Below are 48,751 nucleotides of genomic sequence, written 5' to 3' on the forward strand. Positions count from 1 at the left end.
CCTCTTAAAGCTTCTTTATAGGCAGTTGCTGATTGAGGATCACCAGATGGTGGAGATACAAAGTGACTGATTGGTTCAGCTGCTCCCCAGAATACTAAACCAATTCCCATACCAGCACTAAATAGCATCGCAAACCATGAAATTGTGTTAAATTCTGGTTTATCTTCAGGTTTACCCAATTTCAATTTTCCAATTGGACTAAATATCAAGAAGACACAGAAGAATATCATTAGAGCTACAATAACCATATAATACCAACCAAAGTATTCAGTAATCCAACCAGTAATATTTGTCCCTATTGAATTAAACTGATTTGGAAATATTGCACCTAACAATACAACTATTGCGGTAATAATAATACTATAAGTAAAAACAGAGGACAGTTTCTTCCCACTAGCATTATGTTGTTTATTTTCCAAAATTAGTAACCTCCCTTATAATTGAACATTAGGCAGAATAACAGACTTTATATATTAAAACAACAGCACTAATGTTTCTTTTAATATATATTGTGATGCTAAAGCCGTCATAAAAGGATTACAAAACTAAACATAAAAATTCAATATTTCTATAAATATATTTATTAAAGTTGAATTCATTAACTTTAAAATAAACTTGCTCATGTTTTAATTTAAAAAATAAAAAACTAGAAAGTAATTTTAACCATTACTTTCTAGTCTAAAATATGATGTTTTTTATGAGGAAACATAACGCTCATCGCTACAATAAAAGCATTTCAATACTTTATACTTCAATATTATTTCACTATAAGTACTGGTATAGGACTTCTTTTAGCAACTTTATGTGTTACATCTCCAAGTACATGTTTGATATCTATACTTACGCGATGGTTACTCATTACAACTAAATCAAAATCGCCTACATCCGTATCTCCAAAACTGATTCTCTCAAGTATGGTATCTTTTACAGGCCCAAATTCGATGGCTACTTTATAATTAATACCTTGCTCTTTTAATTTTTCAAGAAATGGAGAAAGTTCTTCTTCTTTTTCTTTAATAATATCTTCTTTATGTTTATTTTCATAACGTACACTCGCCAATAAATCATTTTCAGTCATGACATTATGAACAACTACAGTAGAATCTTCTCCAACTAATTTCGCTAAGTTTTCGGGAATGTTATCGAAATCATTTTCAAAAGAGTATGGTAGTAAAATATTTTTATACATAATAAATCACCTTTCTTAATTAAACTATTGCAAAACAGTCTCATGTAGTTTTGCTCGTTTAAATATATTTTTGGTGCCTTAATGCGTATTTTACTAGTGAAACAACTGAAGTATTGAGCAACTTTTTGCATTAAATCAATGATGTACCCATACCATAAAAAATTTTTAGTGTACTTACTTATTATTTAATTACCACAATTTTATATAAATTATTCATTTATTAATGAAATATTTCATTTTTTCATATTCAGCACTTCAAAGTACTTATGGCTTGTTAATTACATACACAAATAGCAACTACATTAATGATTTCAAAAATAGATTTCTTTTTAAAAAATAGACATGACTATGAAATCAAAATCATCCCTTTGCTCTCATAGTCACGCCTTATAATGCTTATTTATTAATGTAATTGTTCTTGGCCTCGTTTATTCCAAGTTAAAATAAAGCTTAACATCGCTAAAATACTAATAATTGTTAATAAGACAAAACCAAAATCCCATCCAAAATGTTGTACGACAAAACCTAAAACAATGTTTGCCATCACAGCACCAAATAAGTAACCAAATAGACCTGTTAGACCTGCAGCTGTTCCGGCTGCTTTTTTAGGTACATAATCTAATGCTTGTAAACCAATCAACATTACTGGGCCATAGATTAAAAACCCAATTGCAATTAGTGATAAATTGTCTAACCATGCATGACCTGGAGGATTCAACCAATAAATCAACACAAAGATTGTCACGCCAAGCATAAAGAAGAAACCTGCAGGACCACGACGTCCTTTAAATACTTTATCGGAAATATAACCGCAAAGTAGTGTACCTGGAATGCCTGCCCATTCGTAAAGGAAATAAGCCCAACCTGATTCACTTAAATTAAATTGCTTTTCTTCACTTAAATAAGTAGGTGCCCAATCTAACACACCATAACGTACAAAATAGACAAAAATATTAGCAAAAGCAATGGCCCATACCCATTTGTTATTCAATACATATTTAAACAATATCTCTTTTGTTGTTAACTCTGTTTCAAGTGTCTCATGTGACGTCGTAGAATAATCTTTGTTATAGCGTTCAATAGGAGGTAAACCTTGTGATTGAGGTGTATCTCTAATTAAGCCATATGCAATAATTGCGATGACAATTGCCAGTAATCCTGGATATATAAATACGCCTTCAAATCCTCTTAAATAACCAAAATTATAAAGGGCAGTCATAGATATTCCCCAAGTTGCGATCGGTGCCATTAAACCTCCACCAACATTATGAGCCACGTTCCAAATAGACGTTTTACTACCACGTTCACTAACACTAAACCAGTGCACAAGTACACGTCCTGATGGCGGCCATCCCATACCTTGAAACCATCCATTTAGAAATAACATAATAAACATGATTGTTATACTAGAAGTAAAAAATGGTACAAATCCTAATAATAAATTAACAATTGCCGTAAGCATCAAACCTAAAGTTAAAAATACACGCGCATTACTGCGATCACTTACGGTTCCCATTACAAATTTACTAAATCCATAAGCGATTGAAATCGCTGATAGCGCAATACCAAGCTCTCCTTTACTGAAACCATCTTCAATTAATGAAGGCATTGCTAATGAAAAGTTTTTCCTCAGCAAATAGTAACCCGCATAACCGATAAAAATACCTAAAAAAACCTGTAACCGTAACTTTTTATATGTATCATCTACCTTTTCAGACGGTAAAGGATCCACATGTTTTGCTGGCTTTAAAAAACGAAACATACAATCACCCCTAAATTAGCAATTATTTTTCTTAACATTTTATTTACAAATTATTTACTTAATATTAATATTTCCCAGTTGGTAAAGCAATACTATTATTAAGATTTGAATATTATTATTGTAAGAAATAATATTTACTAGGCCGTGGGGGATACGATTGCAATAAACAAAGATTTCATAAATAAAACACCTCATAGTTATGATAAATCTTTAACTACAAGGTGTTATGAAAAGTAACTATTACAATACATCAAAAAAGTGCATGCTTAATAGCATAATGATAATAAATAATCCGACGCACAGTATAAAACTGTACATAGAAGTTACAGTATTACGCAATTTACTACTATAAACATCGTTAGGGTCTTTCCCATGCATAAAAGCAACTATCCTATCATACGTTTGTATTCTATACGATTTTTTTAAAGCTTCTACTTTAAATGATGCAATAATCATAGTTATTAAGAGTATAATTTCAGCTGAAATCCATAATGCCGTCCAATAGTAGAGGGTTGGACCTGCTAAAATTGCGGATAATAACATAGGCCAAAACATTAAATGACTCCATAAATTAAATTTGCTCTGTTTTAACTTTTGTTCCATAATCTCTATGTCTCCTTTAACTAAATTATCTAAAGAAACTTGAAACAAAGAACTAAGCATTAACAAATTATGTATATCTGGATAACTTTTATCATTTTCCCAATTTGAAATTGTTTGTCGTGAAACATACAATTTTGCAGCTAATGCTTCTTGTGATAAATGGTCACGCTGTCTAAAAAATTTAATTTGATTACCTATGTTCATTTGCCAAGCTCCTTTAACTTGAGACTATAGTGTGATTCTATTTTAGACTACCAAATTGTATTGACATGCGCACATTTAATTATGCAAAAAGTTTTTGTCATATATATAGCGCTTTTTTTAGACTTCCCTCAGACTTACATGAAATAAGAATAAGAGTAAGACCGCAACTAAATCATACTTTTAATCACGTATCTTACTCCTATCATTATTATTATTTAATTAACCTGTGTCATAGCATTAAGAAACCAGCATCCCATCATAAATTTATATTTACGTCACAGTTTGCTGTTGTTGATATGGTATAGGATGATCTAATTCAAATGAAGCACCTGCAGTAATTTTTTTATATTGATAAGTAAAGTAGCCAATCCATAAAATTGTGAATATAAACGCGAGTCCATAACTTAAATTAAGATCCAGACCTAAACCTATCTTCTGACTTAAAATATAAGTAAAAATATTCCAAGTCATAAAGACTGCCGGAATTGCAGCCACCCAAAAATTCTTTTTCGCGATAAGTAAGTACATTGCACCTACCCATAAAGCGACAACAGCTGTAGTTTGGTTTGCCCATGAAAAATAGCGCCATAAAATGGTAAAGTCTACCTGAGTCAAACCAAAACTTACGACAAATAATGGTGCAGCTACGATCACTCTTTTTAACATACTATGCTGACCATAATTTAAATAATCAGCTATAATCATACGTGCACTACGGAAAGATGTATCACCACTTGTAATTGGTAAGACAATCACACCCAGTACTGCAATCGTACCAAACACAGAACCCAATAATAGATGTGATGCTTCACTTACAACAAGCGCCGCTTCCCCACGTGCTAAAACATCACTTAATCCACTATATCCATTAAATAAACTCATGCCTGCAGCTGCCCAAATCATTGCTATAATACCTTCTGCAATCATCATTCCATAGAATATAAAACGACCATTTTTCTCTTTGTTTGTCGTTCTCGAAATAATAGGTGTTTGTGTAGCATGAAAACCAGATAAAGCACCACAAGTAATTGTAAAAAATAGTAGTGGAAATATAGGAGCGCCATCTGGATGCATATTTTTCAAATTAATTTCAGGTATCGGTGCACCTGTTTGAATAAGACGGAAACCTATACCTACTGCACTAATTAATAACAATGCACCGAAAATTGGATAAATGCGACCAATGATTTTGTCTATAGGTAAAATTGTAGACAAAATATAATAAACAAAAATGACAAAGATAATGATACCTAATGCGATTCGTCCATCTAATAAATTATGTAGTAACAATGCTGGACTTGTTACAAAAACTGTTCCAGTTAGCAATAATAATAAGATTGAGAAGATATTTACAAAGTGTTTCATGACCTGACCTAAAAATTTACCAGCAAGTTCCGGTAAATGTGCCCCTTTATTTCGAATTGAAATCATGCCAGTCAAATAATCATGTACTGCACCTGCAAAAATACATCCCACAACAATCCATATAAATGCTACAGGTCCATATAATGCCCCCATAATCGGTCCGAAAATCGGTCCTACACCTGCAATGTTCAATAGTTGAATGAGTGAATTTGATGACGTCTTCATAGGTAAATAATCGACATTATCGCGTTGATTATATGCTGGTGTTGGTCTATCTTGTTTCGTTCCAAACATTTTGTCGATATACTTCCCATAAGTGAAATAACCTATAACTAATAAAATAATAGATACAATAAACGTTACCATTTTAACATCCCCTTTTAATAATATGTAAGCGTTTTCTTAATTTAATCACATATTTTATTATTCTACAATCCTGTAAATGTTTTTTTATTTAATTATTTTTAATTTTTGAGGAATATAAAATAAAATAAATTTTTAAAATAATCTTTACATTTATATGATATCTGACTGATTAACACTTATAATAAATAAAAAAAGTACAACTTCGTTTAAATTTAAACGAAGTTGTACTTTTTGGATAAGCTATATATTCAATTAAACTCAACTTTTATTTTTTATAAAGCTTAATTTTTATTTCATAATAATCATCATGGTCTTTAGCTTGATGTTCAAACTTGATGCCACTTTTTTCAATTTCTTCTAAACTTTTGCCTACCGCTTCACGTGCATCTGTTAAGTCTTTTTCAAATGCAAAACTTTGCGCTTTCACTTTTTCAGGGCCGACTTTTTGTTTTACTCTAGCTTCAGTTTGTTTCACGTTTAACTTTTGGCTTATAATCGTTTCCACTAATGTTTCTTGATCTTCATCTGATAAACTTAGCATCGCACGTGCATGACGTTCTGTAACTTTGCCTTCACGTAAACGTTCTATCACTTTTGGCGCTAATTTTAGTAATCTCAATTTATTTGCTATAAAACTTTGACTTTTACCTACACTTTTAGCTAATTCACTTTGTGTAGTATCACCTAGTTCTAAAAGTTTTTTATAAGCTTCTGCCTCTTCTACAACAGATAAATTTTCACGTTGGATATTTTCTATTAAAGCAACCACTGCAGTTTCTTCATCACCTAAATCTCTGATAATGACATCTGCGTATGTCTTATTCAACGATTGTAAGGCTCTAAATCTACGCTCTCCAGCAATGATTTCAAACATATCCTCTTCTATCGGACGTACTACAATCGGTTGTAACAATCCATGCTCATCTATTGATTCTGCGAGTTCTTTAATCTTATTTGGCTCAAATACTTGTCTTGGTTGATAACGATTTGGCACAATACGTTCAGTATGAATAGATTCAACACTATTATGATCCTCTTCAATATAACCAACAATGTCATCTTTATTTTTCAAACCAAATAATTTAGAAAAAGGTTTCTTCATATTTTATGCGCTCCCTCTAAATTAGTTGTATTAAATCACTTTTCTTTTTCAAGTAATGGAGACTTATTGGGCATTCCTGGTTTTCTTGGATATTTCTTTGGTGTCTCACTTCTCTTATCAATCTTGATCATTTGCCTTTCACCAGCATCTTCTGGTAATTCATATGAAATGACATCCTGAAGTTTACCACCGAGGACTCCTATACCAAAACGCGCTTCTTCCAACTCTTCTTCGCCTTTAGCTGATTTTAAAGCAATGAATTGTCCACCCTTTTTAACTAACGGTAAACACAATTCGCTTAATACGGAAAGTCTAGCAACTGCACGTGCAGTTACAATATCATAAGACGCCCTGTAGTCTCCCTTCCCGTAAATTTCTGCGCGATCATGTACAAAATTCACATTTTCTAAATCTAATGCTTCTGCTAATTGATTTAAAAAATGGATGCGTTTATTTAATGAATCTACAATTGTAATTTTTAAATTAGGATAAATAATTTTTAATGGAATACTTGGAAAACCAGCACCAGCACCAATATCACAAAATGTTAGCTCTTGTGTCAAATCCGTATAAAAACTTAGTGCAATGGAATCATAAAAATGTTTCAAATACACTTCATGTTCTTCAGTAATGCTTGTTAAATTCATTTTTTCATTCCATTCAACGAGCATTTGAAAATACGTTTGAAATTGATGTTGTTGTTTTTCTGTAAGTTCGATATCTTGTGTGCTGAGTTGCTCAGTTAACCATTTTACACTCATCTTAATTTTCCACCCTTTGTATTTTACCTTGTTCTAGGAACACTAATAAGATCGAAATATCTGCAGGATTTACACCTGAAATCCGAGATGCTTGCGCAATATTTAACGGTTTAACTTCCGCTAATTTTTCGCGTGCTTCAGTCGCTAAACTATCAACTTTACTATAATCTAAGTCTTCTGGAATTTTCTTTTCTTCCATACGTTTTACTTTTTCAACTTGCTGTAACGACTTATTGATATAGCCTTCATATTTTGTCTGAATTTCTACTTGCTCTTCTACATCACTAGGTAATTGATTTTCTTCTTCTAAAATTTCTAGAATTAAATTATACGTCATTTCAGGTCTACGCAATAATTCCAAGGCTAATATACCGTCTTTCAAGCGTGAACCGCCTTGCGCTTCAATAATTTCTTGTACACGTTCGTGCGGTTTTATTCTAATTTCATTTAAGCGTGCTTGTTCGTCTTTTATCATTTGACGTTTTTCATTGAAACGCGCATAACGTTCTTCAGAAATCATACCTAATTTATAACCTAAATCTGTTAATCTTAAATCTGCATTGTCATGTCTTAATAATAAACGATATTCTGCACGAGATGTTAATAAACGATATGGTTCATTGGTACCTTTTGTTATAAGATCATCTATTAAAACACCAATATAAGCGTCTGAACGGCTTAGGATGACTTCTTCCTCACCTAGTACTCTTGAGGCTGCGTTAATTCCAGCCATGATACCTTGTCCTGCCGCTTCTTCATAACCAGAAGTTCCGTTGATTTGTCCTGCAGTATATAAGTTTTTAATTTTTTTAGTTTCTAGTGTTGGCCACAGTTGTGTCGGTACAAGTGCATCATATTCAATTGCGTATCCTGCACGCATCATATCCGCTTTTTCTAAGCCTGGAATTGTTTCCAACATCTGACGTTGAACATGTTCAGGTAAGCTTGTTGATAAACCTTGGACATAAACTTCATTGGTATTTCTACCTTCTGGTTCTAAGAAAAGTTGATGTCTAGGCTTATCATTGAATCTTACAAATTTATCTTCAATTGATGGACAATATCTAGGTCCCGTACCTTTAATCATACCTGAATACATCGCAGATAAATGTAAATTATCATCTATAACTTGATGTGTTTCTCCATTGGTATATGTTAACCAACAAGGTAATTGATCTAAAATATATTCCGTTGTTTCAAAACTAAATGCTCTACCAACGTCGTCACCTGGTTGTATTTCTGTTTTAGAATAATCAATCGTTTTGGCATTAACACGCGGTGGTGTACCTGTTTTGAATCTCACTACTTCAAATCCGAGATTTCTAAGATTATCAGCTAGTGAAATAGATGGTAATTGATGGTTTGGACCACTTGAATATTTCATGTTACCTAAAATGATTTCCCCACGTAAAAATGTACCAGTTGTAATAATGACTGCATCTGCCCAGTATTCTGTGCCGATATTCGTACGTACGCCTTTGATGACTTCATCTTCAATAATTAAGTCATCCACCATGCCTTGCATAATATCAAGGTTTGCTTCATCTTCAATTACTTTTTTCATTTCTTGTTGATAAAGTACTTTGTCAGCTTGTGCGCGAAGTGCTCTTACTGCTGGACCTTTGCCAGTGTTTAACATACGCATTTGGATATGCGTTTTATCGATTGTTTTCGCCATTTGGCCACCTAATGCGTCTATTTCACGAACTACTATTCCTTTAGCCGGGCCACCAACTGATGGGTTACATGGCATGAATGCAATATTATCTAAATTTATTGTTAACATTAACGTTTTGGCACCACGTCTTGCTGAAGCAAGTCCAGCTTCAATACCAGCATGTCCGGCTCCAATTACTATTACATCATATTCTTGAGCCATACTTTTTCCTCCCTTTTATTTTCCTAGACAAAATTGACTAAATAATTGATTTATCAATTCTTCACTTGCGGATTCTCCGATAATTTCGCCTAAAATTTCCCAAGTTCTCGTTAAATCTATCTGAACCATATCCATTGGCACACCAGCTTCTGCAGCATCTATAGCATCTTGAATTGAGTTTCTCGCTTGTTTTAGCAATGAAATATGTCTTGAGTTCGATACATATGTCATATCCTGATTTTGGACATCTCCTGCAAAGAATAAATCTCTAATTTGTATCTCTAACTGGTCAATACCTTCTTGTTTTAACATTGATGTTTGAATGATTGGCATATCTCCAACCATTTCTTTAACTTCTGAAATATCTAATTGTTTGTCTAAATCCATCTTGTTAATTATGACAATGGCGTCTTCATTTTTAATAACTTCATATAACTTGCGATCTTCTTCTGTTAATGATTCGTTATAATTTAGCACAAACAAGATTAAATCCGCTTCACCTAAAGCCTTGCGTGAACGTTCTACACCAATACGCTCAACGATATCTTCCGTTTCACGTATCCCAGCAGTATCTACTAGCCTTAAAGGTACACCGCGAACGTTTACGTACTCTTCTAAAGTATCTCGAGTCGTACCAGGAACCTCTGTAACAATCGCCTTGTTGTCTTGGATCAAGTTATTTAACATGGATGACTTACCAACATTCGGCTTACCAACTATGACCGTTGCTAAACCTTCTCTCATTATCTTCCCTTGTGTGCCTGTATCTAATAACTTATTAATTTCTGACTTAATTTGATTTGATTTTTCTAATAAAACTTCTGTTGTGGCATCTTCCACATCATCATATTCTGGATAATCTATATTAACTTCTACTTGTGCAAGGATTTCGAGAATGGATTGTCGCTGTCGCTTAATCATATCACTTAAACGACCTTCAATTTGATTCATTGCAACTTTAGATGCACGATCGGTTTTAGAACGAATAAAATCCATCACCGCTTCGGCTTGAGATAAATCAATACGCCCATTTAAAAACGCACGTTTTGTATACTCACCAGGATCTGCCATTCTAGCACCGTGTGTCATCGTCAACTCTAATACTCTATTGATGGTTAAAATACCACCATGACAATTAATTTCAACGATGTCTTCTCTAGTAAATGTTTTCGGTGCACGTAAGACAGACACCATTACTTCTTCGACCACTTCATTTGTCTCAGGGTCAACAATGTGCCCATAATTTATTGTATGAGAAGGTACATGTTCTAATGGTCCCTTCCCTCTATATAATTTGTCTGCAATATTTACTGCGTCAACACCTGACAAACGTACAATACCGATAGCACCTTCACCCATAGGTGTGGATATACTCGTTATCGTATCTAAATCCATCATCCATCTCGCCTCCTTTATTCTAAAATTTATCATTATAATATTGTAAATAGTTTTGGATCAAAAAGCTAACATCTTGTTTAAAATTTTCATAAAGTTAGTCTTAGGGTTGTATGATGTAAGACTGACGCCAGTCTTAATTATCCCCTGCCCTACTTAATTCGTTTATTAAAAACCTTAGCTATTTTTAAAACATGTTCTAAACTTGCTTGGATTTGTAGTGTATCCATATCTTTAGCTGGATGCCTGGCTATCACAATAATTTCCATTGGTAATATATTTTGTTTATGTACCTTGAAACTCTCACGTATAGCACGCTTAATTTTATTTCTAACAACAGCATTACCTAATTTTTTAGAAACACTAATACCTAGTCTGAAGTGTTCTAATTCTTTATTAGGTTTCGTATAGACTACAAATTGACGATTTGCTACTGATTTTCCTTTTTTATATATAAATTGGAAATCACTGTTCTTTTTAATTCGGTATGCCTTCTCCACGAAACATCACTCGCTTATCTTTTCATTACATTTATTATTATATATCTAACATGCGTTGTATTTTTTAATAATAACAATAATTTTGCTACATATTTTCGTTATTTTAAACCAAAAAAAAGACCACTGATGAGTCAGTGATCTTATGCTGATAATACCTTACGGCCTTTACGACGACGACGCGCTAAAACTTTACGACCGTTTTTTGTGCTCATGCGTTTTCTGAAACCATGAACTTTACTATGTTTACGTTTATTTGGTTGATAAGTACGTTTTACCATGCAAAAACACCTCCATCTGTATTCGGTTATCTAAATATTATAATAGATAAATTAATATAAGCTTTTTGCTTCAAGTCTTGATTTAATATTATTAATTTCTAGTCATAATTCAAGCAACTACTACAATATAACAAAATCTTTTTTATAAAGCAAGTATCAATTTCAAGCATGTTTTTATCTCATTATAATACGAATCAGTCCTAGATATTTTAAAACTGTATTGATAAATACGTCTATTAATATAGAAGATTCACCCTATCATATAAATATTTTTCATTTCAAACCTAGAGGATTTTTTAATTATACAAATTCCATACACTTTTTATAAATTATTTCCCAAGCCCACAAATCGCTTAATTTTTGATATACTATTCATTCTTGTAAGTTATCCACTTATTCACAGATACGCATGCTTATTTTGTGGATAATATTTCATCTATGCACAGGGTTATTTATGATTTAACAACATATTCACAGCCATTTGACAGAGGTGTTTGTTAAAAAGTATAATTGTGTGGATAAGTTATGTAAATATTGATAAATAAGGGGTTATATTATGAAGATATATCCTAAATGGTTGTGTATAACTTATAATCACAGTGAGTTATCCACTGATTGTGTGTAACTTGTGGATAATTATTAACAGCTTGTGATTATGTTTATTCACACATGTTATTTCTGTGTATAACTTTTAAAATATAGAAAGTTGGAGTTTGCTATTATGTCAGAACAAGAAATTTGGGAAAAAGTTTTAACCTTAGCTCAAGAAAAAGTCAGCTATCCTAGCTATCAAACTTTTTTGAAAGATACAAAACTTTATTCGTTACAAAATGATGAAGCTATTGTAGTCATCGACGATCCTTTTGTAGCTAATTGGTTAAAAACACATTATGTTGAAATTGTACAATCTGCATTATATGAAGCTATTGGTCACGAAATCATGCCAGTATTTTACTCTGAAGATGAATTAGAAAGTTTAAAATCTGAAAAAAAACAAGATGTTAAGCAAAGCGCTAATGAAAAAGAAGTAGACCTTGATACTGTTGATGTAGCAAAAGTTGGTGATGAACAATTCAATATCAACAATACATTTGAAACATTTGTCATTGGTCCCGGAAACAGATTCCCACACGCTGCAAGTTTAGCTGTAGCCGAAGCACCGGCCCAAGCATATAATCCACTATTTATATATGGTGGTGTAGGATTAGGTAAAACCCATCTAATGCATGCTATTGGGCATTATGTCTTAGATAATAATCCAGATGCCAAAGTAATCTATACATCTAGTGAAAAATTTACCAATGAATTCATTAAATCTATCCGAGACAATAAAACAGAACGTTTTAGAGAAAAATATCGTAATATCGATGTGCTCTTAATAGATGATATACAATTCATTCAAAACAAAGAACAAACTCAAGAAGAATTCTTCCACACATTTAATGATTTACATCAAGCGAACAAGCAAATTGTTATTTCTAGTGATAGACCTCCTAAAGAAATTGCTAAATTAGAAGATCGACTACGTTCTCGCTTTGAATGGGGATTGATAGTAGATATTACACCACCAGACTACGAAACGAGAATGGCGATTTTGCAGAAAAAAATTGGTGAAGAAAATATAAATATTCCCACTGAAGCCTTAACGTATATCGCTAATCAAATACAATCAAATATACGTGAACTTGAAGGTGCGCTTAATCGTGTATTAGCCTTTTCAAAGTTACAAGGACAACCTATCACAACCGAATTAACGGCAGCTGCACTGAAAGATATCATCCAAGCACCTAAATCTAAAAAAATTACTATACAAGATATCCAAAAAGTTGTTGGAGAATACTATAGTGTAAGAATAGAAGATTTTAGTGCCAAGAAACGTACAAAATCGATTGCTTATCCACGTCAAATTGCTATGTATTTATCACGTGAATTAACTGACTTTTCGCTACCTAAAATCGGAGAAGAGTTCGGTGGACGTGATCATACTACTGTTATTCACGCACAAGAAAAAATAGTAAAAGATATCAATAATGATCCGACATTTAAACAAGAAGTTGAAAATCTTGAAAAAGAAATTAGAAACCCATAAAACGATCTGTACTATAACAGATTATTCAATCAATTTAGAGGTATAACAAAATAACTTATTTTTTAATTTTGTGGACAATGTGCAAAAGTAATACACACTGTGCACAAGTTATCCACAGTCGTCGAACAATGACATGATTGTATTAATTTGAGTTATCCCCTAATCCACAAGCCCTACTACTATTACTACGGGTTTAAAACCTATATAATTATTATATAAACGACTGGAAGGAGTTTAAAAATGGAATTTACAATTAGAAGAGATTATTTTATAAATCAATTAAATGACACATTAAAAGCAATCTCACCAAGAACTACATTACCTATACTAACGGGTATAAAAATTGAAGTTAAAAACAATGAAGTCATACTTACTGGTTCAGATTCAGAAATCTCAATAGAAATTACGATTCCTAAACAAGTAGATGGAGAAGACATTATTGAAATTACAGAAACTGGTTCAGTTGTACTCCCTGGTCGTTTCTTTGTAGATATTATTAAAAAACTACCAGGAAAAGAAGTTAAATTATCAACAAATGAACAATTCCAAACTTTAATAACTTCTGGACATTCAGAATTTAATTTAAGTGGTTTAGATCCAGATCAATATCCTTTATTACCACAAGTTTCTCGTGATGATGCGATTCAACTATCTGTAAAAGTGCTTAAAAACGTGATAGCACAAACGAATTTCGCAGTGTCCACCTCAGAAACACGCCCAGTACTTACTGGTGTTAATTGGCTTATACAAGATAATGAATTAATATGCACAGCAACTGACTCACACCGCTTGGCTGTGCGAAAAGTGACTTTAGAAGATGAATCTGAAAATAAAAATGTCATTATTCCAGGTAAAGCTTTAGCAGAATTAAATAAAATTATGTCTGATAGTGAAGAAGATATCGATATTTTCTTTGCCTCAAATCAAGTATTATTCAAAGTTGGAAATGTAAACTTTATTTCACGTCTCTTAGAAGGTCACTATCCAGATACTTCACGTTTATTCCCAGAAAACTATGAAATTAAAATAGGCATAGATAACGGAGAATTCTATCATGCTATTGATCGTGCATCTCTATTAGCACGTGAAGGTGGAAACAATGTTATTAAATTAAGTACAGGTAATGAATTAGTCGAATTATCTTCTACATCACCAGAAATTGGTACTGTGAAAGAAGAAGTGAAAGCAGATAACGTTGATGGTGGCAATTTAAAAATTTCATTTAACTCTAAATATATGATGGATGCACTTAAAGCAATCGATAACGATGAAGTTGAAGTCGAATTCTTTGGTACGATGAAACCATTTATTTTAAAACCAAAAGATGATGATTCAGTTACACAATTAATTTTACCAATTAGAACATATTAAATTTTTTGTTCAACAGAGAGCCTGAGACAGATTTATGTCTCGGGTTTTTTATTGTGGATATTTAAAACCTAGTAAGCATAACTTAGGGGTGTGGATAGAAATCTAATTTTATTAAATAGATTTCATCGTCTCACCTGGCAAGAATGACTAGAATTGACAGAAGCTTGATTTATAACGCATTTTCAGTTTAGTCATCTACTGCCAATGTGAAATGAGATTGAGGCGAGACTATTATGTCTCAACTTTATGTCACATATAAATGATTGCTTCATTCTTTTTATTTCGAAGTAATTTCATAAGATAAAACGTGTATATTGATAAAGACATATTAATCATAAACATTTACCGTTACTTACATGCTATTTAGAGCTTAAATATAAGCAATTTAATCTTTTTCAGACTTATGATACCTAAAACGAATAAATAAGCTGAGAAAGTCGTTAAAATTCAAAATCATAACATTGCCGTTGAACTCATATAAAAAATCCTTATGAAGTATTGCTTAGTTAAAAACATTAATAATTAATTTTTTAGTTAGAATCTTTTTTAAAGAAATAGAATATTAGGAATAAAAGTTTGTTATAATATATGAGTGTTACATTGTTAAAAGTACCTTCGTAAATAAATTTCAATAATAGTAAAAATTATACATAAGAAAACGCTTTCTATCTGCATTTTGCATGAAATTTTTCTCGAAAAAAGGTATAATATATAGATGAGTTTAAAAGGAATGGAGTGATTGATTTGGTTGAAGAAGTAATTGTTGATGGAGACATTACTTTAGGGCAATTTCTAAAGACAGAAGGTATTATTGAATCTGGTGGTCAAGCGAAATGGTTCTTGCAAGATTTTGAAGTAATGATCAATGGTGAGCGCGAAATGCGTCGTGGTAAAAAATTAAACCATCAAGATAACATCGTTATACCAGAAGTCGGTTCATTTTTGATTATACATCAAGGTGAAGAATGAAACTAAAGACACTCCAGCTAGACAATTATCGTAACTATGAGTCAATTACCCTAAATTGTCACTCTGAAGTCAATATATTGATTGGCGAGAATGCGCAAGGGAAGACTAATTTATTGGAATCTATTTATACACTAGCATTAGCCAAAAGCCACAGAACATCAAATGATAAAGAACTCATACGTTTTGATCGAGACTATGCTAAAATAGAGGGTGAACTCAGTTATAGATATGGAGAAATGCCTTTAACGATGTTTATAACTAAAAAGGGTAAGCAGGTTAAAGTCAATCACTTAGAACAAAGTAGACTGACACAATATATCGGTCACTTAAACGTTGTCTTGTTTGCACCTGAAGATTTGAATATTGTCAAAGGCGCACCTCAAATAAGACGTAGATTTATAGATATGGAACTTGGACAAATTTCAGCTGTATATTTAAATGACTTGTCTCAATATCAAAGAATTTTAAAACAAAAGAATAATTATTTGAAGCAATTGCAATATGGTCAAAAGACTGACAGCACTATGCTTGATGTCTTAAATCAACAATTTGCAACATATGCACTCAAAGTTACATTAAGACGTGAACATTTTATTAAAGAACTTGAATCATTAGCCAAACCTATTCATTCTGGTATTACAGACGAGAATGAAACACTGTCATTAAAGTACCTTCCTAGTATCAAATTAGATGCTGAAGAAAAAAGTGAGACGGAACGCTTAGAGGAAGTCTTAACTTTACTAGACGATAATAAAGATCGTGAAAAAGATAGAGGCGTCTGTTTATTTGGCCCTCACAGAGATGATTTAGGTTTCAACGTAAATGGTATGGATGCTCAAACTTACGGTTCGCAAGGACAGCAAAGAACGACGGCTTTATCAATCAAACTTGCAGAAATCGAACTGATGAATATTGAGGTAGGTGAATATCCCATCCTATTACTAGATGATGTGTTAAGTGAATTGGATGATTCACGTCAGTCTCATTTATTGAGTACAATTCAACATAAAGTGCAGACATTTGTGACGACAACATCAGTTGATGGCATTGATCATGAAATTATGAAAAACGCTAAACTTTATCGCATTAATAATGGCGAAATTATAAAGTAACGGAAAGTGAAGGTGGAAGCATTGTCAGATGTGAACAACACGGAAGATTATGGTGCTGGTCAGATTCAGGTATTAGAAGGTCTAGAAGCGGTTCGTAAGAGACCAGGTATGTATATAGGCTCAACTTCAGAAAGAGGACTACATCACTTAGTTTGGGAAATTGTTGATAACAGTATTGACGAAGCACTCGCAGGTTATGCTGACCAAATCGACGTTATTATTGAAGAAGATAATTGGATAAAAGTAACAGACAATGGTCGTGGTATTCCTGTTGGTATACAAGAGAAAATGGGACGACCTGCCGTTGAGGTTATTTTAACTGTGCTACACGCTGGTGGTAAATTCGGCGGTGGCGGTTATAAAGTTTCCGGTGGTCTACATGGTGTAGGTTCTTCTGTTGTAAATGCTTTATCAGAAGATTTGGAAGTGTATGTATACAAGGATGAAAATATATATCATCAAGCATATAAAAAAGGCATACCTCAGTTTGATTTGAAAATCATTGGGAAAACCGATGAAAGCACTGGTTCTACAGGTACTGCGATTCGTTTTAAAGCTGATCCAGAGATATTCACTGAAACAACAACATATAATTATGAAGTATTGCAACAACGTATCAGAGAACTGGCGTTTTTAAATAAAGGTATCTCAATTACATTAAAAGATGAAAGAGAAGAAGAGGTTCGTGAAGATACTTATCACTACGAAGGTGGTATAAAATCTTACGTTGAAATGTTAAATGAAAATAAAGAACCTATTCATGAAGAACCGATTTATGTACATCAATCAAAAGATGATATTGAAGTTGAAATAGCGCTTCAATACAATAAAGGCTATGCTACAAATCTTTTAACATATGCGAATAATATTCACACTTATGAAGGTGGTACTCATGAAGAAGGCTTTAAACGAGCGCTTTCTCGTGTGTTAAATAGCTACGGTCTTAACAGTAAAATCATGAAAGAAGATAAAGAAAGACTTTCAGGTGAAGATACACGTGAAGGTTTAACGGCTGTTGTTTCAATCAAACATGGTGATCCACAATTCGAAGGGCAAACTAAAACTAAATTAGGTAACTCCGAAGTACGTCAAGTTGTTGATCGTATATTCTCCGAGTTGTTTGAACGCTTTTTATACGAAAATCCACAAGTAGGTCGAACAATCGTAGAAAAAGGGATTATGGCATCACAAGCACGTCTTGCAGCTAAAAAAGCGCGTGAAGTGACACGTCGTAAATCTGCGTTAGAAATTTCAAGTTTACCAGGGAAACTTGCAGATTGTTCTAGTAAAGACCCTTCTCGAAGTGAAATTTTCATCGTCGAAGGGGACTCTGCCGGAGGGTCTACAAAATCTGGTCGTGACTCAGAAACGCAAGCCATTTTACCGTTACGTGGTAAGATATTGAACGTTGAAAAAGCACGTTTAGATAGAATTTTAAATAATAATGAAATACGTTCTATGATTACTGCTTTTGGTACTGGTATTGGTGGAGAGTTTGATTTAAGTAAGGCACGCTATCACAAGATTATCCTTATGACAGATGCCGATGTTGATGGTGCACATATTAGAACTTTATTATTAACATTCTTTTATCGCTTTATGAGACCGTTAATTGAAGCTGGATATGTTTATATTGCACAGCCACCATTATTCAAATTGACACAAGGTAAACAGAAATACTATGTGTTTAACGAACGTGAATTAGAAAAACTTAAAGCTCAATTGGATCCAAGTCCAAAATGGTCTATTGCACGTTACAAAGGTCTTGGTGAAATGAATGCTGATCAATTATGGGAAACAACTATGAATCCAGAAAACAGAGCTATGTTACAAGTATCATTAGATGATGCGATTGAAGCAGACCAAGTTTTTGAAATGTTAATGGGCGATGTTGTTGAGAACCGTAGACAGTTTATTGAAGATAATGCAGTTTATGCAAACTTAGATTTCTAAGACAATGAACTGAATTTTTGAAGGAGGATATCTTGATGGCTGAATTACCTGAATCAAGAATAAATGAACGAAATATAACGAATGAGATGCGTGAATCGTTCCTAGATTATGCGATGAGCGTTATCGTTTCACGTGCGCTACCAGATGTTAGAGATGGTTTAAAACCAGTACATCGACGCATACTTTACGGCTTACACGAACAAGGTATGACACCTGATAAATCATATAAGAAATCTGCGCGTATTGTTGGGGATGTTATGGGTAAATATCACCCTCACGGTGACTCCTCAATTTACGAAGCTATGGTTAGAATGGCACAGGACTTCAGCTATCGATATCCTTTAATTGATGGTCAAGGTAACTTTGGTTCTATGGATGGTGATGGTGCAGCGGCGATGCGTTATACAGAAGCGCGTATGTCTAAAATCACACTCGAAATGTTGAGGGATATTAACAAAGATACGATTGATTTTGTTGATAACTATGACGGTAACGAAAGAGAGCCGGCAGTCTTACCTTCAAGATTTCCAAATTTACTTGTAAATGGTGCATCAGGTATCGCAGTAGGTATGGCTACTAATATACCGCCACATAACTTGACTGAAGTAATTAATGGCGTTTTAAGTTTAAGCTATAATCCAGATATTACGATTGCAGAATTAATGGAAGATGTCCAAGGGCCAGACTTCCCTACAGCAGGTATTATTCTTGGTAAAAGTGGTATACGCCGTGCATTTGAAACTGGACGTGGTTCTGTTCAAATGAGAGCAAGAGCTGAAATTGAAGAACGTGGTGGCGGTCGTCAACGTATCGTTGTAACAGAGGTTCCATATCAAGTAAATAAAGCCCGCATGATTGAAAAAATTGCTGAATTGGCACGTGATAAAAAAATCGATGGCATTACAGATTTACGTGACGAAACAAGTTTACGTACTGGCGTGCGTGTTGTGATTGACATACGTAAAGATGCCAATGCCAGTGTTGTATTAAATAACTTGTATAAACAGACACCATTACAAACGTCATTTGGTGTTAACATGATTGCTTTAGTTGATGGCAGACCGAGATTGATTAACCTTAAAGAAGCATTGGTTGAATATCTTGAACATCAAAAGATAGTTGTAAGAAGAAGAACAGAATACAACTTGAAGAAGGCACAAGACCGTGCACATATTTTAGAAGGCTTAAGAATTGCTTTAGACCACATTGATGAAATTATACGTGTGATCCGTGAATCTGATACAGATAAAGTTGCAATGGTAAGCTTGCAAGAACAATTTAAACTTACTGAACGACAAGCGCAAGCCATCCTTGATATGCGATTAAGACGTTTAACAGGTTTAGAAAGAGATAAAATTGAATCTGAATATAATGAATTAATTGCATATATAGAAGAACTAAAGGCGATTCTTGCAGACGAAGAAAAACTATTACAACTTGTTCGTGATGAGTTAATTGATGTTCGTGAACGCTATGGTGACGAACGTAAAACAGAAATTCAATTGGGTGGTCTCGACAACATTGAAGACGAAGACCTAATCCCAGAAGAACAAATCGTCATTACATTAAGTCACAATAACTATATTAAACGCCTACCTGTTTCAACATATAGAGCTCAACATCGCGGTGGTCGTGGTGTACAAGGTATGCAAACATTAGAAGAAGATTTTGTAAGTCAACTTGTTACCTTGAGTACGCACGATCATGTCTTGTTCTTCACGAATAAAGGTAGAGTGTATAAACTTAAAGGTTATGAAGTGCCAGAACTCTCCCGTCAGTCTAAAGGTATCCCAGTAGTCAATGCGATTGAACTGGATAATGATGAAACGATTAGCACAATGATTGCCGTTAAAGATTTAGAAAGTGAAGAAGACTACTTAGTATTTGCAACGTTAAAAGGTATCGTTAAACGTTCAGCATTACGTAATTTCTCACACATTAATAAAAACGGTAAGATTGCGATTGGTTTCAAAGAAGATGATGAATTGATTGCAGTGAGATTAACAGATGGTGAAGATGATGTATTAATTGGTACTGCTCATGGTTCTTTAATCCGCTTTAACGAATCAGCATTACGTCCTTTAGGTCGTACAGCTGCTGGTGTTAAAGGTATTACATTAAGAGAAGGCGACAGCGTCGTTGGATTAGATGTTACTAAAGCAGAAACAGATGATGAAATTCTAGTTGTGACTGAAAATGGCTACGGTAAACGTACGCCAGTTAGTGAATATCGTTTATCTAACCGTGGTGGTAAAGGTATTAAGACTGCTACGATTACAGAACGTAATGGTCAAGTTGTATGTATCACATCCGTCGAAGGTAAAGAAGACTTGATGATTGTTACAAATGCTGGTGTAATTATCCGTATCGGCGTTGAAGATATTTCACAAAATGGACGTGCAGCCCAAGGTGTAAGATTGATTAAATTAAACGACGATCAATTTGTTTCTACAGTTGCTAAAGTAGATGAAGAAGAAAAAGAAGCTGAAGAAATTGAACTTCAAGAAACAGAGAATGAGCAAATTGAAGATACTTCAAGTGACAGTCAACAATCAGAATCTGTCGTAACTGATGATCTATCAGAAGGCGTCGTTCATACCGAAGTTGAAGAAGATACAGATGAAGATGGTCGTCAAGAAGTGAGAAAAGACTTTATGGACCGTATCAATGAAGACATCGATAATAGTGATAATGAAGATACTGAAAACGAAGATGACGAATAATCTCAATTTTTAGAAGTAAACCAATAGTTACATTAAAAATTGAAAAATTTAAATATACAAGTGAGTTTGGGACATAAATCCCCATTCTCAAAATTAGAGGGTCAATCCTTAATATGGATTGGTCCTCTTTATATTTAAAAACTTACGATTTTGATCGTGCATGCTTGCCTGGGGATATGGTTCGAGCCTGTAGTCTCTCACTCATATCATTTCCCCGGGCGTCAGCACGATGCAAAATCGCTATAGGAAATGTGGTTTAATACAATAGAAACAGCTTCGTATTATTTAACTTATAAAGCTAATAGCAAGTCATATTTTTAATTAACCAAAATATATAACTTAATATGAAAACACATGATGGAAGCGTCCATTTTATATAAAAACTTACGATTTTTGATCGTGCATGCTTGCCTGGGGATATGGTTCGAGCCTGTAGTCTCTCGCTCATATCATTAACCCGGGCGTCCACACGATGCAAAATCGCTACAATTTATATTTTGTTGTTCAAAAAAATAAGGCCTTTACGTATAATTTAATAAGCACTATGTAAATTAAAGAGTCACATATGTATAAAAATTATTACGTGACTCAACATACACTACCAATGGAAACTTCAGTTTAGTATCCCACAAATGATATGTCACGATATGTGAAGAAAAACGTTGAAACAACCCTTGAAAATACATTCGATGAATTTAAACATCATCGTGGTGCTACATCATTTCATCCCAAAATGATGTTAATAATTATTCTATATCTCTACACACAATTCATATGTTTTGGTTGTAAAATAGAAAAACTGCTAAATGATCGTATCTGAATGCATGTGTCTATCACAAAATCAAACACCTTCTTATAAAACAATAAATCGTTTTAGAGTAAATCCTAAAGTAGATGCCCTATTAGCATCTTTAGTTCTTTGTATTAACGCACTTAATATAAGAAAAGTAGTAGCTCCACGAGACAACTATAATCAAAACAATATTAAAAAGGCAATTTCTATATTATTCAATAGAAATTGCCTTTTTCACTTGTCCAAGAACTTTATGTTCCAGGCTCATTTTATTTTGATTTAACATATTTATATCTTAGGTATTTATTTAGCTTTCCAATGCTTTCATGGCATATGGAATTTCGCTAATTAAATGGGAAGGTGGTACGACATACATTTTCTTTGATAGCTCTTCACCGATATAACTGTGTGTATAAGTAGCACTCGTAACCGCTTCTTTCGTGTCGTCGAATTGACCTACAAAACTTGTAATCATACCGGCAAGTGTATCACCCATACCGCCTGTAGCCATCGCAGGTGTACCAATTGGTAGTTTGTAATCTCCATCTTTGAAATAGATTTCAGTGCCATGCATTTTTAATACAATCGTTGCTCCAATTCTATCAGCAACTTCGCGATTACGTTCATAGGTTTGTTCTTCTATTGCAATGCCACTTAAACGTTCCCACTCTTTTTGGTGTGGTGTGAAAATAACATTGCAAGTTGGAATATCTGGCTTTAATTTACTAAATATAGTAATAGCATCTCCATCCACTATAAGTGTTTGGTGTGGTTGAATGTTTTGTAATAAGAACGTGATAGCATTATTTCCTTTGAAATCACACCCTAACCCAGGACCAATTAAGATACAATCTGTATTTTCAATCATTTTAGTGAGCATTTTAGTATCATTGATATCAATCACCATTGCTTCAGGACAACGTGAATGTAGCGCAGCATGGTTTGTTGGATGTGTAGCTACCGTAATTAAACCACTGCCACTATAGACACAAGCGCGTGCAGCAAGCATGATTGCCCCACCTAGATTCGCATTACCTCCAATTAAAAGAATTTTGCCATAATCACCTTTATGCGTTTCATCTTTACGTTTTGGAATGCTTACTGATGAAATTGTTTCCAACATTGAAACCCCCTTTAATCATATTAGATATTTCAACTTTTAATTTGTATATTTGATCATTATTTTGTTGATTCGTAAGTTTGTACTTTTTGATAAGAATTGTGTATTTATAAGCTTTATGAAAGGTTTTCTCTGTAGCTTTTTTATTAATCTACTTTTTAAATACAATAGAAAATATTATACCTGCTTTGCACTTTAGTCAATAGGTAAAAGCATTAAGAATTTGTTTATTTTTAGAAATAATAAATTTGCCTTCTTTATCTTATTAAAATACTAATTTAATACCATGTTACGGATATGGAAGAACCTATTGTTCTTAAAAATATGGAAGCGTATACTCTAATTAATTGAAAATCATCAGAAGTAAGGAGATGGGGAAATGACATTACAGCTTAATGGTGAAAATTTAACAATTAATGCAATTAAAGATTTTTTATACCAAAGTGATGATGTAAAAGTAACAGAGGATGCATATGAACGTGTAAAACAGAGCCGGGTAACAGTAGAAAAGATTATAGATGATAAAGAAACAATTTATGGTATAACGACTGGATTTGGTTTATTTAGTGATGTGCGTATTGATGAGGGAGAATACAATCAATTACAAGTAAATTTAATTCGTTCGCATGCATGTGGTATTGGAAAACCTTTTTCACAGGATGTCGCCTTAGTGATGATGGTTTTACGTCTAAACACGTTGCTAAAAGGTCATTCTGGTGTGACAATCGATTTAGTAAATCAAATCATTTATTTTATTAACAATAGAATTATTCCAGTTATTCCACAACAAGGGTCTCTTGGTGCTTCAGGTGATTTAGCACCACTTTCACATTTAGCTTTAGCACTGATTGGAGAAGGTAGCGTCTATTATAAAGGTGAAGAAGTAGACAGCCGGCATGTCTTAAATTTATTAAATCGTGAACCTTTGAGCTTACAGGCTAAAGAAGGTCTTGCTTTAATTAATGGCACGCAAGCTATGACTGCACAAGGTGTAATTAATTATATAGAAGCGGAAGATATTGGTTACCAAGCCGAGTGGATTGCTGCACTTACACATCAAGCATTAAATGGTATTACGGATGCATATCATGAAAAAGTGCATCGCGTCCGAAATTTTCCAGAACAGATAGATGTTGCTTCACGCATGTTAGACTGGCTTGAAGGTTCTAAATTAACAACGACACAGGGAGAAATTCGCGTACAAGATGCTTATACATTACGTTGTATTCCACAAATACATGGCGCGAGCTTCCAAGTTTTTAATTATGTAAAAGAAAAGCTTGAATTTGAAATGAATGCGGCGAACGATAATCCATTAATATTTGATGAAGACGATGAGACATTAGTTATTTCTGGAGGTAATTTCCATGGTCAACCGATTGCATTCGCGTTAGACTTCTTAAAGTTAGGCGTAAGTGAATTAGCCAATGTTTCAGAAAGACGTTTAGAGAGATTAGTAAACCCACAATTGAACAATGGTTTACCTGCGTTTTTAAGCCCTCAACCAGGTTTACAGAGTGGTGCAATGATCATGCAATATGTAGCTGCAAGTCTTGTTTCGGAAAATAAGACACTCGCACACCCAGCTAGTGTAGATTCTATTCCATCATCAGCTAATCAAGAAGACCACGTGTCTATGGGGACGATTGCTTCACGCCATGGTTACCAAATGATTGAAAATGCACGACGTGTGTTAGCAATAGAAGCAATCATCGCACTTCAAGCAGTAGAATATAAAGATGTTGAAAAATTATCACCTAAAACCTATGAAAAATATCAATCTTTACGAAAAGTTGTACCATCTATCACTGAAGACCGCCAATTTCATAAAGACATAGAAGCTGTTTCACAGTATTTATTAGATCACGCTTATGCTAATTAAGGTTGAGTGAATTTTTAATGAACATTTAGCGATTGCATATCCTTGGCCTTGAAAAGTGATAGGTTATTTGCTATATTAAAATCAAGTTAATAAAGCTATTGTTCGTAGGCTAAGTAGTATTGTACTTTTGGTTTCAGAGAGCTTGTGGTTAGTGAGAACAAGTAACCAGAGTCAATGTGAATCTACCTATTATATGAGAACAATCGGGTTTAACCGTTATTTTGGTGAAAGTGCAGTCTCTTTTGGCTGTTAAATAGGGTGGCAACGCGTAAAGACCACGTCCCTTGTACAGGGATGTGGTCTTTTTTGTGTTCTATTCTTAAAAAAATAGAAATTGAAAGGATGGAAAGTGACATGTTAGACATTAAACTATTTCGTAAGGACCCAGAATTTTTAAAAGACAAAGTTGCAAAACGTGGTATGGATACAAAAGTAGTAGATGATGTATTATCACTTGATGACAAACGCCGTGAGTTAATTCGTAAAGCTGAAGAAATGAAAGCTGAACGTAATAAAGTGAGCGGTGAAATTGCTGAGAAAAAACGCAATAAAGAAAATGCAGATGATGTTATCGCAGAAATGAGAAAATTAGGTGACGACATCAAACTTCTAGACAATGATTTAAATAATGTGGATAAAGAACTAGAAGACTTATTATCTCGTATTCCAAATATAATTCATGATGATGTGCCTGAGGGTGATTCTGATGAAGAGAATGTAGAATTAAAACGTTGGGGTACACCAAGGAAATTTGATTTTGATGAAAAAGCACACTGGGATTTAGTAGAGTCATTACAAATGGCTAACTTTGAACGCGGTGCAAAAGTTTCTGGTGCAAGATTTGTGTTCTTAACTGGCGAAGGCGCACAGTTAGAAAGAGCATTAATGAACTATATGGTCACGAAACATACGACGCAACATGGTTATACAGAAATGATGGTACCACAATTAGTAAATGCTGATTCAATGTATGGTACTGGACAATTACCAAAATTTGAAGAAGATTTATTCAAAATTGAAAAAGAAGGATTATATACTATACCAACGGCAGAAGTACCATTAACGAATTATTATCGTAATGAAATTATTGGTCCGGATGTCTTACCTGCTAAATTCACAGCGCAATCAGCGTGTTATCGTAGTGAAGCGGGTTCAGCTGGTAGAGATACAAGAGGATTAATCCGTTTACACCAATTCGATAAAGTAGAGATGGTTCGTTTTGAAAAACCGGAAGACTCTTGGCAAGCATTAGAAGAAATGACAGAACATGCAGAAGCAATTTTAGAAGAGTTAGGCTTACCGTATCGTAGAGTTATTTTATGTACAGGTGACATAGGCTTTGGCTCAAGCAAAACGTATGACTTAGAAGTTTGGTTACCAAGCTATAATGAGTACAAAGAAATTAGCTCTTGCTCAAATATTACAGATTTCCAAGCACGCCGTTCTAACATTCGTTTTAAACGTGATAAAACAGCAAAACCAGAATTAGTGCACACATTGAATGGTAGTGGTTTAGCAGTAGGTCGTACATTTGCTGCAATCGTAGAAAACTATCAAAACGAAGATGGTTCAGTTACTATTCCAGATGCATTAGTACCATATATGGGCGGTAAAACAGTGATTCACCCAGTTAAAGAAAAATAGATTCGTTTGAATGAATATCATCAGTGGCATTTGAGCTAGCTTAAGCGTTGAACTTTCAAAATAGATACCATAAAATGATGAAATAAAAATAGAGGTTGGGACAAATAGATGTCTCAACCTCTCATTTTATATGAATAATGATCCTTCTGATCTTCTAAACATCTTAAATATTTTTAAAGTAAAGAGAGGGTAGGGGAGGTGTTAAATATCTTGTTTTGCAGGTTATTTAATTTGAAAAAATACCTTATTTTATTCAAAAAAGTAGAGGGAAGTCTAAAATAAAAAACACAATATTCCGAAATTAAAAACATTGGAATAACAGTATTTTTAGACGAACGTAAGTCTTAGGTTACACATGCGTAAGTCTAAAAACGTTGAATGTCTCTTTCAGTTTGTATTAAACTAATTCTATTATTTTTAAAAAATGTGTGGGAGGTGGCATGATGGCAACACATTTAACTTTTAAGCAAGGTGTAAAAGAATGTGTACCGACTTTGTTAGGTTATGCTGGTGTTGGTCTTTCATTTGGTATTGTTGCAGTTGCTTCAGGTTTCAATTTGATTGAAATCATTTTATTATGCTTACTTGTCTATGCTGGCGCGGCACAATTCATTATTTGTGCGTTAGTCATTGCTGGAACTCCAATTTCTGCAATTGTATTAACGACATTTATTGTAAATTCTAGGATGTTTTTATTAAGTATGACCTTAGCGCCAAGTTATAAAGGATATGGGTTTTGGAATCGTATAGGTATGTCTTCTTTGATTACAGATGAAACATTTGGTGTCGCTATTACACCACATCTAAAAGGTGAAAAAATCAATGATCGATGGCTGCATGGATTAAATATCACAGCTTATTTATTTTGGACATTTGCAAGTGTTGTTGGTGCTGTTTTTGGTAAATACATAACAAACCCAGATGCGTTTGGGTTAGATTTTGCTATTACTGCAATGTTTATATTCTTAGCTGTTTCCCAATTTGATGCTATTAAGCAATCACAATTTAAAACATATTTAGTATTAATTGTTTGTGTGATCATATTAATGCTTATTTTAAGTTTCTTTATGCCTTCATATGTAGCAATTATCTTAGCTTCGACAATTACTGCGGGGTTAGGGGTGGTGATCGATAAATGACAACGACCTTACATATGCTATTAATCATTGTTTTATGTGGTGTGGTCACTTGGTTAACACGAATTATACCGTTTATATTAATTACAAAAATTAAACTATCTGAGACAGTTGTAAAGTGGCTTTCCTTCATTCCTATTACATTATTTACGGCATTGATTGTAGACGGCGTCTTAGAACAACATGAAGGTTCAATGGTGTATAGTATTAATTTACCGTTTTTAGTGACGATGCTTCCAACAATAATCATTGCCATTATTACACGGAGTTTAACGATTACGATTGTCAGTGGTATTTTAATAATGGCAGTTTTAAGATGGATATTTTAAATATATTATTGAAGTGGTTCACATTATCCGTTAGAATAGCAATAATTAGAAAATTTTGATAATTTTGAAGGAATACTTGTTAAAATAGATGTTTGATTTATACACAGCTTTTTACAATTAAAATTAAATCTTATTTCGAGAAGCAGAGGGACTTGGCCCAATGAAGCTTCAGCAACCGACTTTAGAAGCACGGTGCTAATACCAACGATTCGCTCGAATAATAAGTATTGTAACTTCTTACTTATTATAAATAGGTAGGAAGTTTTTTTACTAAGTAGGAGGTAAATGATGACAAATTATACGGTTGATACATTAGAATTGGGGCCATTTACAACTGAATCAGGTGAAACGATCTTAAATTTAAAATTACGTTATGAACATGTTGGATATGAAGGGCAGCCACTTGTACTTGTATGCCATGCGCTGACAGGTAATCATTTGACATACGGGACGGATGACAATCCTGGTTGGTGGCGAGAGATTATAGATGGAGGGTACATGCCAATACATGATTATCAATTTTTAACATTCAACGTGATAGGTAGTCCATATGGCTCGAGTTCGCCACTTACAGATGCTGACTTCCCCACGCATTTAACATTGCGTGATATTGTCAATGCAATAGAATTAGGTATTCAAACATTAGGGTTTGATCGAATTAGTATTTTAATCGGTGGGTCTTTAGGAGGTATGCAAGCGCTGGAATTATTGTATAATCATAAATTTGAAGTAGATAAAGCAGTCATTTTAGCTGCAACAGATAAGACATCCTCATATAGTCGTGCATTTAATGAAATTGCGAGACAGGCGATTCGATTAGATCATGGTGAAGGTATGAGTATCGCAAGACAACTTGGTTTCTTAACGTATCGTTCTTCTAAAAGTTACGATAGACGATTTACACCAGACCAAGTTGTAAACTACCAGAAGCATCAGGGAAATAAGTTCAAAAAGCACTTTGATCCATTGAGTTATTTAACCCTGCTAGACGTCTTAGATAGCCACGATATAGATAGAGATCGTACTGATGTAGATGAAGTGTTTGGACGTCTAGATACTAAAGTTATGACTATGGGCTTTACGGATGATTTATTATATCCAGAAAATTTAGTATATGCTACAGGTACGCGATTTAAATATCATAAGCATTGGTTTGTGCCAGATAATGTAGGACATGATGGTTTCTTACTGAACTTTAACGATTGGGCACCCAATTTGTATCACTTTTTAAAAGTTTCCAAGTTCAAAAGAAAATGACGATATGCTACATTTTAGTTCGTTTTGTATTATAAGACGTCTGGGATAGTTATTTTATACTTAAATGAAAGTGGAAATAACTGTGTTCCTATGACGTCTTATTTTTATGGTGAGTAAAATGTGAAATTTGAAGTTGATATTAACGAGGAGATGTAATTTAAAAAGGCGCTCATTTTCAGATTTTGTCGCTGATATTGAACTTCTGACAAAAAGAATTGTCAATAATTGTATAAAAGTTTTAAAGAGGTTAAAATAATAAACATAGACAAAAATTGTATAGGAGTGGCGAATTTGTTTTCTAAAATACATACTAAAGCCACTATACTTAGTGTAATCACGTTAATTATAGTAGCTTTAGCTTTACATATATTACCGCTACTTGGACTCGTGTTGAGTTTATTTGCAACAATTCCAGGTATTATTTTATGGCATAAATCTGTAGAATCTTTTGGCTTAACGGCAGTCATTACAGTTGTGCTAACTACGTTATTAGGTAATATATTCGTGTTAAGTATCATGATCCTCTTGTTCGTAGTGAGTGTTGTAGTGGGTCAATTATTAAAAGAACGTACATCAAAAGAACGTATACTTTATATAACAACAACGTTTATTAGTATCATTGCATTAATTGCATTTATGGTGTTACAAGCATTTAAAAAAATACCAAGTGCTACATCATTAATCAAACCGATTAAAGAACAGATGTATAACATAATTTCTAGCGCTTCAGTCAACGCGGATTATAAACAAATGTTTGAAGAGACTTTCCGCCAATCAGCAGTGCAACTACCAAGTTATATGATTGTTGGTGTATTTCTACTTATATTAATCAATTTAATTATCACTTTTCCAATCTTGCGTAAATTCAAAATCGCTACACCCATATTTAAACCATTATATGCTTGGCAAATGAAGCGTTCTGTCTTATGGATGTATGTTATTGTATTAATTTGTGTTATGTTTTCAACGCAACCAAGTGCGTTTCAAACCATCGTCTTAAACTTTGAAATTGTGTTATCATTATGTATGTACATTCAGGGGTTAAGTGTGATTCACTTTTTCGGAAAAGCGAAATCAATGCCGCCAGCACTTACTGTGTTATTAATGGTGATAGGGACAATTTTAATGCCATTAACACATATTGTGAGTCTCCTGGGATTTGTAGATTTATGTATCAATTTAAAACGTATCATTAAAAAATGATTTGAGGTGGAAAAATGAACCGTCAATCCACTAAAAAAGCGTTGATTTTACCATTTATTATTATGGTGCTTACAGCGATAGCGCTTGTCGTCGTTTGGTTTATTTTTAACCAATTGATTGCAGGTATAGCTACTGTTGTATTACTCATCATAATCGTAGGGACAGTACTGATGGTAAGACAAGCTTTACAAAAATTGGATAACTATGTAGATAATCTGAGTGGAAAAATCTCAGCAAGCAGTAATACTGCTATTAAAAGGTTACCTATTGGGATGATTATCTTAGATGAAAATGAAAACATAGAGTGGATGAACCAATTTATGTCGGATCGTCTAGATCGAAATGTCATTTCTGATCCAGTCAATGAAGTATATCCTAATATATTAAAACAGTTAGAAAAAACACAAGAAGTGGAAATTCAAGAAAATGAATATCACTATCGTGTAAGATATTCAGAAAAAGAACATGTATTGTATTTCTTCGACATTACTGAAGAAATACATACACAAGAGTTATATGAAGCATCTAAACCAATTATTGCAACACTATTTTTAGATAACTATGATGAAATTACGCAAAATATGAATGATACACAACGTTCAGAAATTAACTCAATGGTTACGCGCGTCATAAGTAGATGGGCAACAGAATATGACATTTATTTCAAACGTTATAGTTCAGATCAATTTGTTGCTTATTTAAACCAACGCATTCTAAATGAAGTTGAAGCATCTAATTTTAGTATACTGAGTCAATTACGCGAAAAAAGTGTGGGTTACCGTGCGCAATTGACATTAAGTATTGGTGTAGGTGAAGGTTCAGAGAACTTAATCGATTTAGGTGAATTATCTCAATCTGGACTTGATTTAGCACTAGGCCGTGGTGGTGACCAAGTTGCAATTAAGCATATGAACGGAAATGTGCGTTTCTATGGCGGTAAGACTGACCCCATGGAAAAACGTACACGTGTAAGAGCACGTGTTATCTCTCATGCATTAAAAGATATTTTAATGGAAGGCGACAAAGTCATCATTATGGGACATACGCGTCCAGACTTAGATGCTATAGGCGCAGCCATTGGTGTCTCAAGGTTTGCTATGATGAACAACTTAGATGCTTATATTGTGTTAAATGATTCAGATATTGATCCGACGCTGCGTCGTGTGATGAATGCAGTCGATGAAAACCCTGAACTAAAAGAGCGTTTTATCACATCTGATGAAGCATGGGATGTCATGACGTCTAAGACAACTTTAGTAGTTGTAGATACGCATAAACCTGAAATGGTTATCGACGAAAACATATTAAACAAGGCAAATCGTAAAGTTGTGATCGATCATCATAGACGTGGTGAAAGCTTTATCTCTAGCCCATTACTTGTTTATATGGAACCATATGCAAGTTCAACTGCAGAGCTAGTGACTGAATTGCTAGAATACCAACCAACAGAACAACGATTAACACGTTTAGAGTCGACAATTATTTTTGCAGGTATTATTGTAGATACACGTAATTTCACATTACGTACAGGTTCAAGAACATTTGATGCGGCAAGTTATTTACGTGCACATGGTGCAGATACAATATTAACGCAACATTTCTTGAAAGATGATTTAGATACGTACATTAATCGTACTGAATTAATCCAAACAGTGAAACTTCAAGAGAACGGTGTCGCAATTGCACATGGTTCGAACGAAAAAATCTATCATCCTGTAACAGTTGCACAAGCAGCTGATGAACTGTTAAGTTTAGATGGTGTAGAAGCTTCGTATGTAGTTGCTAGAAGAGAAGATAATCTAGTCGGTATGTCTGCTCGATCACTCGGTGCAGTTAACGTTCAATTGACAATGGAAGCACTTGGTGGCGGTGGTCATTTAACTAATGCAGCTACACAATTAAAAGATGTCACTGTTGATGAAGCAATAGAACAATTACAACAAGCTATAACAGAACAAATGAGTAGGAGTGAAAATTCATGAAAGTAATATTCACACAAGATGTTAAAGGTAAAGGTAAAAAAGGCGAAGTTAAAGATGTACCTGTAGGCTATGCAAACAATTTCTTATTGAAGAAAAATTATGCAGTAGAAGCTACTCCAGGTAATTTAAAACAGCTTGAAAAGAAAAATGAAGCTGCAGAAGCGGAACGCCAACAAGAAATTGAAGATGCTAAAAAATTAAAAGAAACATTAAGTCATATTGAAGTTGAAGTATCTGCTAAAACAGGTGATGCTGGAAAATTATTCGGTTCAGTTAGTACAAAACAAATCGCGCAAGCATTACAACAACAACATGATATTAAAATAGACAAGCGTAAAATGGATTTACCAAACGGTATACATGCATTGGGTTACACAAATGTACCAGTTAAATTAGATAAAGAAGTAGAAGGTACAATTCGTGTACACACAGTTGAACAATAAAAACGGATTGAGATATGAGGTGTAATCATAATGGATGGAATGTATGAACAAAATCAAATGCCCCACAGTAATGAGGCTGAACAATCTGTCTTAGGTGCCATTATCATAGATCCGGAATTGATAAACAGAACTCAGGAAGTCTTACTTCCTGAGTCCTTTTATAGAGGCGCACATCAACACATCTTTAGAGCCATGATGAACCTCAACGAAGATAATAAAGATATTGACGTGGTTACAATTATGGATCAACTGTCGTATGAAGGACGACTGAATGAAGCGGGTGGCCCACAATATCTAGCAGAATTATCTAGTAATGTACCGACAACTCGAAATATTCAATATTATACAGATATCGTATTTAAGCATGCGACAAAACGTAAGTTGATACAAACTGCCGATAGCATTGCTAACGATGGTTATAATGATGAATTAGAATTAGATACAATATTGAACGATGCAGAACGTCGAATATTAGAATTGTCATCTACACGTGAAAGCGATGGATTTAAAGATATTAGAGATGTACTTGGAGAAGTGTATGAGAATGCAGAATTACTTGATCAAAATAGTGGTCAAACACCTGGTATCCCAACTGGTTATCGAGATCTAGATCAGATGACCGCGGGCTTTAACCGTAATGATCTAATCATTCTGGCTGCCAGACCATCAGTAGGTAAGACTGCCTTCGCACTTAATATTGCACAAAAAGTTGCTACGCATGAAGACCATTTCTCAGTCGGTATATTCTCGCTAGAAATGGGTGCGGATCAACTAGCAACACGTATGATTTGTAGTTCTGGTAACGTAGATTCGAACCGTTTAAGAACGGGTATGATGACAGAAGAAGACTGGAATCGCTTTACAATTGCAGTAGGTAAATTATCTAGAACAAAGATATTTATTGATGATACACCAGGTATTCGAATTACAGATATTCGCTCAAAATGCCGTCGTTTAAAACAAGAACACGGTTTAGACATGGTAGTGATTGATTATCTGCAATTAATCTCAGGTAGTGGTTCAAGATTCTCAGATAACCGACAACAAGAAGTATCAGAGATTTCTCGTACATTAAAAGCGATTGCCAGAGAAATGGAATGTCCAGTCATTGCACTAAGTCAGTTGTCACGTGGCGTAGAGCAACGTCAAGACAAACGACCAATGATGAGTGACATTCGTGAATCAGGATCAATCGAGCAAGATGCTGATATCGTCGCATTCTTATATCGTGATGATTACTATAATCGTGGCGAAGATGAAGACGATGATGATGGAGATACGAACTTTGAACCAAAAACAAATGATGATAATGGTGAGATTGAAATTATAATAGCGAAGCAACGTAATGGTCCAACAGGTACTGTTAAATTACACTTTATGAAGCAGTATAATAAATTTACTGATATCGATTATGCACATGCAGACATGGGTTAAAAAAAGAATAAAATTTATTTTTTCCGTACGATTTGTAAATATGTTTATTTATCGTACGGTTTTTTTGCATTTGGTTCTTTCTTTTTTAATGAAGTATGTGTTGTAATTAAATGGATATCGCTTTGAAAACCTTGATGACACTATGTTTAAGATGTGTAATTGCATTTTTAAACATTTAATGAAATTCGAGAAAATGTAAAAAACCAATGTTCGATTTTTGTTTGCATTATTAGTGTGGTATTGGTAGAATACTTAATGGTTAATTGAGAAAAACTTGGAGGTGCTCATATGTCATCAATCGTAGTTGTTGGGACACAATGGGGAGACGAAGGTAAAGGTAAAATCACAGACTTTTTAGCAGAACAAGCAGATGTTATTGCACGTTTTTCAGGCGGTAACAATGCAGGCCACACAATTAAATTTGGTGGCGAAACATATAAATTGCACTTAGTACCATCTGGTATTTTCTATAAAGAAAAATTAGCAGTCATTGGTAACGGTGTCGTTGTCGATCCAGTAGCACTATTAAAAGAATTAGACGCTTTAAATGAAAGAGGTATTTCAACAGATAATTTACGTATTTCAAACCGTGCGCAAGTTATTTTACCTTATCATATTAAACAAGATGAATATGAAGAAGAACGTCGTGGAGATAATAAAATCGGTACTACGAAAAAAGGTATCGGTCCAGCTTATGTAGATAAAGCACAACGTATTGGTATTCGTGTTGCAGATTTATTAGATAAAGAAACGTTTGAAAAATTATTAAAAGAAAATATTGAATACAAATCAGCATATTTCAAAGGTATGTTTGATAAAGCATGTCCTTCATTTGAAGAAATCTTTGAAACTTATTACGCAGCAGGCCAACGTTTAGCAGAGTTCGTTACGGATACTGCAAAAGTATTGGACGATGCATTTGTAGCAGAAGAAAAAGTATTATTTGAAGGTGCTCAAGGCGTTATGTTAGATATCGACCACGGTACATACCCATTCGTTACGTCAAGTAACCCAGTTGCAGGTAATGTCACTGTCGGTGGTGGTGTTGGTCCAACATACGTATCTAAAGTCATTGGCGTATGTAAAGCTTATACATCACGTGTCGGTGATGGCCCATTCCCAACAGAACTATTTGATGATGATGGACACCACATCCGTGAAGTTGGCCGTGAGTACGGTACAACTACTGGACGTCCACGTCGTGTAGGTTGGTTCGATTCAGTTGTATTACGTCACTCTCGTCGTGCGAGTGGTATTACTGATTTATCAATCAACTCTATCGATGTCTTAACAGGCCTTAAAGAAGTGAAGATTTGTACGGCGTATGAATTGGACGGTAAAGAAATTACTGAATATCCAGCGAATTTAAAAGACTTACAACGTTGTAAGCCAATCTTTGAAACATTACCTGGTTGGACAGAAGATGTTACAGGTTGTCGCTCATTAGATGAGCTGCCAGACAATGCACGTAGATATTTAGAACGTATCTCTGAATTATGTGACGTTCAAATTTCAATCTTCTCTGTAGGACCAGATCGTAATCAAACAAACTTATTAAAATCATTATGGTAAGCCGTTTACCTATAAAAACTGATTTATAAATTTAAAAAGTAAAATGTTGAAATGAAAAAACACCTTGTTGATGTAGCCTAATATGGCCATCTTTACAAGGTGTTTTTTATTTATATATTTGAATGTGTTACATATTGATCACGAAAATTTAGAATGTGATCGACTGCTAACTGATAACCTGTTTTATTACTAGATTGTATAGATTTAACTTTTCTGATATTACGTTGATAGTTCGGTATATCATCTAGCATGTCTAAGACAATTTGTTTTAACTCTCGGGACGTTATATTTTCTAGTTGTAACTGACGACCAACAAGTAGTTTTTCGATTTGGCGAGCCACAACGGGTTGATCTGCACTTTGAGGAAAAGCTAACATAGGTACTTCCATCAACATCGCTTCATTCGTACTATTCATACCCGCGTGTGTTAAAAATAGTGACGTATGTTGCAATAATTCTGTTTGTGGAACAACATGTGCAACCGTAAAATTAGATGGTATCGCATTAAAATCTTCAAGTTGATTATCATGACCAATGGATACAACAAATGAAGCGTCGATATTTGCAAATGCTTCAAAGCAGAGATTGAAAAATTCAATATTTTGATTAAATACCGTTCCAAGAGAAATATAGACGACTGGTCGTGTGGTATCAATGTTGTCCATAAAGCCAGAATCTTTAGGTTCCAGTATGGAAGGACCAACAAACTTGTAATATTCAGGATCAAAGGCGTCATAACCAACTTGGAAACCTTTCATTACATAAGTGATATTAATATTTCCCGGGTTATTCATAACTTCAAAACGAGAAGGAATGGTTACATCATATGTTGATTCAACATGGGCTTTTAAATTATTAAAGGTTTCATCAGCGTGTTGAATTTCTTCTTTGCTCACAGTAGAAGTTAAATGATTAATAAATGTTTCAAAAGATGTCTTTGTATGAGCAAATGAAGATACAGATGAAATCGATGGTAAATTCAATTTTTGCGCTAATATATAGCCACAACTAAACATAGAATCATGAATCATATAATCAAAATGCTCATTTTCAGTTTCTCTTAAAATTTGTGGCACAATGATATCTACAGTTTTTAATAAGCCATTGATAACATTGAACAAATGATGATTTTCATGATCAGTGAATGCTGTCATAATCGCTTCTGTAGGTAGCGTTCTAATTTCAGCACCAGTATCTTTCAATTTATCTTTATATATCGCTAGCGTAATAAACAACTTCTTCGCCGCGATCAACTAATGCTTTAACAACTGCAATTGTTGGGTTTACATGTCCAGCAGAACCTGGATTAACAAATAATATTTTTGCCAATATTGCGCCTCCTTATTTAAACTAATTATAATTTTAGCAAAATGAATTTAAAACACAAAAGATTTTATATTTATTATTTACATGTTGAAATAAAAATTAAAAAGAACATAATTATAGAAGTAAGTGTACATCAATGTCTCTCAAAAGTAAGTTAATAAGCAAATAAAATACTGTTTTGACAGCTTCGAGTATTATTTTGTTACTTTATACATTAATGATAGAAAATTATACTAAATTAATTTAAAAAATAGCTTGTCAACCATAATGAGAGTTGATATAATTTATCTTGTGCTTAAGAGAGGCTCCTTGGTCAAGCGGTTAAGACACCGCCCTTTCACGGCGGTAACACGGGTTCGAGTCCCGTAGGAGTCACCATTTTTAGGTCTCGTAGTGTAGCGGTTAACACGCCTGCCTGTCACGCAGGAGATCGCGGGTTCGATTCCCGTCGAGACCGTATTGCCCATCCAATAGGATGGGCATTTTTTTGTACAATTTTCTACGATATATATTTTAAACTTCATTAAATTGAAGGTAGTAGTTATTTATGTATAAACATAAAAGCGTGTGTCTTCGTTTGTGAAACGAGCGGATGCTCAATTTAAATACGTAGAATTTTAAATGCTTCATGCTAGTGCAGGTTAGCACAGTTCATAAAAGTATCATTGTAAATGCGATGCTGCTTTGCAATAACACTTTTTTATACAATTAAAATAAAAAAGGTTAAACTAAATGTATTGAGTGAGACAAGAGGTGAAACAATGATGACTGTAGATCCAGAATTGAAAAAATTAGATATGCTAGATGCCCTGAGCGAACGACACGGTGCATTGAGGAATATTGTTGAAAACAAAGCAAATGACAAGAACGGGATACACAACTCCAGTTCAGAATGGTATATCATGGCAAAATTATACGTAAGTAAACTTACGTTTGTTGAAGTAACACAATCGGTTAATTTAACAAGGCAAGCCATTCATAAAGCGATTAAACAATTAGAAGAAAAAGAATTAGTCAAAGTTGAAAACTTAGTTCATAATAAAAAAGAGAAATGTGTGTCATTAACAGATAGCGGCATCGAATGCATTGAACAGTATATGACTTATAAACAATCCATTGAAAAACACATTGCAAAAGTCATTGGAACTGAGCAATTACAGCTATTTAAAACGATTTTACATCAAGACTGGCAACTAGAAGACTTACAATAAAATATCCAAGCATGAAGTATTGTGCCATTTTAAAAGCAATGGTTACAATACTTTTAATTTTGTACTAAATATTGTAAACCTAGTTGACAATAAAAGGGAAATTTTGATACAGTAATGAAGTTGATCGTTCGAGGACATTACTTTGAAGTAACAAATAACGTATACATATCAATGAAAAGATGTGTTTATCATTTAAAATTCATATTGTAAATGCTCAATGATATAAAACAAATTTGAATGGTATATCGAGATAAGTTATGGATCGAAGAGATTAATTTTAAGTAAATGGTACGAAGTTTATCACGTACGACAGCATTACATATCAATGTTAGGTCTCTTAATAATACTTATACTTCATGGAACCATTAAAAAGGAGTATTTAAAATGACAACGCAAGTAAAAGTAAAGAACCCAAGCATGTACGCACTTGTACTTATGATTGGTGGATTTATGGGATTATTTAGTGAAACAGCGTTAAACATGGCACTCACAGATATTATGGCTGATTTCCAAGTTTCAGCTGCAGTGGTGCAATGGCTGACGACGGGATATTTACTCGTTATGGCTTGTTTAGTACCTGCTTCTTCTTATTTAATCAAGTGGTTTAATACGAAACCACTTATTATTACAGGAATTGTATTATCATTAATAGGCGTTATTATTGGTGCGCTCGCGCCTAATTTTAGTTTCTTATTATTAGGACGTATTGTACAAGCACTTGGCACAGGTATTTTACTACCAATCATGGTGACAGTGTTGATGCTTATATTCCCAATAGAAAAACGCGGTGCCGTGATGGGCATTATGGGTCTAGTGATTACCGCTGGACCTGCGCTTGGACCAACGCTGTCAGGTGTCATTATTTCAGCTTCTAGCTGGCATTATATTTTTTGGATTAGTGCGATTTTATACATTATCGTATTATTTATGGCAATTTCAAAAGTAGAAAATGTTGGAGAAATTACCAAACCTAAAATTGATATGATTTCTATTGCATTATCTACAATAGGATTTGCGGGATTAATCTTTGCATTAAGCACATTAGCTGAAGCACCATTTACAAGTACTATTGTATGGTTGCCGTTATTGATCGGAATTGTTGCACTGGCTATCTTTATCGTACGACAATTCAAGATTGATTCGCCGATGCTTAATTTAAACGTATTTAAATATCCAATGTTTGTCATAGGGGCTGCAATGGTTTTCGTTACGATATTATGCATCCTATCTATGGGTATATTATTGCCGCTATATTTAAAAGGTGCTTTATTATTTAATTCGATTATTGCTGGTTTAATTTTATTACCAGGTAATGCAATCAATTTAATCTTATCCCCGATTGTTGGTTCCTTATTTGATCGTTTTGGTGCTAGATACTTTGGCATTTTCGGATTTTTACTGATGTTTATTGCAGCGTTAATATTTTCATTAATGATTTCAGTTTCTACACCTGTTTGGGCTATTATTTTGGCATTCATGGTACTTTTCTTTGGCATATCGATGGTCATGATGCCAGCACAGACAAATGCCTTAAATCAATTGCCACACCACCTTTATGCTGATGGTTCAGCAACAATTACAACGTTAATACAAGTAGCAGGTTCAGCTGGTACTGCAATTGCCATTACGATTTATACCACGGCAATGCGTACCTTTGGCGCAAGCCATCCAAATGCAGAACAAGAAGTTGTACTGTCTTATGGTATCCAATATGCCTGTTTCTTTATTGTAATATTGACAGTTATCGGATTTATATTATCGCTCTTCGTTAAAAAATCTAAAAATATTTAATATTATCAGTGATGCATATCCAGTTTAAGCGACATCATGTTCAAATTATGACTAAGTTATCTCAAATACCTTAGTCAAAATAACATGACCCTTGCTGAGATATGTATCACTTTTTTATAGACTATGGGCAATATAGTCGCACAGTGATATCATGTTGTGTAGGCTTAATATATCTATAATTAACCTATTAATAGTAAAAAATGTTATAATTTTACAATATACCAATTTATTTTTTTGTTTAGAAAAATAGAATTAGCACGCTATAAATGGTAAATTATATTATAGAGAAATGCGTAGAAAAATATGTAAACGTACTACAATTTAGAAATGAGGTTTATAAATATGGCTAGAAAAGTTGTGGTAGTAGATGACGAAAAACCAATTGCTGATATTTTAGAGTTCAACTTGAAAAAAGAGGGTTATGAAGTATTCTGTGCATATGATGGTAATGACGCAGTAAATTTAATATATGATGAAGAACCAGACATTGTCTTATTAGACATTATGTTACCTGGTCGCGATGGCATGGAAGTATGCCGTGAAGTACGCAAAAAATATGAAATGCCAATAATTATGTTAACCGCAAAAGACTCAGAAATCGATAAAGTATTGGGTCTTGAACTTGGCGCCGATGACTACGTGACGAAACCATTTAGCACGCGTGAATTAATTGCGCGTGTCAAAGCAAACTTACGTCGTCATTATTCACAACCAGCACAAGAAGTGAACGATGCATCTAATGAAATTACAATTAAAGATATTGTTATCTATCCAGATGCATATTCTATTAAAAAACGTGGTACAGATATTGAATTAACACACCGTGAATTCGAACTGTTCCATTATTTATCTAAACACATGGGTCAAGTTATGACACGTGAACATTTATTACAAACTGTTTGGGGCTATGACTATTTTGGTGATGTACGTACAGTAGACGTAACGATTCGTCGCTTACGTGAAAAAATTGAAGACGATCCATCACATCCAGAATATATAGTGACGCGCCGTGGTGTTGGATACTTCCTCCAACAACACGATTAGGGGACAATATTAAATGAAGTGGCTTAAACATTTTCAATCTCTACACACGAAACTTGTTATTGTCTATGTATTGTTAATCGTAATCGGTATGCAGATTATCGGTTTATACTTTACCAATAGTCTAGAAAAAGAATTAACACAAACATTCAAAAATAATATCTCGCAATACGCGAAACAAATAGAAATTAATATAGAAAAAGTCTATGACGAAGACAACTCAGTCAATGCACAAAAAGAAGTCCAAAATTTATTGAATGAGTATGCCAATAGACAAGAAATAGAAGAAATTCGTTTTATTGATAAAGATCAAATTATCATGGCTACCTCAAAGCAGTCTACGCGTAGTCTAATAAATCAAAAAGCTAATGACAGCTCCATACAAAAAGCGCTATCTCTAGGAGAAATTAATAGCCATACAGTATTAAAAGACTATGGTAATGGAAAACAACGTGTGTGGGTCTACAATTTACCAGTGAAGACATCAGATGATGGCACAATTGGCAATGTTTATATAGAAGCAGATATCAACGATGTATATAACCAATTAAGCAACATCAACCAAATCTTTATTGTTGGGACAGGCATCTCGCTATTAATTACAGTGATACTAGGTTTCTTTATTGCGCGCACAATCACAAAGCCAATTACCGATATGCGTAACCAAACCGTTGAGATGTCTAAAGGTAACTATACGCAACGTGTTAAAATTTACGGTAATGATGAAATTGGTGAACTTGCACTAGCCTTTAATAATTTATCCAAACGTGTACAAGAAGCACAAGCAAATACAGAAAGTGAAAAACGACGTCTAGACTCTGTCATTACGCATATGAGTGATGGTATTATCGCAACCGATCGTCGTGGCCGTGTGCGTATTGTCAACGATATGGCATTAACGATGCTAGGCATGATGAAAGAAGAAATTATCGGTCATTACATGTTAAATATGCTTAAATTAGAAGAAGATTTTTCATTAGATGAAATTCAAGAAAATAATGATAGTTTCTTATTAGATATCAATGAAAGTGAAGGTATAATCGCTCGTGTAAACTTTAGTACAATCGTACAAGAGACAGGCTTCGTTACAGGTTATATTGCCGTACTTCATGATGTAACAGAACAACAACAAGTTGAACAAGAACGTCGCGAATTCGTGGCGAATGTTTCACATGAATTACGTACGCCGTTAACATCCATGAATAGTTATATCGAGGCATTAGAAAGCGGTGCATGGAAAGATGATGCGTTAGCGCCACAATTCTTATCCGTGACACGTGAAGAAACAGAACGTATGATTCGACTCGTAAACGATTTACTACAATTATCAAAAATGGATAACGAATCAGATCAGATTACCAAAGAAATTGTCGACTTTAATATGTTTATCAATAAAATTATTAATCGCCATGAAATGTCAGCGAAGGATACAACATTTGTACGTGAGATTCCAAAACAAACAATCTTTACAGAAATTGATCCAGATAAGATGACACAAGTGTTTGACAATGTCATTACCAACGCAATGAAGTATTCACGCGGTGATAAACGTGTTGAGTTTCACGTGAAACAAAACTCACTGTATAATCGTATGACCATCCGCGTCAAAGATAACGGCATTGGTATTCCTATCAATAAAGTAGATAAAATCTTTGATCGTTTCTACCGCGTAGATAAAGCACGGACGCGAAAAATGGGTGGTACAGGATTAGGACTAGCCATTTCTAAAGAAATTGTCGAAGCACATAACGGTCGCATCTGGGCAAATAGTGTAGAAGGACAAGGCACGTCAATCTTTATTACACTTCCATGTGAAGTACTAGAAGATGGTGATTGGGATGCAGAGTAAAGAACTAATTAAATCTATTATCCTATTTCTTTTAGTACTCATGAGTGCGATTTTGACGTATATGACATGGAACTTTTCACCTGATTTGGCTAATGTAGATAAACAAGACAATAGTAAAAAAGAAGCGAAATCAAATACAATCGGTAAACCTTTGAAACAAGGAATGCCTCAAGTGATCACACCATACCAAGTCATTCACTCTAAAGGTGAAAGTACAGAAGGTATGGAAGCAACACGCAGCAATGTCGAAGAAATCATTAAACCCTTAAAAAATCATCGTGTATTACACGCTGAACAAATGCACAGCAATCATAATTTAATTATTCCAGACTTGAGCGATGAATTTTTAGTATTGGACTTCACCTATGATATGCCTCTTGCTACATATTTAGGCCAAGTATTAAACATCAATGCCAAAGTACCCAACAACTTTAAATTTGATCGTTTGTTAATAGATAACAATCAAGACGGCAAAATTAAACTTTATGCGATTAGTAAAGATAGACATAATGTTGTACGCATGACCACAACGGTGAAGACAGATAAATTCACACAAGCATTGGAAAACCAGCATAAGCATATGCAACCATACACAGAAATTATTACCAATAAAGATACGATAGATAAAGCGACACATATCTTTGCGCCGAAGTCACCAAAAGGACAAAAATCCTACCATACAATCTATAATCACATTAGTGTAGATACCATGAATTCAATACTATTTAACGATTCAGTGGTAGTGCGTAGTTCAAGAAGCGGTGCAGTCACTTACAACAATAATACAGGTGTGGCCAACTACAACGATGAAACCGAAAAATATCGCTACACAAATCTATTAGAAGATGAAAACCGTTCAACGAACATGCAAGAAAGCATTCCAAGCACCTATGCATACATCAATAATCACGGTGGTTTTACAGATGATTTCAGATTATTCCATACAGACGATAAACGTGGCGATCTGACTTATCAACTGTTCTTGAATGGACGACCAACGTTTAACGACGACGATTTAAATACATTGAAAGTTTCTTGGGGCAATAAAGGTATTTATAGCTATGCGCGTACGTTATTAAAAGCAAATGTAACTATTGATAGTGGCGAAAAAGAAGTCAACCTACCAGGCGCTGAAACTGTCCGTTCGGAACTCGCCAATAACCCTGAAGTAGATTTCGAAAAGGTAACAAACATGACCATTGGTTACCGCATGGAAGATAAACAGGACAACGGAGATATAGAAATCCAGCGCAATAGTGAATTTAAGCCATGTTGGTATGTAGAGTACGATGACAAGTGGCGTGCATACAAAGATGGGGGGCTAGAATAAATGAACTGGAAACACACGAAAACATTATTTATTTTTGTATTTATTCTAGTGAACATCAGCCTTATCATCATCTATATTGATAAAGTCAACAAATCTCATATTAACGATAGTGCCGACGAAAATGCAGTGAATTTCAAACAAGAAAAAATAGAAATTCCTGAAAATTTGCCAAGCGTTAAAAATATAGAAATGCAACTACTCACTGCAAGATCTAATGATTTTTCATCTTATGCAAAAGCACGTTCAAGTATTACAAGCGAAGAAGACGGTCAAAAAATCAAAGGTGAAATCAACGATCCAATTGATGTAGGTAACGATCAATACACAGATTTAAAATCGTATGTTAAAGATAAAATCTTTAAAGGTCAAAATTACGAAATGAGTAAAATTGACGATAAAAATGTTACTTTTGAACAGACTTATAACGACTTTCCAATCATGAATAATAGTAAAGCACAACTCAAATTTAATATCAATGACGATGGTAAAGCATCAAGCTACAGACAAACAGCTATGAAATCCATAGAGCCATCAGAAGGTGCTAACAACGATAAGAAACAAGTAAACACTGCGAAAAGCGCGATAGAAGCACTTTATTATAATCATCGTTACCTTAAACGAAACGATGAAGTGACCAACGTCCGACTCGGCTATTATACCGTCGTTAAAGAACCTAACGTGCAAGTACTAGAAGCCAATTGGGAAATCAAAGTAAAACATAAAGATGAATCCAAGACATATTACGTCGAAGCCATTTCAGACAGTCCCAAAATTGTTGAAGAATAGTGCGAACATAGCATTTATGACTTCACACAAGCATACCGTTTAGTGAGTATTGAAAGATTTATCATAAATATAAGAGAGCGGATATACGAAATCAAAAGTATTAACATTGATTTTGATACCGCTCTTTTATTATGTACTTTGAGACACAGTATTTAAAAAAACAAGACACCACATTAAACAATAAATTCAATTTAAGCTTCAAAGTATGTTAAAATAGATTATTGTTAAATCAAAGTTATAAACCAACTGCGTTGATTTAAGATGAACGCATGTAAACATAAATATGTACCACATAGGATAGTTCAAAAGTACATAATTTAAAAAACAGTTTCAGCAGATATAAAAACTTTAATCATTAGACAGAGGGCATGTTGAGGTCACATAAACCGTAGACTGCCTAAACAAATTATAAGCAACGAGTGTTTATCGATTAGAAAGGGTGAATCGCTTGATACGAATGAGTGTATTAGCGAGTGGTAGTACAGGTAACGCCACTTATGTAGAAAGTGATAAAGGTAGTATTCTTGTCGATGCAGGCCTGACAGGTAAGAAAATGGAAGAACTGTTTGGTCAGATCGACAAACAAATTAAGCATTTAAACGGCATTTTAGTAACACATGAACATTCCGACCATATCAAAGGCCTTGGTGTCTTAGCACGTAAATACGGATTGCCAATATACGCAAACGAAAAAACATGGTCGGCAATCGAAAAGAAAGATAGTAAAATCCCAATGGATCAGAAATTCATTTTTAATCCATACGAGACTAAGTCTATTGCAGGCTTTGATATTGAATCATTCAACGTGTCTCACGATGCCATAGATCCACAGTTTTATATCTTCCATAATAATTATAAAAAATTCACGATACTCACAGACACAGGCTACGTTTCAGATCGCATGAAAGGCATGATTCAAGGCAGTGATGCTTTCGTATTCGAAAGTAATCACGACGTTGACATGCTTCGTATGTGTGGCTATCCATGGAAGACAAAACAACGTATCCTCAGTGATATGGGACACGTATCTAATGAAGATGCAGGGCTTGCCATGACAGACGTCATTACAGGCAGCACGAAACGCATCTACCTATCCCACTTATCACAAGACAACAACATGAAAGACCTTGCACGTATGAGCGTTGGCCAAGTCCTAAACGAACACGACATCGATACAGAAAAAGAAGTACTCCTCTGCGACACAGACAAAGCTCAAGCTACACCAATATATACATTATAATAAAGAAGCCCTTGCCCTTCATTGAAGCGGTTAGGGCTTTTTTGTGCACTAACCCAAGATTACTGTAAGCTATAGTTGAAACAGCTTATTTGAAAAGATAGAGGATCTTGATGGATTTGCTGAAGATGATGCAAATTGTAGTTGGCATAAGAAGTGAAATTGAGTAATTTTTAACACGATGGCTAAACGTTAATCTAGTTAAAGCACCAGTTTTCATATTATTGAGTTATCGGAGACTTATGCATGAAGCTTAGTTCAGTATCACTTGAACCCTAGTCATCGTGCTGTGATGACACGACGAAATCATTTTAATAAATTAGAGGTTTGTTTAACTATCAATTTTATAAAATGACGAGCTAATTAAAGTAGTTACATATATGCATTTATCTGATAATTTATAAACAGTGGATAACTTACCTTATAGCTTGAACGAACATGAGATTTTGTAAAATAAACGTAAATTTTGTGAATAAGTATGTAAGACAATCGGCAACTTATCCACGTATTTATCCAAAGTTATCCAGAGATGTGCACAATTAACAGAGAAATACCCACATTATACACAGAGTTATCCACAAATAAACAGGTTATCCACTCTTACTTGTGAAAAAAACGTAAATTATTTTAAAATATCGTATACATTCCTGTTATAATAAGAGGGAATTGTGTGAATAAGTGCATAACTTGTGGATAAGTCTAATAACTATTGATTTTTAAGCTTTTACAGGAGGCATATTATGAAAATTACTATACTTGCAGTTGGCAAATTAAAAGAAAAATACTGGAAACAAGCCATAGCTGAATACGAAAAACGTTTAGGTGCGTATTCCAAAATTGAAATTATTGAAGTACCAGATGAAAAAGCACCCGAAAATATGAGTGACAAAGAAGTTGAACAAGTGAAAGAAAAAGAAGGCCAACGCTTACTAGCAAAAGTAAAACCACAATCCACAGTCGTTACTTTAGAAATAAAAGGCAATATGCTGACTTCTGAAGGACTTGCTAAAGAATTAGAAAGCCGCATGACACGTGGCCAAAGCGACTTCACATTTATTATAGGTGGTTCCAATGGCTTGCATCAAGACGTCTTAAACAGAAGCGACTACGCCTTATCATTCAGTAAAATGACATTTCCACACCAGATGATGCGCGTCGTCTTAATCGAGCAAGTCTACCGTGCGTTTAAAATCATGCGCGGTGAAGCTTATCACAAATAAAACTAAAAATTAGATTTTGAACAACTTATTTTAAAATAAAAGCCAAAAATAAAGGTGGATTATAATTATAAATTTGTAATTTAATTGGAAGGATTTTAATAGTGATTAATATAAATTTCAATGATTGGGAAAATGTATGTAAATCATTCTTTAATTTAAATGGGTCAAAACTAGAAAGTTACATTCAGTGGTACCCATTTTCGAAGTTAACAGAAAATAGTAAGAATATAATATCAAGTGAAAAATTTTTTGAAAATTTTATTAAAAATGGAGCTATTTTTAAGGAATATAACACTTTTAATTTTCCATCTCACTACTCTCAAAAGACAAGTGCTTCTTTTAGAAATATGTCTCTTGTTTCTCCGTTTGTATATCTTTACATAGAAGCAATAGGTTATCATATCAATCAAGAATACACTCGTAAGTCGAAAAATGTTCGGTGTTATTATTCAGGTGATTTAAATGAAAATCAATTTTCTTATAAGAATAGTTATGATAAATTTTTTGCAGATATAAACGCACTTTCAAGTGTATATGATAATTT

At 34.0% G+C, this 48,751-nt stretch carries 37 protein-coding genes, 2 tRNA genes, 2 pseudogenes, 1 riboswitch and 1 other annotated feature; of the genes and pseudogenes, 28 read left to right on the forward strand and 13 right to left on the reverse strand.

Features of this window, described 5'->3' with window-relative positions:
• The 11 genes from CD032_RS09275 to rpmH all read right to left on the reverse strand — a co-directional run.
• A partial coding sequence (locus CD032_RS09275; protein WP_180991846.1) for a BCCT family transporter occupies positions 1–422 on the reverse strand: 422 nt, incomplete at its 3' end.
• Between the two features lie 335 nt (positions 423–757).
• Positions 758–1,189 (reverse strand): universal stress protein, encoded by a 432-nt coding sequence (locus CD032_RS09280; RefSeq protein WP_019467919.1) that lies wholly within the window; start codon positions 1,187–1,189, stop codon positions 758–760.
• A gap of 403 nt (positions 1,190–1,592) precedes the next feature.
• Entirely contained in the window at positions 1,593–2,951 is a 1,359-nt protein-coding gene (glpT, locus tag CD032_RS09285; RefSeq protein ID WP_019467920.1) for a glycerol-3-phosphate transporter, read from the reverse strand.
• A gap of 240 nt (positions 2,952–3,191) precedes the next feature.
• Positions 3,192–3,758 carry a helix-turn-helix transcriptional regulator gene (locus tag CD032_RS09290; RefSeq protein WP_019467921.1) on the reverse strand — a complete coding sequence of 189 codons (567 nt, stop codon included), beginning with the start codon at positions 3,756–3,758 and terminating at the stop codon, positions 3,192–3,194.
• A gap of 270 nt (positions 3,759–4,028) precedes the next feature.
• Entirely contained in the window at positions 4,029–5,489 is a 1,461-nt protein-coding gene (locus CD032_RS09295) for a carbon starvation CstA family protein (protein ID WP_103211422.1), read from the reverse strand.
• A 265-nt stretch (positions 5,490–5,754) separates the two neighbouring features.
• The gene (locus CD032_RS09300; RefSeq protein WP_040030046.1) at positions 5,755–6,591 is read right to left on the reverse strand and encodes a ParB/RepB/Spo0J family partition protein; all 837 of its coding nucleotides are present in this window, start codon (positions 6,589–6,591) and stop codon (positions 5,755–5,757) included.
• Positions 6,592–6,626: 35 nt separating this feature from the next.
• The gene (gene rsmG / locus CD032_RS09305; protein WP_103211423.1) at positions 6,627–7,352 is read right to left on the reverse strand and encodes a 16S rRNA (guanine(527)-N(7))-methyltransferase RsmG; all 726 of its coding nucleotides are present in this window, start codon (positions 7,350–7,352) and stop codon (positions 6,627–6,629) included.
• A 1-nt stretch (position 7,353) separates the two neighbouring features.
• Positions 7,354–9,231, reverse strand: a complete 1,878-nt coding sequence (gene mnmG, locus CD032_RS09310) for a tRNA uridine-5-carboxymethylaminomethyl(34) synthesis enzyme MnmG (protein ID WP_040030047.1) — start codon at positions 9,229–9,231, stop codon at positions 7,354–7,356.
• A 15-nt stretch (positions 9,232–9,246) separates the two neighbouring features.
• A complete protein-coding gene (gene mnmE, locus CD032_RS09315) occupies positions 9,247–10,626 on the reverse strand; it encodes a tRNA uridine-5-carboxymethylaminomethyl(34) synthesis GTPase MnmE (RefSeq protein ID WP_026034741.1) in 1,380 nt (459 codons plus the stop codon).
• A 152-nt stretch (positions 10,627–10,778) separates the two neighbouring features.
• The gene (gene rnpA / locus CD032_RS09320; protein WP_019467927.1) at positions 10,779–11,126 is read right to left on the reverse strand and encodes a ribonuclease P protein component; all 348 of its coding nucleotides are present in this window, start codon (positions 11,124–11,126) and stop codon (positions 10,779–10,781) included.
• Between the two features lie 140 nt (positions 11,127–11,266).
• Positions 11,267–11,404, reverse strand: a complete 138-nt coding sequence (gene rpmH / locus CD032_RS09325; RefSeq protein WP_000240855.1) for a 50S ribosomal protein L34 — start codon at positions 11,402–11,404, stop codon at positions 11,267–11,269.
• Positions 11,405–12,125: 721 nt separating this feature from the next.
• On the opposite strand from rpmH, the gene dnaA reads away from it, so the two are divergent.
• The 7 genes and pseudogenes from dnaA to CD032_RS13475 all read left to right on the forward strand — a co-directional run.
• Complete coding sequence (dnaA, locus tag CD032_RS09330; RefSeq protein WP_103211424.1) at positions 12,126–13,493, forward strand: chromosomal replication initiator protein DnaA; 1,368 nt, start codon at positions 12,126–12,128, stop codon at positions 13,491–13,493.
• A gap of 240 nt (positions 13,494–13,733) precedes the next feature.
• Positions 13,734–14,864: a DNA polymerase III subunit beta gene (gene dnaN, locus CD032_RS09335; protein WP_064264653.1), complete on the forward strand. Its 1,131-nt coding sequence runs from the start codon at positions 13,734–13,736 to the stop codon at positions 14,862–14,864.
• A 735-nt stretch (positions 14,865–15,599) separates the two neighbouring features.
• On the forward strand, positions 15,600–15,833 hold the full coding sequence (gene yaaA / locus CD032_RS09340) for a S4 domain-containing protein YaaA (protein WP_171027031.1): 234 nt from the start codon (positions 15,600–15,602) through the stop codon (positions 15,831–15,833).
• Positions 15,830–16,945 (forward strand): DNA replication/repair protein RecF, encoded by a 1,116-nt coding sequence (gene recF / locus CD032_RS09345; protein WP_040030050.1) that lies wholly within the window; start codon positions 15,830–15,832, stop codon positions 16,943–16,945. The genes yaaA and recF overlap by 4 nt, the downstream gene beginning before the upstream one ends.
• A 12-nt stretch (positions 16,946–16,957) precedes the next feature.
• On the forward strand, positions 16,958–18,898 hold the full coding sequence (gene gyrB / locus CD032_RS09350) for a DNA topoisomerase (ATP-hydrolyzing) subunit B (protein WP_172459305.1): 1,941 nt from the start codon (positions 16,958–16,960) through the stop codon (positions 18,896–18,898).
• A 35-nt stretch (positions 18,899–18,933) separates the two neighbouring features.
• On the forward strand, positions 18,934–21,621 hold the full coding sequence (gyrA, locus tag CD032_RS09355) for a DNA gyrase subunit A (protein ID WP_040030052.1): 2,688 nt from the start codon (positions 18,934–18,936) through the stop codon (positions 21,619–21,621).
• A 565-nt stretch (positions 21,622–22,186) separates the two neighbouring features.
• Positions 22,187–22,541: pseudogene (locus tag CD032_RS13475) on the forward strand (transposase); the annotation flags it as partial.
• 180 nt (positions 22,542–22,721) lie between these two features.
• Here the strand turns inward: CD032_RS13475 and CD032_RS09365 are convergent.
• A complete protein-coding gene (locus CD032_RS09365) occupies positions 22,722–23,537 on the reverse strand; it encodes an NAD(P)H-hydrate dehydratase (RefSeq protein WP_406928398.1) in 816 nt (271 codons plus the stop codon).
• Positions 23,538–23,913: 376 nt separating this feature from the next.
• Here CD032_RS09365 and hutH point away from each other — a divergent pair, with 376 nt between their 5' ends.
• The 10 genes from hutH to CD032_RS09415 all read left to right on the forward strand — a co-directional run bounded on the left by hutH (position 23,914) and on the right by CD032_RS09415 (position 36,416).
• Entirely contained in the window at positions 23,914–25,416 is a 1,503-nt protein-coding gene (gene hutH / locus CD032_RS09370; protein ID WP_071562290.1) for a histidine ammonia-lyase, read from the forward strand.
• Between the two features lie 91 nt (positions 25,417–25,507).
• Positions 25,508–25,704 (forward strand) — a binding site (T-box leader).
• Positions 25,705–25,770: 66 nt separating this feature from the next.
• Positions 25,771–27,060, forward strand: coding sequence for a serine--tRNA ligase (gene serS / locus CD032_RS09375; RefSeq protein ID WP_040030054.1), 1,290 nt, complete (start codon positions 25,771–25,773; stop codon positions 27,058–27,060).
• Positions 27,061–27,503: 443 nt separating this feature from the next.
• Positions 27,504–28,199 (forward strand): AzlC family ABC transporter permease, encoded by a 696-nt coding sequence (locus CD032_RS09380; protein WP_019468520.1) that lies wholly within the window; start codon positions 27,504–27,506, stop codon positions 28,197–28,199.
• Positions 28,196–28,525 carry an AzlD domain-containing protein gene (locus CD032_RS09385; RefSeq protein WP_019468521.1) on the forward strand — a complete coding sequence of 110 codons (330 nt, stop codon included), beginning with the start codon at positions 28,196–28,198 and terminating at the stop codon, positions 28,523–28,525. The genes CD032_RS09380 and CD032_RS09385 overlap by 4 nt, the downstream gene beginning before the upstream one ends.
• A 127-nt stretch (positions 28,526–28,652) precedes the next feature.
• Positions 28,653–28,752, forward strand: a riboswitch (SAM riboswitch).
• 61 nt (positions 28,753–28,813) lie between these two features.
• The gene (gene metX, locus CD032_RS09390) at positions 28,814–29,782 is read left to right on the forward strand and encodes a homoserine O-acetyltransferase MetX (protein WP_103211425.1); all 969 of its coding nucleotides are present in this window, start codon (positions 28,814–28,816) and stop codon (positions 29,780–29,782) included.
• Between the two features lie 276 nt (positions 29,783–30,058).
• Positions 30,059–30,985 (forward strand): DUF2232 domain-containing protein, encoded by a 927-nt coding sequence (locus CD032_RS09395; protein WP_171027037.1) that lies wholly within the window; start codon positions 30,059–30,061, stop codon positions 30,983–30,985.
• Between the two features lie 14 nt (positions 30,986–30,999).
• Positions 31,000–32,967 carry a DHH family phosphoesterase gene (locus CD032_RS09400; RefSeq protein ID WP_040030057.1) on the forward strand — a complete coding sequence of 656 codons (1,968 nt, stop codon included), beginning with the start codon at positions 31,000–31,002 and terminating at the stop codon, positions 32,965–32,967.
• On the forward strand, positions 32,964–33,410 hold the full coding sequence (gene rplI / locus CD032_RS09405) for a 50S ribosomal protein L9 (protein WP_019468525.1): 447 nt from the start codon (positions 32,964–32,966) through the stop codon (positions 33,408–33,410). The genes CD032_RS09400 and rplI overlap by 4 nt, the downstream gene beginning before the upstream one ends.
• 30 nt (positions 33,411–33,440) lie before the next feature.
• Positions 33,441–34,844 carry a replicative DNA helicase gene (gene dnaB, locus CD032_RS09410; RefSeq protein WP_040030058.1) on the forward strand — a complete coding sequence of 468 codons (1,404 nt, stop codon included), beginning with the start codon at positions 33,441–33,443 and terminating at the stop codon, positions 34,842–34,844.
• Positions 34,845–35,132: 288 nt separating this feature from the next.
• Complete coding sequence (locus tag CD032_RS09415) at positions 35,133–36,416, forward strand: adenylosuccinate synthase (protein WP_064264657.1); 1,284 nt, start codon at positions 35,133–35,135, stop codon at positions 36,414–36,416.
• Positions 36,417–36,526: 110 nt separating this feature from the next.
• Here CD032_RS09415 and CD032_RS09420 read toward each other — a convergent pair whose 3' ends face one another.
• Complete coding sequence (locus CD032_RS09420) at positions 36,527–37,651, reverse strand: macrolide family glycosyltransferase (protein WP_231099015.1); 1,125 nt, start codon at positions 37,649–37,651, stop codon at positions 36,527–36,529.
• Between the two features lie 394 nt (positions 37,652–38,045).
• Between CD032_RS09420 and CD032_RS09425 the strand changes: the two genes are divergently transcribed.
• The 11 genes and pseudogenes from CD032_RS09425 to CD032_RS13480 all read left to right on the forward strand — a co-directional run.
• Positions 38,046–38,120: transfer RNA gene (locus CD032_RS09425), tRNA-Glu, on the forward strand.
• Between the two features lie 6 nt (positions 38,121–38,126).
• Positions 38,127–38,199 (forward strand) — tRNA-Asp (locus CD032_RS09430).
• A gap of 304 nt (positions 38,200–38,503) precedes the next feature.
• On the forward strand, positions 38,504–38,953 hold the full coding sequence (locus CD032_RS09435) for a MarR family winged helix-turn-helix transcriptional regulator (RefSeq protein ID WP_019468529.1): 450 nt from the start codon (positions 38,504–38,506) through the stop codon (positions 38,951–38,953).
• Positions 38,954–39,337: 384 nt separating this feature from the next.
• Entirely contained in the window at positions 39,338–40,744 is a 1,407-nt protein-coding gene (locus CD032_RS09440) for a DHA2 family efflux MFS transporter permease subunit (RefSeq protein WP_103211426.1), read from the forward strand.
• A gap of 342 nt (positions 40,745–41,086) precedes the next feature.
• The gene (yycF, locus tag CD032_RS09445; RefSeq protein ID WP_040030062.1) at positions 41,087–41,788 is read left to right on the forward strand and encodes a response regulator YycF; all 702 of its coding nucleotides are present in this window, start codon (positions 41,087–41,089) and stop codon (positions 41,786–41,788) included.
• Positions 41,789–41,801: 13 nt separating this feature from the next.
• A complete protein-coding gene (gene walK, locus CD032_RS09450) occupies positions 41,802–43,634 on the forward strand; it encodes a cell wall metabolism sensor histidine kinase WalK (RefSeq protein WP_040030063.1) in 1,833 nt (610 codons plus the stop codon).
• Positions 43,624–44,964, forward strand: a complete 1,341-nt coding sequence (locus tag CD032_RS09455; RefSeq protein ID WP_040030064.1) for a YycH family regulatory protein — start codon at positions 43,624–43,626, stop codon at positions 44,962–44,964. Before walK ends, CD032_RS09455 begins: the two co-directional genes overlap by 11 nt.
• On the forward strand, positions 44,965–45,750 hold the full coding sequence (locus CD032_RS09460) for a two-component system regulatory protein YycI (RefSeq protein WP_064264390.1): 786 nt from the start codon (positions 44,965–44,967) through the stop codon (positions 45,748–45,750).
• Between the two features lie 439 nt (positions 45,751–46,189).
• Positions 46,190–46,990 (forward strand): MBL fold metallo-hydrolase, encoded by an 801-nt coding sequence (locus CD032_RS09465; protein WP_103211427.1) that lies wholly within the window; start codon positions 46,190–46,192, stop codon positions 46,988–46,990.
• A 737-nt stretch (positions 46,991–47,727) separates the two neighbouring features.
• Positions 47,728–48,207 (forward strand): 23S rRNA (pseudouridine(1915)-N(3))-methyltransferase RlmH, encoded by a 480-nt coding sequence (gene rlmH, locus CD032_RS09470; protein WP_019468536.1) that lies wholly within the window; start codon positions 47,728–47,730, stop codon positions 48,205–48,207.
• A gap of 101 nt (positions 48,208–48,308) precedes the next feature.
• Positions 48,309–48,751: pseudogene (locus CD032_RS13480) on the forward strand (AbiA family abortive infection protein); the annotation flags it as partial.

Source organism: Staphylococcus cohnii subsp. cohnii, assembly GCF_002902365.1.
In the GTDB taxonomy this organism is placed as follows: Bacteria; Bacillota; Bacilli; order Staphylococcales; family Staphylococcaceae; genus Staphylococcus; species Staphylococcus cohnii.

Coding starts and splice junctions, on each gene's coding strand:
- rplI (WP_019468525.1), top strand. CDS start 32,964: ATGAAAGTAATATTCACACAAGATGTTAAAGGTAAAGGTAAAAAAGGC.
- CD032_RS09290 (WP_019467921.1), bottom strand. CDS start 3,758: ATGAACATAGGTAATCAAATTAAATTTTTTAGACAGCGTGACCATTTA.
- dnaB (WP_040030058.1), top strand. CDS start 33,441: ATGGATGGAATGTATGAACAAAATCAAATGCCCCACAGTAATGAGGCT.
- recF (WP_040030050.1), top strand. CDS start 15,830: ATGAAACTAAAGACACTCCAGCTAGACAATTATCGTAACTATGAGTCA.
- rpmH (WP_000240855.1), bottom strand. CDS start 11,404: ATGGTAAAACGTACTTATCAACCAAATAAACGTAAACATAGTAAAGTT.
- rlmH (WP_019468536.1), top strand. CDS start 47,728: ATGAAAATTACTATACTTGCAGTTGGCAAATTAAAAGAAAAATACTGG.
- glpT (WP_019467920.1), bottom strand. CDS start 2,951: ATGTTTCGTTTTTTAAAGCCAGCAAAACATGTGGATCCTTTACCGTCT.
- CD032_RS09280 (WP_019467919.1), bottom strand. CDS start 1,189: ATGTATAAAAATATTTTACTACCATACTCTTTTGAAAATGATTTCGAT.
- CD032_RS09440 (WP_103211426.1), top strand. CDS start 39,338: ATGACAACGCAAGTAAAAGTAAAGAACCCAAGCATGTACGCACTTGTA.
- serS (WP_040030054.1), top strand. CDS start 25,771: ATGTTAGACATTAAACTATTTCGTAAGGACCCAGAATTTTTAAAAGAC.
- CD032_RS09295 (WP_103211422.1), bottom strand. CDS start 5,489: ATGGTAACGTTTATTGTATCTATTATTTTATTAGTTATAGGTTATTTC.
- dnaA (WP_103211424.1), top strand. CDS start 12,126: ATGTCAGAACAAGAAATTTGGGAAAAAGTTTTAACCTTAGCTCAAGAA.
- CD032_RS09400 (WP_040030057.1), top strand. CDS start 31,000: ATGAACCGTCAATCCACTAAAAAAGCGTTGATTTTACCATTTATTATT.
- yycF (WP_040030062.1), top strand. CDS start 41,087: ATGGCTAGAAAAGTTGTGGTAGTAGATGACGAAAAACCAATTGCTGAT.
- CD032_RS09460 (WP_064264390.1), top strand. CDS start 44,965: ATGAACTGGAAACACACGAAAACATTATTTATTTTTGTATTTATTCTA.
- walK (WP_040030063.1), top strand. CDS start 41,802: ATGAAGTGGCTTAAACATTTTCAATCTCTACACACGAAACTTGTTATT.
- CD032_RS09365 (WP_406928398.1), bottom strand. CDS start 23,537: ATGTTGGAAACAATTTCATCAGTAAGCATTCCAAAACGTAAAGATGAA.
- CD032_RS09385 (WP_019468521.1), top strand. CDS start 28,196: ATGACAACGACCTTACATATGCTATTAATCATTGTTTTATGTGGTGTG.
- mnmG (WP_040030047.1), bottom strand. CDS start 9,231: ATGGCTCAAGAATATGATGTAATAGTAATTGGAGCCGGACATGCTGGT.
- metX (WP_103211425.1), top strand. CDS start 28,814: ATGACAAATTATACGGTTGATACATTAGAATTGGGGCCATTTACAACT.
- CD032_RS09435 (WP_019468529.1), top strand. CDS start 38,504: ATGATGACTGTAGATCCAGAATTGAAAAAATTAGATATGCTAGATGCC.
- CD032_RS09380 (WP_019468520.1), top strand. CDS start 27,504: ATGGCAACACATTTAACTTTTAAGCAAGGTGTAAAAGAATGTGTACCG.
- rsmG (WP_103211423.1), bottom strand. CDS start 7,352: ATGAGTGTAAAATGGTTAACTGAGCAACTCAGCACACAAGATATCGAA.
- CD032_RS09415 (WP_064264657.1), top strand. CDS start 35,133: ATGTCATCAATCGTAGTTGTTGGGACACAATGGGGAGACGAAGGTAAA.
- CD032_RS09455 (WP_040030064.1), top strand. CDS start 43,624: ATGCAGAGTAAAGAACTAATTAAATCTATTATCCTATTTCTTTTAGTA.
- dnaN (WP_064264653.1), top strand. CDS start 13,734: ATGGAATTTACAATTAGAAGAGATTATTTTATAAATCAATTAAATGAC.
- hutH (WP_071562290.1), top strand. CDS start 23,914: ATGACATTACAGCTTAATGGTGAAAATTTAACAATTAATGCAATTAAA.
- mnmE (WP_026034741.1), bottom strand. CDS start 10,626: ATGGATTTAGATACGATAACGAGTATATCCACACCTATGGGTGAAGGT.
- gyrA (WP_040030052.1), top strand. CDS start 18,934: ATGGCTGAATTACCTGAATCAAGAATAAATGAACGAAATATAACGAAT.
- CD032_RS09300 (WP_040030046.1), bottom strand. CDS start 6,591: ATGAAGAAACCTTTTTCTAAATTATTTGGTTTGAAAAATAAAGATGAC.